The organism is Roseovarius sp. A46 (genome assembly GCF_004126395.1).
Taxonomy (GTDB): Bacteria; Pseudomonadota; Alphaproteobacteria; order Rhodobacterales; family Rhodobacteraceae; genus Roseovarius; species Roseovarius nitratireducens.
The window spans coordinates 1-53,821 of record NZ_PVWS01000015.1 but is presented as its reverse complement, the minus strand read 5'-3'; the positions used below and the strand labels follow the sequence as shown (position 1 = coordinate 53,821).

Here is a 53,821-nt window from a genome sequence, read left to right as displayed (position 1 = left end):
GTCATTCGACGCCCTCTGGGAAGCGGTGCGCGCCCGCCACCAACGGCAAGGGCCTTGCCCACGCCACATCCTCCAGCCGCAGCGCACGGTAGAGATGCGGGAACAGCGCCCCGCCGCGCGACGGCTCCCATTTCAGGGCGTCACCCAGCCGATCCGCCTCGACCGCCAGCAGCATCAGCCCGTCCTCGCCCGCGAAATGCTTCGCCGCCGTCTCGGGCGCCTGTTTGGCGGTCGAGAAATGCACATAACCGTCGGCCAGATCGACCGGCGCGCCGCGCGTCTCGCCGTCTGCGCGCAGGGCGTCCCATTCCGGGGCGCGAAAAATCTTGTAGATCAGCATGGATCGGGTGATGCCGCGCCCGTGGCCCGCCGTCAAGCGATGCTTGAGGCAGGGTGCGGGATCGGCTAGCAAGATGGTCCACCAAAGGAGACGTTCATGGCGTTCACCATCGCGATCGACGGGCCGGCAGCGGCGGGCAAGGGCACCATCGGGCGGGCGCTCAGCCACCATTTCGGCTTTGCCCATCTCGATACCGGACTGCTCTATCGCGCGACCGGGCGGCGCACGCTCGACGGGCTCGCGCCGGTGGAGGCGGCGCAGACGCTGCGCGCCGAGGATCTCGATGCCGACGATCTGCGCACCCCCGAGGTAAGCCAGGCCGCGAGCCGCGTGGCCGCCATCCCCGAGGTGCGGCAGGCGCTCCTCGATTTCCAGCGCGCCTTTGCCCGGCGCGCGGGCGGCGCGGTGCTCGATGGCCGCGATATCGGCACGGTGATCTGCCCCGAGGCAGAGGTGAAGCTCTTTGTCACCGCCAGCGATACCGAGCGCGCGCGCAGGCGACACAAGGAGATGTGCGAAAGCGGCCACGCAGTCACGCTTGAAGAGGTGATGGACGACCTGCGCCAGCGCGACGCCCGCGACAGCGCCCGCGCGGCCGCCCCGTTGAAACCGGCCGAGGATGCGCTGATGCTCGACACCTCGGAAATGTCGATCGAAGAGGCGGTGGCCGCGGCGGTGGCGGCGGTGGATGCCGCCAGAGGCTGAACGCTCATCTGGGCAAGAAACCGCTCAGCCGTTTGCGCGCAGCGGCACGGCTCTTAGGTTGATCGAGCGTTCGCGGCCAGGTGCCCGCGGCGCAGACACCCTGGACCAGAGGAGGCCCTATGCCCACCCGAACGATATTCAAGGCAACGACGACGGCCATCGCGCTGGCGTTCGCTGCCGCGCCGGTGACCGTCGTCACCACCCAGACCGCCGCCGCACAGCAGGACGCGAGCTATTCCACCGAAGAGCTTGATATCTTTACCGAGGCCCTGCTCCAGGTGGCTGATGTGCGCCAGAGATACAGCACGCTCGTGCAAAGCGCCGAGACCGAGGAGCAGCAGGCCGCCATCGTCGAAGAGGCCAATACCGAGATCATGCAAGTGATCGAGGACACCGAGGGCCTCACGCTTGACCGCTACACAGAGATCGCTGTGGCCGCCAACAATGATCAGACGCTGAACCAGCGGATCATCAAGCGCGTTCAGGCCATGAATGACCAGAACCAGTGACCGGCAGGGCCGGGGTTGCATCCGGGCGCCCCGGCCCGACGCTATCGCGTCGCATTCCAAAGGACAGCCGATGACGTATCACTTTGTCATTCTCGCGGGGCTTCTCGCCCTTGCCTCGCCCGCCGCGTCCGACACGGACGCATTGGAGCGGGATGGCTCCTGCCCGGGCTGCGACCTGCGCGAGGCAAGTCTCACCGGGGAGGCGCTTGTCGGGGCGGACCTGACGGGGGCGAACATGGAGGAAAGCGATTTTTCTGCCGCCGACCTCTTTCTCGCCATGCTCGACGAGGCGCGCATGGACCGGGCGGATTTCCGCGAGGCATCGCTCAAGGCGGCGACGCTGACGGACGCCTCGCTGCGCGACGCGGATTTCCGAGGCGCCGATCTCTCCGGCGCGCGGCTGAAAGGGGCCGACGTGACGGGCGCGCGCTTCGAGGGGGCAATCCTGTGCAACACGGTCATGCCGGACGGCACCCTGTCGCGGGACGCCTGCGACTGAGGATGCTCAGGTTCAGCCCCCTGCGTTCGGGAAAAAGAGCTGCTGTCCGTCCACTTCATAGCCCGCGATCGCGGCTTGGCCCGCGTCCGAGAGCACCCAGTCGATGAAGGTCTGCCCGGCCTCGGCCTTGACGCTCGGGTGCTTTTCCGGGTTCACGAGGATGATGCCGTATTGGTTGAACATCTTCGGATCACCTTCCACGACGATGCCGTAGTCCCCCTTGTTGCCAAAGGCGATCCAGGTGGCGCGGTCGGTCATGATATAGGCGCCCATCGCCGTGCCGGTGTTGAGTGTCGCGCCCATGCCCGAACCCGTCTCTCGATACCAGCCGCCCGACGCGCCCTGCGCGTCGATCCCGGCCAGTTTCCACAGGCGCAATTCTGCCTTGTTGGTGCCGCTGTCATCCCCGCGCGAGGCGAACGGCGCCTGCGTTTCGGCGATCTTGGTGAGGGCCGCGCCCACGTCGCTCATCCCCGCCACACCGGCGGGATCGGCGGGCGGGCCGACGATGACGAAATCGTTGTACATCACGTCGAACCGTGTCACGCCGTGCCCCTCGGCCACGAACTTCTCCTCCGCCGGCTTGGCATGCACAAAGAGCACGTCGCCATCGCCATTGGCGGCGTTCTTGATCGCCTGGCCCGTGCCCACGGCCACGACCCGGACTTCGATGCCTGTCTCCTCCTCGAACATCGGCAGGATATGGTCGAACAGGCCCGAATTCTGCGTCGATGTGGTCGATTGCACCACGATGAACGCGTCCTGCGCCTGCACCGCACCGACCCCGAGGGCCAGAGTCGCGCCGAGGGCAAGCGAAAGAAGGTGACGTCTGAACATTGCACGCTCCGTGTTTGATTGGGGTTCAGTGGGATGTTCCGGTATAGAGCCGCCCCTGCGTCCAGGCGCGGGCGGCCTCCGAGCGCGGCGCGCCCAGAACCCGGTCGAGCGGTCCGCGCTCCGCGACGCGCCCGGCATCGAGAAAGATCACCTCGTCGCCCATGCGCCGCGCCTGACCCAGATCATGGGTGACCATCACGATGGTCACCCCGCGTGCATGGGCTGCATTCACCAGATCCTCGATCATCTGCGTCGAGGCGGGGTCGAGGCTGCTGGTGGGCTCGTCGAGGAACAGCAGGTCCGGCTCGCACACCAGCGCGCGCGCCACGGCGAGGCGCTGTTGCTCGCCGCCCGACAGCACGCGCGCGGGTTGGCCTGCCAGGTCGGAGAGCCGCGCCATGTCCAGCGCTTCCTGCGCGCGCTCCGCGCGGGCGCGGCCCGCCATCCCGTGGACCTTGAGCGCGAAGTTGAGATTGGCCAGCACCGACCGGCGCAGCATCACGGGACGCTGAAACACCATTGCCTGCGCCCGGCGCGCGCCGCGGTCGGGCGCATGGCCGCGCCACAGCACATCTCCCGATGACGGCGTGAGCAACCCGTGCAGCAGCCGCAGAAGCAGGCTCTTGCCGCTGCCGTTCGCGCCCATGACGAGGGTGCGCTTGCCCGGCTCTATCCCGAGGTCGATGCCGTGAATGAGGGTCTGCCCGCCCGCCGAGAAACTCAAGCCGCGCGCCGCCAGCAGCGGTTGCGCGGCAACGGCGCTCTCGGCGCGGATATCGATCACCGTGTCACGCATAGGCTGCCCGCACCGCCGAGGCGCGCAGCGCCATCACCGCGGCATTGACGATCACCGCCAGCCCCAGCAGCAACACGCCCAGCGCCAGCGCCAGTTCCAGATTGCCCTTGGAAGTCTCCAAAGCGATGGTCGTGGTCATCACCCGCGTCACGTGGTTGATATTGCCACCCACGATCAGCACGGCCCCCACCTCGGCCACCGCGCGGCCGAAACCGGCGAGCGCCACTGTCAGCAAGCTATAGCGCGCGTCCCACAGAAGAGCGGCGACACGCGTCCGTGCCGTCAGCCCGAACGAGGCGAATTGCTCTGCATATTCGCCGTGCAGATCCTCCACCACCTGTTTGGTCAGCGCCGCCACGATGGGGGTCACGAGGATGGTCTGCGCTATGATCATCGCCGTGGGGGTATAGAGCAGCCCGAGGATGCCCAAGGGCCCCGCGTTCGACAGCATCAGGTAGACAAACAGCCCCACCACCACCGGCGGCAGCCCCATCAGCGCATTGAGCAGCACCGTCACCGTGCCCCGCCCGCGAAAGCCGAATGCCCCCACGACCGCGCCCAGCGGCAGGCCGATCAGGCACGAGATGGCCACGGCCGTGAACGTCACGCGCAGCGACAACAGCACGATTTCGCTCAGGTCCCGATCCCATGTCAGGATCAGGCCGAGTGCCTCTGCCATGATGTCGCCAAAGCTGAACACGCGCGTTTTCTCCCTTTACCGGGAAAAAAAGCACAAAAACACATAACGCGCCAGCCCGAATCTCGTGCTGTGCTGTCAAACAGGCCGTAGCCGCCACATGCGAAGCGGCTGATCGAGCACGAATCCATCCCCGGCGCGGCGCGCGTGCCGGGCGAAAAGGCGTGTCAAAACCGGGCGCTGCGCTTCGGCCACGGCGCGACGGGCGGGATCGACGCGGGCGAGATACTCGATGAACGCCCCCAGATCGGCCACCGGCGTGGGCCGTCGCCACGTCTCCGGTGCCGGGCCGACAGCATCAGCCGTCATCACCGCGTCGATTGCGGCGATGGCGGCGCGGCGGATGTCTGCTTCGTCCTCCACCGGGCGCATCACCTCGAAAAACGGCCCTTCCGCCAGCGGTTCCACCACGATCACCTCGCCGCCAGGGCGCAACACGCGCAGCGCCTCGCACAGCGCGGTCTCGATCAGTGGCACCGGCACGTGGTGCAGCGAGTTGAGGAACACGCAGGCGTCAAAGCTGCCCGGCCCGAAAGGCAGCGCCTCGGCTCCGCCGATCACGAATCGCGCCTCCGGCACCCGTTCGCGCGCCGCCGCGATGGCCTGCGGGGCCGGGTCGATGCCTGTCACGGCATGGCCCGCCTGCACCAATACCCGCGCCATCTCGCCGCCCCCGCAGCCAATATCGAGCACGTCGCGCGCCCCGGTCTCCGACAGGAGCGCCGCGATCCGCCCGCCCGCGTCACTCACCTGAAAACTCCGCGCGCACGGCGCCCGTATGCGCCCCGAGCCCGGGCACCGGTCCGGGCGTGCGTGGCGCGCCGTCCACCAATGCGCCGGGGGCCAGCATTCGCACCGGCCCCGAGGGCGTCTCGACGGTGACGTGGCGATTCTGCGGGTGGGCGACGAGGTCTTCCATGTCGCTCACCCGCCCATAGGCGATTCGCGCCGCGCGCAGCCGCTCGGCCATTTCGTCGCGTGCCACGGCGGCAAACACCGGCCGCAGGATCGCGTCGAGCGCCGGGCGGTTGGCGACGCGCGCGGAATTGCTGTCGAATCGCGGGTCGCGGGCAAGCGCCGCATCCCCGAGGATCACCTCGCAAAACGCGGCCCATTCGCGCTCGTTCTGGATCGAGATCAGCAGCGATTTGCCGTCCGCCCCCTCGTAGACACCATAGGGCGCGATGGTCGGGTGGTTGAGCCCCGCGCGCGCCGGCACCTTGCCGCCATAGGCGTATTGCAGATACGGCACGTTCATCCAGTCGGCGAGCGCGTGAAACAGCGACACCGCGACATGCCGCCCCGTCCCGGTGGCGGCGCGCCCGATCAGCGCCTCGAGGATCGCCTGATAGGCCGTCATTCCCGCCGCGATATCGCAGACCGACACGCCGGTGCGCGCAGGCCCCGCCGCGTTGCCGGTGATCGACGACAGCCCCGATTCGGCCTGCACCAGCAGGTCATAGGCCTTGAGATCGGCCAGCGGCCCCTCCTCGCCATAACCCGAGATCGAAACGGTGATGAGCCGCGGATTGTCGGCACGCAGCCGGTCGGGGGCAAATCCCAGCCGGTCGATGGCCCCCGGCGCAAGGTTCTGGATGAACACATCCGCGCGTGCCAGCATCCGCTCCATCAGCGCGCGATCGGTGTCTTGCCGCAGGTCGAGGCAGGCCGATTCCTTGCCCCGGTTGAGCCAGACGAAATAGGCGCTCTCTCCATGTACGTGGCTGTCATAACCGCGTGCGAAATCGCCCTCGGGCCGCTCCACCTTGATGACCCGCGCCCCCGCCTCGGCCAGCCGCCCCGAGCAATAGGGCGCGGCCACCGCCTGTTCGACCGAAACAACGAGAAGACCAGAGAGATCGGCAGGCATGGGCAGGCTCCTTTGATTGCGGACCAGACAATGCCGGGTCGTGGCGGCAGAGGAAAGCCCGGTTTCGCGCGGGCCCGATATTCCCCTCGGATGCAAAACCTGCGAGGTATCAACCGGAAAAGACGGGGGCAAACACCATGACCACATTCGATCCCACCGCTGCGCATGCCGATATCCGCGACGGCGTGGCGCGGGTCTGCGCGGGGTTTCCCGGCACCTATTGGCGCGATCTCGATGCGCGGCGCGCCTACCCGACCGAATTCGTCGCGGCCCTCATCCGCGAGGGCTATCTCGCCGCGATGATCCCCGAGGAATACGGCGGCTCGAACCTGCCGCTTACCGCCGCCGCGGTGATCCTCGAGGAAATCCACCGGCAGGGTTGCAACGCCGCCGCCTGCCACGCGCAGATGTACACGATGGGTACGCTCCTGCGCCACGGATCACCGGCACAAAAGGCGGCGTATCTGCCGGGCATCGCCGACGGCTCGCTGCGGCTTCAGGCGTTCGGCGTGACCGAGCCGACGAGCGGCACGGACACGCTGGCATTGAAGACCACGGCCCGGCGCGAGGGCGATGACTATGTCATCAACGGCCAGAAGATATGGACCTCGCGGGTGGAACATTCCGATCTCATGATCCTTCTGGCCCGCACCACCCCGCGTGACGAGGCGGCCTCGCGCACCGATGGGCTGTCGGTGTTCCTCGTCGACCTGCGCGACAAGATCGGCAACGGCGTGGAAATCCGCCCCATCCGCACGATGATCAACCACGCCACCACCGAGGTGTTCTTTGACAATTTGCGCATCCCCGCGGACAGCCTGATCGGCGAGGAAGGGAAGGGCTTTCGCTACATCCTCTCGGGCATGAATGCCGAGCGCATCCTGATTGCCGCCGAGTGCATCGGGGATGCCAAGTGGTTCCTCAAGACCGGCGCGGCCTACGCGAGCGAGCGGGTGGTATTCGGCGAACCCATCGGCGCCAACCAGGGGGTTCAGTTCCCTCTGGCGCGCGCGCAGGCGCACATGATGGCCGCCGAGGCGATCGTCTACCGCGCGGCGGCCATGTATGACGCGGGCGAGAACCCGGGGGTCGAGGCCAACACCGCCAAGCTGCTCGCCTCCGAGGCAAGCTGGGAGGCCGCCGAGGCCTGCATGCAGACCCACGGCGGCTTTGCCTTCGCCGAGGAATACGATGTCGAGCGCAAGTTCCGCGAGGCGCGGCTCTACCAGATCGCGCCGATTTCGACCAACCTGATCCTGTGCCATATTGCCGAGCGGGTGCTCGGCCTGCCCAAGTCCTACGGGCCCGGGCGGGGGGAATAAGGGGCAGAAAATGAACGACTATTCAGATTGGATCGGCTGGGGCTATACGCGGAGCGAGCCCGTCTCGGACCGCCTGATCGCGCAGTACCGCGCCACTCTGGCCGGATACCTGGCCGAGGCAGAGGTGCCCGTGGGGCTGCACTGGTGCCTCGTGCCGGATGTGGTGGAGCCCGCGCGCCTTGGCCGGGACTGCCACCCGAAAACGGGCATTTTCCTGCCCGCCCTGCCACTGCCGCGCCGGATGTGGGCGGGGGGCGAGTTGGAGTTCCATGCGCCCTTGGCGCCCGGCGAAATGGTGACGCGCGAGACGGTGATCGACGACGTGACGTTCAAGCAGGGGCGCAGCGGGCAGTTGGGTTTCGTCACGCAGCGCCATGTCTACCGCGTCGAGGGCGCGCCGCGCATCACCGAGCGGCAGGACATCGTCTATCGCGAGGATCCGAAGCCGGGGCAGGCGCGCGTGCCCACGCCCGCAGAGGATTGGCCGGGGTCCGAGACGTGGCACCTCACGCCCGACCCGACGCTGCTGTTTCGGTTCTCGGCGCTCACCTTCAACGGCCACCGCATCCATTACGACCACCCCTATGCCACGCAGATCGAGGGCTACGAGGGGCTCGTGGTGCACGGGCCGATGCAGGCGGTTTGGATGATGAACCTCGCGGTTCACGTAGCCAACCGCACGGTTCGCCGCTTTTCCTATCGCGGTCTCAGCCCGCTCATCTGCGGCGCGGCGGTGGCCATCGAGGCGCGCGAGACAGCGGGCGGGCTGGACCTGCGCGTGCGGCGCGCGGTGGACGGGGTGGCGACGATGGAGGCGCGGGCGGATCTGGTGGATTGACATAACTAGTTTTATAGTTATATTGACCGCATGACACAAACAAGCCCCACCTCACGCGCGCTCGCCGCGCTTGGCCACGACACCCGCCTCGCCATCTTTCGCTTGCTGGTGCGCGCGGGTGACGAGGGGCTCAGCGTGGGCGAGATCGGGCAGCACCTCGGGCAGGCCCCCTCGACGCTGGCGCACCATCTCTCGACGCTGGTCGATGCCGGGCTGGTGCTGCAGGAGCGGCAGGGCCGCACCATCCTGAACCGCGTGGATTTCGCCGCGATGCGGACCATGCTCGATTTTCTCACCGCCGAATGCTGCACCGGCGTGCGGCTGGCCTCCACCGATAGCGCGGCCTGATTTTTTGGGCCTAAAATCACGACATAACTAGGGATGTAAAAATGAGCGACTCCACCCTTACCCCGCCCCGTGCCGCCACCGTGCTGCGCACCGCCTGGCGCAAACACAGCGTCTGGCTCGTCACCGCGCTGATCCTCGCCGTGCTCGCCGTGTTTGACCGCGCGCAGGCGGGGGCGTCGATTGCCTTCACGGCCGAGGCGCTGGCGGGCACCGCGCCCTTCCTCGTGCTGTCCATCGCCGTCGCGGCCTGGGCCACGGCCACCGGCGCCGACAACCTGATCGCCCGCGCCTTTACCGGCGCGCCGGCGGTGATGATCCTGCTGGCGGCGCTGGCAGGGGGGCTGTCGCCGTTCTGCTCCTGCGGGGTGATCCCGCTCATCGCGGCGCTGCTGGCGATGGGGGTGCCGCTGTCGGCGGTGATGGCGTTCTGGCTCGCCTCGCCGGTAATGGACCCGTCGATGTTCGTGCTGACGACGGGCGTTCTGGGCCTTGAATTCGCTATCGCCAAGACGCTGGCGGCCATTGGCCTCGGCCTGATGGGCGGCTGGGTGGTGCATTTCCTGGGCCGCGCCGGGGGCCTCGCCGATCCGCTGCGCGAGGGCATTGGCAACGGCGGCTGCGGCGGGTCGAAACTGCGCGACCCGAAACCGGTGGTGTGGCGCTTCTGGATCGACCCGGAGCGGCGCGCGAAGTTCGGGCGCGAGGCAGCGAGCGTCACCCTGTTCCTGCTGAAATGGCTGACGCTGGCCTTTGTCCTCGAAAGCCTGATGCTGGCCTTCATCCCCGCCGAGACGATCACCGGCGTGCTGGGCGGCACCGGCCTGATGCCAATCGTGCTTGGCACCCTCGTCGGTGTGCCCGCCTATCTCAACGGCTATGCCGCGTTGCCGCTGGTGGGTGGGCTGGTCGGGCAGGGGATGGCGCCCGGTGCGGGGCTTGCCTTTCTCGTGGCGGGCGGCGTCACCTCGCTGCCCGCGGCGATCGCGGTGTGGGCGCTGGTAAAGCCCCGCGTCTTCGCGCTCTACCTCGCGCTGTCGCTGACGGGGGCGTTCGCCGCCGGGCTGCTGTTCCAGATGTGGAACCTGACATGAGGCGGCTTACCGTCGAGATCGCGGGCCTTGAGTCGGGCGCGCGGCTGCTGGCCCCGGCGGGGATGGCCACCCCCGCCGAGGCCGTCGCCGCCGCGTCCATCACAGGCGGGCGCATCGCCGCCGTCCTGCCCGAGCCGGAGCTGGGCCTTGCCGCGCTCGAGATCGCGGCGGAGGGCGGGCCGCTGACGCTGTCCTACGAGATCGCGCCTGGCGGTCCCGCCTATCCGGACATCATGTTCGCCCCGCGCGCGACGCGCTACACCACCCCCGCCGACGATCTGGCGCAGGCAAGCGTGGAGATGGCCCGCGCGGCGGGCGGCGGCATGGCGGGCATCGCGGCGCTGGTGGCGGAAGCAGAGGCGCGCTTTGCCTATGCCCATCCAGATGTGCGGTTCAATGACGGCACCGAGGCGGTGCCCTACCTTTACTGCGGCCTGACGCCGGGCTCTTGCATCGACATCAACACCTACCTCGTGGCGAGCCTGCGCGCCGCCGGGTTCGAGGCGGGCTATGTCTATGGCTATTTCTTTCCGGCGGAGAAGGGCGGTGTCACCGACGACATGCATTGTTGGGTCGTCACCCGTCACGCCGGCGTGGTGCAGCACTGGGATATCGCCCACCACATGAAGGCCGGGCTGGGACCCGCGCGGGATGCGCTCAACCCGCGCCCTGGCTGGCGCGTCGCGCTGGGCCATTCGATGGGGCATCGCTACGGGCATGGTGCCGGGGTGGTGACGCTCAAGCTACTGGCAGAGCCGGTGCTGATCGGCGACGACGGGAAGCCGGGACCGGCCCCGCTTGTCGCGCGGCTTGCCGCACCCTGACAGGACGCAGGCATTTTGTTGACAAATTATCAATGACAGGGCAAGCTTCCCTTGCGTCGGCCCGCCGCGTGCGGTCTCGGTGCCACGATTTGCAACAGGGAGCACCTCATGAAACATCTATTCAACATGGCGCTGTCGGGGGCCTTTGCCCTCGGCCTCGGCGCGGGCGCGGCCACCGCGCAGACCACTTGGGACATGCCCACGCCTTACGGCGATTCCGTCTTTCACACGCAGAACATCATGCAGTTCGCCGAAGATGTGGCCAGCGCCACCGACGGCGCGCTCTCCATCACCGTGCACTCGGCGGGTTCGCTTTATGCGCACCCGGAAATCCGCGATTCCGTGCGCCGGGGCCTTGCCCCCATCGGTGAAATCCTGATGTCGCAGCTCGCCAACGAGGACGCGGTGTTCGGCGTCGATTCGGTGCCCTTCCTCGCGGCGAGCTATGACGATGCCGCCCGTCTGTGGGAAGCGTCGCGCGACCAGATCGCGGCCAAGCTGGCCGACCAGGGGCTGACGCTGCTCTATGCCGTGCCGTGGCCGGGTCAGAGCCTCTATGTCACCGAGGAGGTGACCTCGACCGAGCAGCTTCAGGGCGTCAATTTCCGCGCCTACAACACCGCCACCGAACGGCTGGCGCAACTCATGGGCGCGGTGCCGACGACGGTCGAGGCGGGCGACATCCCGACTGCCTTTTCCACCTCGCGCATCTCGGCGATGATCACCTCGCCCTCTACTGGCGTGTCGTCGCAGGCGTGGGATTTCGTCGGCCATTACATCGACACGCAGGCTTGGCTGCCCAAGAACATGGTGTTCGTCAACACCCGCGCTTTTGACGCGCTGCCCGCGGATCAGCAGGACGCGCTGATCGAGGCGGCGGCGCAGGCCGAGCTGCGTGGCTGGGAAATGTCGGTGGCCGAAACCGAGGCCAAGATCGCCACGTTGGAGGAAAACGGCATGCAGGTGCACCAGCCCTCCGGGCAACTGGCCAAGCAATTGCGCGAGATCGGCGAGACCATGACCGCGGAATGGAAAAAGGCCGCCGGTCCAGAGGGTGAGCTGATCCTCGACAACTACGCCCGCAACTGAGCGGGTGCGCGGGCGGGCTTTCCCGCCCGCGTCCTCTCATCCCGGACAGACAGGAGCCGTGCCATGCTGCGCAGGACGCTCGACCGTCTTTACGATGCAGGGTTCGTCCTTGCCGCGCTGGCGCTGGTGGCGATCGCCGTTCTGGTGCTGGTGCAGGTGGTAGGCCGGGTGATCGACCGAAGCCTGATCGCGGCGGGGCGCGAGCCTGTGGGCATCGCCATCACCTCGCTGTCGGAGATGGGCGGCTTCCTGTTCGTGGGCGCGGCGTTCCTGGCGCTGGCGGGCACGTTGCGCGCCGGCGGGCACGTCCGCGTCACCATGCTGACCGACAGCCTGCCCGCGCCGCTGGCGCGGATTCTTTCGGTGCCGGTGCTGCTCGGGGCGCTGGGGCTGTGCGGCTTCGCGCTCTACAGCGCATTCGTGCAGGCGCGCGACAGCTATACCTTCGACGCGGTCAGCTTCGGCATGGCGAAATTCCCGCTCTGGGTGCCGCAGGCGGTGATGGTGGCGGGCCTTGCGTTGCTGGCACTGGCGCTCGTCGATGCGCTGGTGGCGCTGTTGCGCGGGCAGACCCCCGATTATCGCCGCGCCGAAGAGGCGAAGAAGGGAGGCACCGATGGGCATTGAGGCCCTCTCGCTCGTCCTCGTGGCGATCCTCTTCGGCTGCCTCGCGCTGGGGCTGTGGGTGGGGTTCGCGCTCATCGCCGTGGGGCTGGCGGCGATGCTCATGGCCTCGTCGGCCCCGGTGGAGCTGGTCTTTGCCACCAAGGTGTGGGGCGCGCTCAATATCTGGGACCTGACCGCGCTGCCGATGTTCATCTGGATGGGCGAAATCCTGTTCCGCTCGCGCCTGTCGTCGGACATGTTCTCGGGGCTGGCCCCGCTGACCACCCGGCTGCCGGGGCGGCTGTTGCACGCCAACATCTTCGGCTGCGCGCTTTTCGCCGCCGTTTCCGGCTCGTCGGCGGCCACCACGGCCACGGTGGGGCGCATGTCGGTGCCGGAACTGACGCGGCGCGGCTATGACGACCGCATGATCATCGGCACGCTGGCGGGCTCGGGCACGTTCGGCTTTCTCATCCCGCCGTCGATCATCCTGATCGTCTATGGGGCCGCGACCGAGCAGAGCATCGCGCGGCTTTTCCTCGCAGGGATCGGCCCGGGGCTGATGCTGGCGGCGCTGTTCTCGGGCTACACCATGCTCTGGGCGCTCACCCATCGCGACCGGATGCCCGTCGCCGAGCCCGCCACCACATGGGCCGACAAGCTGCGCGCCATCGTGCTGCTGGGGCCGACGATCCTGCTCATCGTCGCGGTCATCGGCTCGATCTACGCGGGGCTGGCCTCGCCCACGGAGGCGGCGGTGGTGGGTGTGCTGGGCGCGCTGATCCTGTCCGGCATGGGCGGCTCGCTCAATTGGCAGAGCACATGGGGCGCGCTGCGCGGCGCCACGATCACCAGCTGCATGATCGCCTTCATCCTCGCGGGGGCGGCGTTCCTGACCGTGGCGATGGGCTATACCGGCATCCCGCGCGCGCTGGCGGCCTGGATCGGAGAGCAGGGATACTCGGCGGGGATGCTGCTGGCGGCGCTGGTGGTGTTCTTCATCCTGCTGGGGATGTTCCTCGACGGCATCTCGATCGTCGTGCTGACCACCTCGGTGATCCTGCCGATGGTGCTGGCCGCCGGGATAGACCCGATCTGGTTCGGCATCTTCCTCGTTCTGGTGGTGGAGATGAGCCAGATCACGCCGCCCGTCGGTTTCAACCTGTTCGTGCTGCAATCCATCACCGGGCGCGGCATCTTCGAGATCGCGCGCCACGCATTTCCCTTCTTCCTCCTTCTGGTGGCCGCCACCGCCATCCTGACCCTGTTCCCGGAGATCGCCCTATGGATCCCGCAGACGATGCTCGCCCGCTGACGCCGGGACCGGTCGTGTCCTCGGCCCATCTTGCCAGCTCTGGCATGCCCGAGCTGTCGGAGATGGAGTTTGCCCTCACGATGGCCAATCACGCGTTCCAGCGCTGGATGTCGCGCTGCATGACCGCCGCTGGAATGCCCGGTCTCGCGCCGCTCGAGGTGCTGGTGGTTCATCTCGTGCATCATCGCGACCGGCCCAAGAGCCTCGCGGATATCTGCCTCGTGCTCAATGTCGAGGATACCCACCTCGTCAGCTACGCGGTCAAGAAACTGGAGCGTCACGGCCTTGTAGAGACCGGGCGCAAGGGCAAGGAAAAGACCGTCTCCATCACCGCGGCGGGAGCCGATTACTGCACCCGCTATGGCCGCGTGCGCGAGGAATTGCTGGTGCGCTCGGTGGAACAACTGGGAATTGACCGGGAAGAGATGTCGCGGCTGGCGGCGCTCTTGCGCGCGCTGTCGGGCTGTTACGATCAGGCGGCGCGCGGCGCGGCAGCGGTGTGAGCGGCGCGCTCGCGGCGCTGGCCCGTCACGGGCGGCTGGTGCTGGTGGCGGGCCTCGCGGTGGGGGCGCTGGCACCGGGGCTGGCGCGCACGATGGCGCCGCTTATCTTCCCGATGATCGCGTTCCTGCTGTTCCTCGCCACGCTGCGGGTTGATATGCGCGCGGCGTTTCCGGGCCGCCGGTCCTTGCCGGGCTATCTTGCCGTCACGCTGGTGATGCAGGTGGCGCTGCCGGTGGTGGCCATCGTCGGGCTCTGGGCGCTGGGGGCACAGGCGAGCGTTCTGGGCATCGGCCTGGTGCTGGTGCTGGCCGCGCCGCCGATGACCGGCAGCCCCGGCCTGACGATCCTCGCGGGCGGCGATCCCGCCCCGGCGCTGCGGCAACTGGTGCTGGGCACGGCGCTGTTGCCGCTGACGGTGCTGCCGGTGTTCTGGCTGTTGCCGGTGTTCGGCGCGCCGCTGGTGGTGGTCGAGGCGGCACTGCGCCTGCTGGCGGTGATCGCGGTGGCGGGGGGTGCGGGCATCGTGCTGCGGGGGCGGGTGGCGTGGCTGCGCGGACCGGCGGGGCAGGGCGCGGTGGACGGGCTCATCACGCTGGCCATGGCGGTGGTTGTGGTCGGCCTCATGTCCGCCGTGGGGCCCGCGCTCAAGGCCCCCGGTCCCGCCTTCTGGGCCACACTCGCGGCGGTCTTTGCGCTCGGCTTCGGCGCGCAGGTGATTACGCTGCTTCTGGCCCGCCACCGCGCGCCGCAGGGCGCCCCGGCGCTGGCAGTCATCGCGGGCAACCGCAACCTCGCGCTGTTCCTCGGCGCGCTGCCGCCCGAGACGGCTGCGGCGCTGCTGCTGTTCGTGGGGCTCTATCAATTGCCGATGTATCTCACCCCGCTCATCATGGCGCCGCTGATCCGACGGCTTGCGCCTGCGTGATGGACGCCACCACAAAGCCTGAATTGACGCCGCCGCGCGGTGGCGTAATCTGCGCCCGATCCCGCGCGAGGCCCCATGCAGAAATCCGCCCCCCTGATAACACCCGTCCTGATCGCAGGCTGCACCATCCTGATGATCTCCTTCGCGATCCGTGCCTCTTTCGGCGTGTTCCAGATTCCGATCGCGGAAGAGTTCAACTGGCCCCGCGCCGAGTTCTCGCTCGCCATCGCCATCCAGAACCTCGCCTGGGGGATCGGCCAGCCCATTTTCGGCGCGCTGGCCGAGAAGATGGGCGACCGCCGCGCCATCGTCGCAGGCGCGCTCGTTTATGCGGCCGGGCTGGTGCTGTCGTCGTTCGCCGTGTCTCCGCAGGCGCACCACGTCTACGAGGTGCTGGTGGGCTTCGGCATCGCCGGGACCGGCTTTGGCGTCATCCTCGCGGTGGTCGGTCGGGCAAGCTCGGACGAGAACCGCTCGATGAGCCTCGCCATCGCTACCTCCGCGGGATCGGCGGGGCAGGTGTTCGGCGCGCCGGTGGCCGAATGGATGCTCGGCTTCATGACATGGCAGGGCGTGTTCGTGGTGTTTGCCGTGACCATCCTCGCGGTGCTGGTGATGCTGCCCTTGATGCGCGCGCCTGCGCCCGCGGGCCGCGCTGTGCTGGAACAATCCATGGGCGACGCGCTGCAACAGGCATTTCGCGATCCGTCCTACGCGCTCATCTTCCTGGGATTCTTCAGTTGCGGCTATCAGCTTGGCTTCATCACCGCGCATTTCCCGGCGCTGGTGACCGAGATGTGCGGCCCGATCCTGCCCGGCGGCGTGCTGCACAATATCGGCATCACCACCACATCGGCGCTGGGCGCGGTGGCGATCTCGCTCATCGGCCTTGCCAATATCGGCGGCACGCTGATGGCGGGCTGGCTTGGCAACCGTCATTCGCGCAAGCACCTGCTTGCGGGCATCTATGCCGCGCGTACGGTGGTGGCTGCGGCCTTCATGCTGACGCCGATCACGCCGGGCACGGTGCTGCTGTTTTCGGTGGCGATGGGGTCGTTGTGGCTGGCCACGGTGCCGCTCACATCCGGGCTGATCGCGCATATCTACGGTCTGCGCTACATGGGCACGCTCTACGGGATCGTGTTCTTCTCGCATCAGCTTGGCAGCTTCCTCGGCGTGTGGCTGGGCGGGCGGCTCTACGACCTGCACGGCGACTATTCGCTGGTGTGGTGGATCGGCGTTGGGGTGGGGGCGTTCTCGGCGCTGGTGCACCTGCCGGTCCGCGAGCGGCCCCTTGCCGCTGCCTGACCGCCGGAGGGCAAACGGAGGGCCACCCCTCTCTGCGACGCGCTCTTTGCTCGCCACGCGGGCGACGCGCCCGGCGGCCGAGTGCGCAGGCGCATCGTCGAAGGTTGATCGGGTTTGGTCGGGCGCTGCCATTCGCCTCCTGCCTCGCGCGGAATAGAGGCGTGCTTGCACGCCGCCGCGCGAGCGCCCGTCCGCCCCCTCGGGCGGGCGCTTTTGCAACGTTTAACCCCGCACAATTGTTGAAGTATTTTGCACCATAAAGCGAAGACCACAACTGTTTCAGCGCCCACCCGGCGGACGGGCCCTCGCGCGGCTCCGCACGTCATCCCCAAAGGTAGGTCAAGGCCAAAACCTCCCCCCGCGCTCACACCGCCCGGTTGGAGATCTCCAGCAGGTTGCCATCGGGGTCGCGCAGGTAGAGCGAGACGATTGGCCCCGTGGCCCCGCTGCGCGGCACCGGGCCGTCCTCGACCGCGACGCCCAGCGCCGCGAAATGCGCCTGCCAATCGCCGAGCGGCACATCGGACAGGAAACACAGATCGGCCGAGCCGGGGGTGGCGCGCGCGGCGCGCGGGGTGAACTCGGCCCCGGCCTGATGCAGGTTGATCTTCTGCGTGCCGAAACGCAGCGCGTGACGGGCGCTGCCATCCGTGGCGCGGAACACCTCCGGCACCATCCCCAGCACGTCCTGGTAGAAGGCGACCGTCGCCCCGATGTCGGCGACGGTCAGCACGAGATGGTCAAGGCTGGCAAGGCGCGGCCCAGTCATAGCGAGGCCTCCGGGCGAAAGCCGGCGGGGATGCGGTCCACCCCGTCGAGCATCAGCTCGGCCATCACCTCGGCCACCTTCGGCGCCATGCCAAAGCCGATCTTGAACCCGCCATTGGCGATGAACTCACCGTGCCGCAGCGGGTGCGCCCCCAGCATCGGTGCGCGGCTTCGCGCGCGCGGGCGCAGCCCGGCCCAGCGTTCGATCACCGGCGCACCGGCCAGCGCGGGGATCGCCGCGCAGGCGCGCGCGATCACGTCGTCGAGTTGCGCATCGGTGGCGGCGGGATCGTCATAGTCGCGCTCGGAAGTGGAGCCGATCGCGGTGGTCCCGTCGGCGTGGGGCACAACGTGCACCCCGTCGGCAAACAGTTGCGGCGCCTCGCGCGCGTCCAACGCCAGCAGCGCGGCCTGCCCCTTGACGCCATTGCCCGCGGCGCGGCCCGCCGCATGGCTCAGTTCCTCCAGCCCCGCCACCCCGGTGGCCCACAGCACGCGGCCCTCTTGCGGTCCCTCGCGCACCACCTCAGTCCCCCGCGCGCGCAGCGCCGCCACCAGCGCCTCGCAGGCGTGGCGCGGATGCAGGCGCGCGCTCAGCGTGTCGCGGATGACGTGGCCGGTGGGGCTCTCGGGGCACCATTCTCCCCCGGCAGGTTCCACCCGCCACGCCGCCTTGCCCTGCCACAGCGCCGCCGCGCTCGCTTGCCGCGCGCGGGCCAGTGCCAGACCGCTCTCGTCCATCACCGGCTGTATCCGGCCCAGCCGCGCATAGCCCGGCTGCACACCGCCCGCGTCGGCCACCTCCTGCCAGAACCCCTCGGCCATGATCAGGCTTTTGAGCTGAAACGCCTTCTTGTCGTTCCAGTTCTCCGGCACATGCGGGGCGAGCGCGCCGACCAGGCCCCCCGACGCCCCCGCACCGGGACCGCCCGGATCGATCACCCGCACCCGCGCCCCGCGCCGGGCACAGGCCCAGGCCACCGACAGGCCGAATATCCCCGCCCCCATCACCGTCACATCGGTCATTGCACATTCCCCCGGCACCCGGCATCCTGCCCGCCGTTCTAGAGGATTGCCCCATGCAGGACCAGCAGGCCGGGATCGACTGGCGCGACGGCGATGTGCCGGTCTCGACCCGGTTCGACGATCCGTATTTCAGCCTCGAGAACGGTCTCGCCGAGACGCGGCACGTTTTTCTCGCGGGCAACGATCTGCCGGCGCGATTCCGCGACGGGTTTCACATTGCCGAGCTTGGCTTTGGCACCGGGCTCAACCTGCTGGCCGCGCTGCATGCCTGGCGGGCGGGAGGTGTGGCGGGACGGCTCATCTTCACTTCTTTCGAGGCATTCCCGATGGCAGCGCCAGACATGCGCCGCGCGCAATCCCGTTTTCCCGATCTCGCACCGCTCGCCGCAGAGCTTGCGCCGCATTGGCGGGGCGGCGGGCAGCGGATCACGCTGCCCGATCTCGATTTCACGCTGGTCGAGGGCGACGCACGCAAAACACTAAACCATTGGCCGGACAAGGCCGATGCGTGGTTTCTCGACGGGTTTTCACCCGCCAAGAACCCCGAGCTCTGGCAGCCCGACCTGATGGAGAGCGTCGCCCGCCACACAGCAAAGCGCGGAACGGCGGCCACCTACACGGCGGCGGGTTTCGTGCGGCGGGGCTTGGAGGCGGCGGGGTTTTCTGTCAGCCGTGTTCCGGGATACGGGCGCAAGCGCCACATGACCCGCGCAGTACTGGACAGGCAATGACCGATCAGAACACCCGCCTCGGCATCTGGATGATGGTGCTGACCACCTTCATCTTCGCCGTGCAGGACGGCATCTCGCGCCACCTGGCGGGGGAATACAACGTGTTCATGGTGGTGATGATCCGCTACTGGTTCTTTGCCGCCTTCGTCATGACCGTCGCCGCGCGCCGCGCCGGCGGGCTGATGGCCGCCGCCGCCACCGCGCAGCCGCTGATGCAGGGCTTTCGCGCGCTGCTTCTGGTGGCCGAGATCTGCGTGATGATCTACGGTTTCACCCTCCTTGGGCTGGTCGAGAGCCACGCGGTATTCGCCGCCTACCCGCTATTGATCGCCGCGCTTTCCGGCCCGGTTCTGGGCGAGAGCGTGGGCTGGCGGCGCTGGGTGGCGATCGGCGTGGGTTTTGTCGGTGTCGTCATCATCCTCGAGCCCGGCTTCGGCGTGTTTCAGCCCGCCGCCATCATCCCCTTCATCGCCGCGCTGATGTTCGCGCTCTACGGGCTGCTCACGCGGTTCGTGGCCAAGCTCGACGACGCGGCCACCTCGTTCTTCTGGACCGGCACCGTGGGGTCGGTCGCGATGACGGCGGTGGGCGCGTGGTTCTGGGAGCCGATGACCGGCCCGGACTGGGTCTGGATGGGGGCGCTCTGCATCACCGGGGCGGCGGGGCACTACACCCTGATCAAGTGCTACGAGGTCGCCGAGGCGAGCGCGGTGCAGCCCTTTGCCTACCTGCAACTGGTGTTCGCCAGCACCATCGGCATCCTGGTGTTTTCCGAGACCATCCGCCTCAACGTGGCGCTGGGCGCGGCGCTGATCGTGGGGGCGGGGCTGTTTACCCTGTGGCGGCAGCGGCGCGCGGGTTGACGCGCACCGGCGATCTTGCCGCTTGATTTACGCCCGCGTGGCCGCTATGACGCCCGTTGTCAACAAGGCGGAACCGCCGCAGGACCGAAGAGAGCGAGCAGGGTCGGCATCCCCGGCCCTCTTTGTTTTGTGGCCCGCCTGACCAACGAACCCCCGTTCCACCGCAGGTGGACACCACCCAAAGACCGGCGGAGACAACCGCACGGCCGGAAAATGAACGTTACAAAGGAATGAAACGCCACATGGCTCAGAACGCATCTATGGAGGAATTCGAGGCCCTCCTTAATGAAAACCTCGAAATGGACACCCCCGACGAGGGCTCTGTCGTCAAGGGCAAGGTCATCGCCATCGAGGCGGGCCAGGCCATCATCGACGTCGGCTACAAGATGGAAGGCCGCGTCGATCTCAAGGAATTCGCGAATCCCGGCGAGCAGCCCGACATCCATGTCGGCGACGAGGTCGAAGTCTACCTGCGCTCCGCCGAGAACGCCCGCGGCGAAGCCGTGATCAGCCACGAGATGGCCCGCCGCGAGGCGGCGTGGGACCGTCTCGAGAAAGCCTATGCCGACGAGGAGCGCGTCGAGGGCGCGATCTTCGGTCGCGTCAAGGGCGGCTTTACCGTCGATCTCGGCGGTGCGGTGGCCTTCCTGCCCGGCTCTCAGGTCGACGTGCGCCCGGTGCGCGACGCCGGCCCGCTGATGGGCCTCAAGCAGCCGTTCCAGATCCTCAAGATGGACCGCCGCCGCGGCAATATCGTCGTGTCGCGCCGCGCCATCCTCGAGGAAAGCCGCGCCGAACAGCGCGCCGAGGTCATCGCCAACCTCACCGAGGGTCAGGCCGTTGACGGCGTGGTCAAGAACATCACCGAATACGGCGCCTTCGTCGATCTCGGCGGTGTCGATGGCCTGCTGCACGTCACCGACATGGCATGGCGCCGGGTCAACCACCCCTCCGAGATCCTGTCGATCGGCGAGACCGTCAAGGTCCAGGTCATCAAGATCAACAAGGAGACGCACCGCATCAGCCTCGGCATGAAGCAGTTGCAGGAAGATCCGTGGGATCTGGTGGCGGCCAAGTATCCGCTGGCCTCTGTCCACACCGGCCGCGTCACCAACATCACCGACTACGGCGCCTTCGTCGAGCTGGAGCCCGGTGTCGAGGGGCTGGTTCACGTCTCGGAAATGTCCTGGACCAAGAAGAACGTGCACCCCGGCAAGATCGTCTCCACCTCCCAGGAGGTCGAGGTCATGGTGCTCGAGATCGACCCGGCCAAGCGCCGCGTCAGCCTCGGGCTCAAGCAGACCATGCGCAACCCGTGGGAAGTGTTCGCCGAGCAGTACCCGCCGGGAACCGAGGTCGAGGGCGAGGTCAAGAACATCACCGAGTTCGGCCTGTTCATCGGCATGGAAGGCGACATCGACGGCATGGTTCACCTCAGCGATCTGAGCTGGGACGAGCGTGGCGAGGACGCCATCCAGAACTACAAGAAGGGCGACGTGGTTCAGGCTGTCGTCTCGGACGTGGATGTCGAGAAAGAGCGCATCTCGCTCTCGATCAAGGCGCTGGGCGGCGACAAGTTTGCCGAGGCCGTGGGCGGCGTCAAGCGCGGCTCGATCGTCACCGTCGAGGTGACCGCGATCGAGGATGGCGGCATCGAGGTGGAATACGAAGGCATGAAGTCCTTCATCCGCCGCTCCGACCTCAGCCGCGACCGCTCCGAACAGCGCCCCGAGCGGTTCTCGGTCGGTGACAAGGTCGATGCCCGCGTGACCAATATCGACAGCAAGACCCGCCGTCTCGGCCTGTCGATCAAGGCCCGCGAGATCGCCGAAGAGAAAGAGGCCGTCCAACAGTTCGGCTCGTCCGACTCGGGCGCGTCGCTGGGCGACATTCTCGGCGCGGCGCTCAAGGGCGACAAGTAAGCCAAGGCGCCGCAAGGCACCCGGACGGCCCCGCCTCGGCGGGGCCGTTTGCGTTTGGCGGCCCGTTTCAAAGGATTTGCCGTAAACCGGGATTCGTGAGAGGCTGAAAAACCAGCGAAAAGCTTCATGCGTTACCCATTGGGCGCGCATTAAGGGAGGATACCGCAGATGAACCTCAGACCCGATCCCACGTTCCACGCCACCCCGAAACTGGCGATGGAGGCTCCCGCCGAAACGCTCGCCTTTACCCTGATGCTCAGCCCCGACGGCAGCCAGCCGGACGGGCTCGCCGTGGTGGATGTGGACCCCAAGTCGAAATCCTATGGCCAGATCCTGCATCAGGTCATCATGCCCTACACCGGCGACGAGTTTCACCATTTCGGCTGGAACGCCTGTTCGTCCTCGCTGTCGCCGCTGACCGGGCATGCCTTTCTCGAACGGCGATACCTGATCATCCCCGGCATCCGTTCGAGCCGCATCTACATCATCGACGTCAAGGAGCCGCTCAAGGCGAAAATCCACAAGATCATCGAACCCGAGGAAGTGTTTGCCAAGACCGGCTATTCGCGCCCGCACACCATCCATTGCGGCCCCGAGGGCATCTATGTCAGCACCCTTGGCGGCGGCGGCAAGGACGGCACCGACGGCCCGCCGGGCATCTTCATCATGGATTGCGAAACGTTCGAAATCCTCGGCCGCTACGAGATGGATCGCGGCGCGCAGGACAAGCATTACGATTTCTGGTGGAACCTGCCGCGCGATTACATGGTCAGTTCCGAATGGGGCCTGCCACCGCAATTCGAGAACGGCATCGTGCCCGAGGACCTGCTGTCCAACAAGTACGGCCACGCGATCCATTTCTGGAAACTGCGCGAACGCCGCAACGTGCAGACCATCGACCTTGGTGAGAATCACCAGATGGCGCTCGAAATCCGGCCCGCGCACGACCCGGCCAAGGATTACGGCTTCTGCGGCGTGGTCGTGGACACCACCAATCTCGAAGGCTCGATCTGGACGTGGTGGCGCAAGGATGACGGCACATTCGAGGCGAAGAAGACCGTCACCATCCCGCCGCAGCCCGCCGCCCCCGATGACCTGCCCGCGCTGCTCAAGGGCTTCGAGGCGGTGCCGCCCCTGGTCACCGATATCGACCTCAGCCTCGACGACAAGTATCTCTACGTCGCCTGCTGGGGCACCGGCGAGATGCACCAATACGATGTCTCCGACCCGATGAAGCCCGTCCTCGCGGGCAAGGTCGAACTCGGCGGCATCGTGGCGGACACCAAGCACCCCAATGGCCGCGATTTCGCCTACGGCCCGCAGATGGTAGAGATCAGCCGCGACGGCAAGCGCGTCTACTGGACCAACTCGCTCTATTCGACGTGGGACGACCAGTTCTACCCTGATGACGAGGGCGGGCAGATGGTGATGGCCCATGTCGGCGAGAACGGCGGCCTGACGCTCGATCCCGATTTCTACGTCGATTTCCCCAAGGGCTATCGCGCGCACCAGATTCGCCTCGAGGGCGGCGACTGTTCCACCGACAGTTTCTGCTATCCGTCCGTCTGACGCGTGGCTGATCTGAATACGACGGCGGCCCTGTGGTGGGCCGTCGTCGCCTCGGGGCTCTACCACGGCATCAATCCCGGCATGGGCTGGCCGCTCGCGGTCTCGGCAGCACTGATGGAGCGTGCGCGCGGCAGCCTGTGGCAGGCGCTCGCGGCGCTCGCCGGCGGGCACCTGCTGGCGATGACCGCGATCCTGTTTCCGTTCTCGATGCTGGTCTCGCTGGTGACGTGGCAGCGCGAAATCCAGATCGGCGCGGCCTGTCTCGTGATCGGCCTCGGGCTCTACCTTCTGGTCAACCGGCGGCACCCCCGGTTCCTCGCCCGGGTGCCGCCCTCGCGGCTGGTGCTATGGTCGTTCCTCGCGGCCACGGCGCACGGCGCGGGGCTGATGCTGGTGCCGATCTATCTCGGCATCTGCGACCTCGCACAGGAGGGCGCAGGCCACACCGCCGCCTCCACGCTAATGCGCAGCACGCTGGCCACCGCCACCCTCGTCGCCGTGGTCCACACCCTTGCCATGACGGCGGCGGGCGGCACGCTGGCGTTCGGCGTCTATCGCTGGCTGGGGCTGAAATTCCTGTCGCGAAGCTGGTTCAACCTCGACCTGCTCTGGGCGCTGAGCCTTGTCCTCGTCGGCGGCCTGTCGCTCTGGCACGCGCTCTGAGCCACGTCACCGCTTGCGCCGCGCGCCGGGTGTCTTCGAGTGAAATTCCGGCGGGCGCTTCGCCACCCACGCGATGAACCGCGCCAGCCGTGGATGGGCGCGCAACGCCTCGATACTGTGATAGTCCCGCGCCAGCTCCGCCTCGGTCAGCGTGGCGTGGATCTCGTTGTGGCAGATCTGGTGCAGGCGCACCACCGGCCCGCCCTTGCCGCCCTTGAGCTTCGGCACGAGGTGGTGAAGGCTCTGCCGCGCATCCGGCGGGATGGGCCGCAGGCACAGCGGGCAGATCGGGGTCTCGGGCGGTTTCTCTTGATCCATTGCGGCGCTCCGGGCCATAGCATGGCCCAACGTGAACCGAGGGCAAGGGGCAAGTGATGGAAGCGCTGGTCATCGGGGCCGGGCCCGCCGGGCTCATGGCAGCGCGCGAGCTGGCCCGCGCCGGGCTGCGCGTGACGCTGGCGGAGGGCAAGCCATCGGCGGGTCGCAAACTCCTGATGGCCGGGAAATCGGGGCTGAACCTGACCAAGGATGAGCCGTTCGAGGATTTCCTCGCGGCCTACGGCGCGCGCGCCGACTGCTTGCGCCCGATGCTCGAGGCGTTCGGGCCAGAGGCTGTGCAGGACTGGGCGCGGGAACATGGCCAACAACTGTTCACCGGCTCGACGGGCCGCGTCTTTCCCCGCGTGATGAAGGCCTCGCCGCTCCTGCGCAGCGTGCTGGCCGAATTGCGCGGCCTGGGTGTTGATCTCCGCACCCGCTGGCGCTGGACCGGGTGGCAGGACGACGCGGTGTCCTTCGACACGCCCGAGGGGCCACAGCGGCTCTCCCCCGCCGTCACCGTGCTGGCCTGCGGCGGGGCAAGCTGGGCGCGGCTCGGCTCGGACGGGGGGTGGAGCGCATATCTTGCATCCGACGCCCTCGCCCCGTTCCGCCCCGCCAACATGGGGTTTCTCGTGGACTGGTCGCCGCACATGGCCTCGCATTTCGGCCAGCCGGTAAAGGGGGTGGAGTTGCAGGCAGGCACGGCGCGGTCGCGTGGCGAATTCGTCATCTCCGCCACCGGGCTGGAGGGCGGCGGCATCTACGAGGTGAGCAGTGCCCTGCGCGACGGTGCGCCCCTCCTGCTCGACCTGCTGCCGGACCTGTCAGCGGATCAGATCGCCGCGCGGTTGGCCAAGGCGCGGGCGCGCGACAGCCTCGGCAACCGGCTGCGCAAGGCGCTGCGGCTGGAGCCTGCCAAGCTCGCGCTGGCGATGGAGTTTGCCCGCACCGCGCCCGATCTGCCCGCCGCGCTCAAGGCCCTGCCGGTGCCGCTCAGGGGCCCCCGCCCGATGGATCAGGCGATTTCCACGGCGGGCGGGCTGCGACTTGAGGCGCTCGACGCTGGCCTCATGCTGCGCGCCCGCCCCGGCACCTTCGCCGCCGGCGAGATGCTCGATTGGGAGGCACCCACCGGCGGCTACCTGCTGACCGCCTGCCTCGCTACCGGCCTTTGGGCGGGCCGCCACGCCGCCGCCTATGCGCGGGCCTTGTGAGTCCGGTTTCTTCTTGGTCAAAATACTCCGGGGAGTTCGAGGGGCTGGCCCCTCGATCCCACCCTCAGGGCAGCGCTGCCGCCCGCTGAAACGCGGGCCGCGCCATCATCGCCTCGAGATATGCCGCCAGCCGCGCGGGCGGTTCGGGAAACCCCGCCTTGCCCGCCCACATCAGGCAATGCGCCAGCAGGATATCGGCGATGGTCATCGTCTCGCCCTGCAGGAACGGCCCGGCAAGCGCCCCCTCCAGCCCCTTGATATTGCGCTCGTATTCCCACTTGAGCGAGTCCTTGACCGCCGCCACCCGCTGCGCCTCGGGCAGCACGAAGGAATGCCGCGCCGCCGTCCACAAAAGCGCGTCCACCTCGTCGAGCACCCGGTGCGTCAGCGCGTCCTGCGCGGCGCGCTCATGGCTGCCGGGGGCATGGGTCAACTGCCCGTGCCGGTCGGCGAGAAAGGTCATGATCGCGGTGGAATCGGTCAGCACCCGGTCGCCATCGCGCAGCGCCGGTATCTTGCCCGAAGGATTGACCGCCAGCGCCTCGTCCGAGCGCGGCGCGACGGGCAGGTGGGTGTAATCGAGCCCCATCTCCTCTAGCAGCCACAGCACTCGGAAAGCCCTGCTCGCCCGCGATCCGATGACGTCATACATGGTGGTGTCCCCGCTTGATCCGTTGTCGCGGCACCATTGCGCAAAGGGCGGGCCGTGGCAACGGCATGTGGGGGAATGAGGGTCCGGCCGGGCGGGCCGGGCTTGGCCTATACCTGCCGTTCGGTGCTTGGCCCCCGCGCGGAATCAAGGTGCCGCAAGGCACCGCCGCGCAGCGCCCGACCGCCCCTCGGGCGGGCGCTCTTGCAACGTCCGAGCCCGCACAATCGTTGAAGTATCTTGCTCCATAAAGCGCTGACCACACTCGTTTGAGCGCCCACCCACGGTCGTGCGCTGCGCGGCTGATCCTCAAGCCACGCCTCAAGGCTCTCCCGGTCCCGGATATCCGACACGTCCACCATTCCCCGAACCCTGCCCCGCCCATCGCCCGCTGTCCACCGCGCGCCGCGTTAACCCCGGCCCCCGCCGCAAACCGCACCGCCGGAATACCGACAGGATACCGACGCCATGCCAACCAGGAATTTCTTACGATTTCAGCACGTTAACCCTGATTCGCCGTCTCACCGCGCCGCCAGCATCGCCAGCCGGATCAGCGCCCGTTCCACCAGCGCCATCTCGGGGGCGCGCTGCGCGGCCGAGCGCAGCGTCAGGTCGGTCTCGGTCAGGATGCTCAGCGCCTGTTCCAGCTTTGGCGCGCCCCAGTTCTGCGCCTGCCGCAGCATCCGGTCGCGGCGGGGGCCAAAGACCGGCGGGCGCAGGCGGGCGATGCCCTTGGCCGCCCCGCCGGGGTCGGCGGCGGCGGTGTAGAGGGCGCGGAAATGGCGCGCGGCCCCGATGCACAGCCCCACCGGCTGCACCCCCTGCGCCTTGAGCCGTCGCAGCACCGGGCCGATCTCGGGGGCGCGGCCCTCGGCTACGACATCGAGGATGTCATCGAGATCGGCCTCGGTCGAGGCGGGGGCGCAGGCGGCGATATCCTCGGCCGACAGGGGCGTGTCGTCGCCTATCTTGTACAGGGCCAGCTTCTCCATCGTCTGCCGGAAATCGCCGGGATCGAGCGTCCGGGCAAGCGCCGTGAGGTCTGCCATCACCGGCCCGGGAATGTCGCTCAGCCCGGCGCGGGCCAGCACCGCCTCGATCTCGTCGCGCGATGGCGGATCGTCATAAATTCCAACGGCATAGGCGTTGCTATGTGCCTCGAACGCCTTGCGCAGCTTCGACGTGGCCTTGAGCTGCCCGGCGGTGACGACGATCTGCGCATCGCCCTCGGTCCAGTCGCCAAGGGCCGCGACGACCGGGTCGGCGACGCTGTCATTTGCGTCCTCCACCAGAACCGCGCGCGCACCGGGAAAGAACCCTTGCGCCTTGACCGCATCGAGGAGCATGGCCCGGTCGCGCCGCAGGTCGGCGGCGGCGAGGCGGGTGAGCCGCATCTCTTCCTCGGCACTAGAACCAAGCAGCGCGGCGATCATCTCCTGCCGCCTGAGCGCCACCCGCATGGCATCCGGGCCGTAGATCAGCAGCCCCGTGCGCTGCGGCTCGGGCCGGGCGAAATAGCGGGCGGCCTCGCGCGTGCCGAGCTTCATCGCGACCGGCTGGCCGCCGCGGCGGCGAGGCGGGTGAGCATCTGGTCGGCGAGCATCTGCATCAGCCTCGCTTCGGCGTCACGCGCGGCGGCGCGGGTGACGATCGGCGTGTCGAAGGTGGAATACCCCGTGAAATTCGTGACTTTGCCGTTATCGACCTTCTTGCCGGTCTCCAGATCGGTAAGCGTGTAATGCACCGTACCGATGAGATTGGCGCGCGCGGCGACGTTGCTGCGGTCGATGGCGATAGCCTCCGAGCGCAGGGCGATCGCCGGGCGAAGCTCGTAGCGGGGCGCCTCGGGCCGTCCCAGACGCGCCTCGATCTCGCTGGTCAGCAGGAATCCCGCACGGCCCTGTGGGGCCGTGACGCGGACCTGCCCCATCAGCGCATCGCCACCACCGCCGGGCCCGTAGACCGGCGCAAAGCCGCAGCCCGCCAGCGCGGCGAGACCCGAGAACAGGAACAGGCGGCGGTCAGATGACGACATTCACGATCCGTCCGGGGACGACGATGACCTTCTTGGGCGCCGCCCCCTCCAGCGCCCTTTGCACAGCATCATGCGCGAGCGCCGCCTTTTCAACCTCGGATTTGTCCATGTCGCGGGGCACCGCGATCTCGGCCCGGCGCTTGCCGTTGATCTGGATGGGCAGCGTCACCGTGTCGTCGATCAGCATTGCCGGATCGGCCTTGGGCCAGGCGGCGGTCGCCACCAGCCCCTCGCCGCCCAGCATGGACCACACGTCTTCGGCCAGGTGCGGCGTCATCGGCGACATGAGCTGCGCCAGCGTCAGTGCCGCCTCGGTCTTTGCTGCCTGCCCGGCCTTCGATTTCGCGAGCGTGGCGGTAAAGGCATAAAGCCGCGCGATGGCCGCGTTAAAGCCGAAGGATTCCACGCCCTTGGTGACCTCGTCGATGGTCTTGTGCATCTCGCGCAGGAGCGCGGTATCGGCCTCGGGGGCCGGGTCCTTGGGGGTCTCCGCGATCTCGGCGGCCAGCCGCCAGACGCGCGACAGGTGGCGATGCGCGGCCTCGGCGCCCGAGGCCGTCCACTCCACGTCACGCTCCGGCGGGCTGTCCGACAGCACGAACCAGCGCGCGGTATCGGCCCCGTATTGCGCGATGATGGTCGACGGATCGACCACGTTCTTCTTGGATTTCGACATCTTGGAGGAGGGGATGATCTCGACCTCGGTACCATCGGAGAGGCGGCCCTCGCTCACCTCCTCCGGAAGGTGATAGACGGGGCGGCCGCGCGCATCGCGGGTCTGGTAAATCTCGTGCGTCACCATTCCTTGGGTAAACAGCGCATCGAACGGCTCGATGGCACTCGCAGGCAGGTGCCCGCAGATATGCATCGCCCGGGCGAAGAAGCGGGAATACAGCAAGTGCAGGATCGCATGCTCGATGCCGCCGATATACTGGTCCACGTTCATCCAGTACTCGGCCTCGGCCATGTCCGTGGGCGTCGTGGCACGGGGCGCGGTGAAGCGGGCAAAATACCACGACGAATCGACAAACGTATCCATCGTGTCGGTCTCGCGCCGGGCGGGTTTGCCACAGGCGGGGCAGGCGCATTTCGCCCATGTCGGGTGCCGGTCGAGCGGGTTGCCGGGGATGGAAAAATCAATCGGCGTGCCGCCCTCGTCATAGGGCAGTTGCACGGGCAGGTTCTCTTTCCTTTCCGGCACCACGCCGCAGGCGTCGCAATGCACCACCGGGATCGGGCAACCCCAGTAACGCTGCCGCGACAGGCCCCAGTCACGCAGGCGGAACTTGACCTGCGCGGTGCCCAGACCCTGCGCCTCGAACCAGTCGATGGTGGCGTCGATCCCCTCCTGGCTGGTCGCCTCGCCCACGCCCGCGAAATGGTCGATATAGACCACCTTCTCGGACTTGGCGGGCACCAGCGCCTCGGTCCCGACCTCGCGCTCGTCACCCGGCATGTAGAACGCGTTGCGCACCTCCAGCCCGTATTTGCGCGCGAAATCCAGATCGCGCTGGTCATGCGCCGGACAGCCGAACACCGCGCCCGTGCCGTAATCCATCACGACGAAATTGCCGACCCATACCGGCAATTCACGATCGGGCCAGACCGGATGACGCACCGTGATGCCGGTGTCGATCCCCTTCTTCTCGGCCTTCTCCATCGCCGCCTCGGTGGTGTCCATCTTGCGCGTCTCGGCAACGAAGTTGGCCAGCTCCGGGTTGGTCTCGGCCAGCGCGCGCGAGACCGGATGCTCGGGCGAGATGGCGATAAAGCTCGCACCGCGCATGGTATCGGGACGGGTCGAATAGCACAGGATCGGATCGCCGCCATCGGTGCGATGGAACGGAATCTCGATCCCGCGCGAGCGCCCGATCCAGTTCTCCTGCATGGTGCGGACCTTGGCGGGCCAGTCGTCGAGCCTGTCCAGCGCCTCGAGCAATTCCCCCGCGAAATCCGAGATGCGAAAGAACCATTGCGTCAACTCGCGCCGCTCGACCTCGGCGCCCGAGCGCCAGCCACGTCCGTTCTCCACCTGCTCGTTGGCAAGCACGGTCATGTCCACCGGATCCCAATTGACGACGGCGTTCTTGCGATAGACGAGGCCCTTCTCCAGGAAATCGAGGAACAGCGCCTGCTGCTGGCCGTAATATTCCGGGTCGCAGGTGGCGAATTCGCGGCTCCAGTCGATCGATAGCCCCAGCGGCTTCATCTGCTCGCGCATGGTGGCGATGTTGCCATACGTCCAGTCCTTGGGGTGGCCGCCGGAGGCCATCGCCGCGTTCTCGGCGGGCATGCCAAAGGCATCCCAGCCCATCGGGTGCAGCACGTTATGCCCCGTCGCGATCTTGTAGCGCGCCACCACGTCGCCCATCGTGTAATTGCGCACATGGCCCATGTGGATGCGCCCCGACGGGTAGGGGAACATCTCCAGCACATAGTATTTCGGACGGCTCTCGTCCCGCCGGGCGCGGAAAATCCCGGCCTTGTCCCACGCCTTCTGCCAGTTTGCCTCGATCTCGGCTGGTGAATAGCGCGACATGCCTTGCGCCCCTCTTCTTGCGGTCCCGTTTGGGCTGCGGTGATAGGCGCTTGTCGCCCCTTGGTCCAGTGTCAGGGCACAAAAATGCGGGGCTTGGCCCGATGCGCGCCGCTCGGCTATAAGCGCCCCGAGGCAGCAAGGCAGGCAGAGACGTGAATATCCTTTTCATCCATCAGAATTTTCCGGGTCAATACAAGCACCTCGCCCCCCGGCTGGCGAGCATGGGGCACCACTGCGTAGCGCTGACCCTGCGGGTCAAGGAGGCGCAGACATGGCAGGGGGTGCGGATCATCCCCTACAGCCTGCCAAACCGGCCCGGGCAGGTGGTGCACCCCTGGCTGGTGGATTTCGATAGCAAGGTGACGCGCGGCGAGGCGTGCTGGCGTGCGGCGATGAGACTGCGCGACCGCGGCTACGCGCCCGATCTCATCCTCGCCCATCCCGGCTGGGGAGAATCGCTTTTCCTGCGCGATGTCTGGCCCGAGGCGCGGCTGGGGCTCTATTGCGAGCTTTACCACCTCGCGGGCTGGCCGCATCTGGACTTCGATCCCGAGTTTCCCAGCAAGACCCCCGAGGCCGAGTCGCTCCGCATCCGAATGAAGAACCTCAACAACGACCTGCATTTCGAGACCGGGCACGCGGGCATCAGCCCGACCCGGTTTCAGGCCAACACCTTCCCCGCGCGCTTTCGCGACCGCATCACGGTCAGCCATGACGGCATCGACACCGTCGCCGCCTGTCCAAAGCCCGATGTGCGGCTAGAGGTGGAGGGCGCGGGCGAGCTGGGCCGCGAGGACGAGGTCATTACCTTCGTCAACCGCAATCTGGAACCTTACCGCGGCTATCACGTGTTCATGCGCGCGCTGCCGCGTCTGTTGCGCGAGCGGCCAAAGGCCCGCGTGCTGATCGTGGGTGGCGACGAGGTGAGCTATGGCGCCCGCCCGCCCAAGGGCCAGACCTGGAAACAAATCTTCATCGACGAGGTGCGCGAGCAGATTTCAGACGATGACTGGGCGCGCGTGCATTTCCTCGGGCGCATCCCCTACGAGCGGTTCCTGCGGCTGTTGCAGGTGAGCCGCGTGCATGTCTACCTGACCTATCCCTTCGTGCTCAGCTGGTCGCTGATGGAGGCGATGAGCTGCGGCGCGGCGATTGTGGCAGGCGATACCGAGCCGGTGCGCGAGGTCATCACCCATGACGAGACCGGGCGGCTGGTGGATTTCTTCGACGGCGCGGCGCTGGTGGACGAGGTCTGCACCCTCCTCGACGACGAAGGCGCGCGGCGACGGTTGGGACAGGCGGCGCGCGACCTGATCCGGGCGCGCTACGATCTCCAGACGATCTGCCTGCCGCGTCAGGTGGCGTGGGTCAGCGAGGTGGCGACGGGGGGCGCGTGATCGTGCTCGCATAGCTCGTGATCGCCCAGCGACGCCAGCACGTAGCAATCCCGTGACGGCCCATCGCCGGTGCAGCCTTCGGTGATGCGGCTCAGTTCCGTTTCCAGCGCGCGCAGGCGGCGGATCTTGTGGCGGACGGCGTCGAGCTGGTCCTGCGCGATGCGCGTCGCCGTCTCGCAGGTGCGGTCGGGATGCTCCTGCAACTCGATCAGGGCAGAGATCGCCCCGAGCGAAAACCCCAGGTCGCGGGCGTGGCGGATGAAGCGCAGCCGCTCCAGCTCCGCCTGCCCGTAGCGGCGCTGGTTGCCGGCACTACGCCGGGGCGCGTCGAGCAGGCCGCGGTCCTCGTAATAGCGGATGGTGGGCACCTTGACGCCGGTTTGCCGGGCCAGATCGCCAATCGAGAAAAACATCGCAAACCCTCTTGAAGCTCTAGTCCCTAGAGAAATTACATTACGGGCAGGCAAGATGCAAAGGAGGTCCCGGAATGGCGGGATGTTGTGAACACGAGGTGCAGTTCGAAGGTGTGTCGGACGCCTATAAAAGGCGGCTCTGGCTGGTGATCGCGATCAACGCCGCGATGTTCGCGGTCGAGATGGGGGCCGGTCAGGCCGCGCAATCGCAGGCGCTCAAGGCCGACGCACTCGATTTCCTCGGCGATGCGCTGACCTACGGGCTGTCGCTGGCGGTGATCGGCATGTCTGTGCGCGTGCGCGCGACGGCGGCGCTGGTGAAGGGGCTGAGCCTGTTGGCAATGGGCGCCTGGGTGCTTGGCACCACGCTCTACCGGGTTGTCTATATCGGGGTGCCCGAGGCCGAAATCATGGGGGTCATCGGGTTTCTGGCACTCGCGGCCAACGTGACGAGCGTGCTTTTGCTGGTGGCCTACAAGGACGGCGATGCCAACGTGCGCTCGGTCTGGCTGTGCTCACGCAACGACGCCATCGGCAACGTGGCGGTGATGCTGGCGGCGCTGGGTGTCTGGGGCAGCGGCACCGGCTGGCCCGACGTGATCGTGGCTGCCGCGATGGCCGCGCTCTTCGTCAACTCGGCGGTGCAGATCATCCGGCAGGCGCGCGCCGAGCGGCGCGCCGCCGTCCTCGCGTCTCAGTAACGGCCGGCGCTGATCCGGATCTGGCGGGCGCGGTTGAGGATGGCATCCTCGACCGCGCGCTGCGTGGCGGCATCGACCGGACCGCGCCGTGTCTGCAGCGAGACCTTGAGCGCGCGGGCATCGAGCGCAGGATCGCTGATAAGCACGGTCGCGCGGTAGGCAGTGCCGCCGCCCGGTGGCGTGCCATACCCGGTGGAGATCACGCCGGTGAACGGGTCCGCGGCCTCGACAGGCAGGAAATCGAGCACTTCGAGCGCGGCGGTCCACAGGAACCGGTTGACCTTGACGGTATCGCGCCCGCCGCGGAAGGCATCGAGCAGCGACCCTTCGCTCGGATCGGGCTGTGCCTCGCGCCCGCCCTGCACGCGCATCGCCTCGGGGTCGAGCCGGGCATTCTGGAACGCGCTGCATCCCGCGAGGAGCACGAGGCTCACCGCAGCGAGGCCGACAAATCTGATACGCGATTGGGTCATGGCACCGTCCGGATCTGTTTCCATCCCGTGTATCCAAGCCGCCGCGCCGGGGCAAGCCCGTTGCACCCGCCCCGCGCCCGTGGCAGATCAGTTGCCACGGGACAACAGCGGGAGAATGCCGGTGAGCCTCAGCGAGATCAGGGATCGTATCGCCCGGGCCGAGGCCGGGGCCGGGCGCGCGCCGGGCAGCACGGCGCTTGTCGCCGTGTCCAAGGTGCAGCCGCAGGCGCGCGTCGAGGCGGTGCTCGAAGAGGGCCATCGCCTGTTCGGCGAGAACAAGGTGCAGGAGGCGGCAGGCCGATGGCCGTCCTTCCAGGAGCGTTACGAGGGCATCTCCCTGCATCTCGTGGGGCCGTTGCAGACCAACAAGGCGCGGCAGGCGATGGAGATGTTCGACGCCATCCATTCCCTCGACCGGCCCAAGCTCGCGCGCACCCTCGCCCGGCTGGCGCAGGAGACGGGCGGTTGCCCCGATCTCTTCGCGCAGGTCAATACCGGCGAGGAGCCGCAAAAGGCAGGGGTGCTGCCTGCGGACGCGGACGGGTTCGTGGCCGAATGCCGGGCGCTCGACCTGCCCGTGCACGGGCTGATGTGCATCCCGCCGGTGGACGAGGAACCAAGCCTGCATTTCGCGCTGTTGGCCAAGATTGCCGCGCGCAACGGGCTCACCGGGCTATCGATGGGGATGAGCGGCGATTTCGAGCGCGCGATCGCGTTCGGCGCCACCCATGTGCGTGTCGGCTCGGCCATTTTCGGCGAGCGGGATTACGGCTGAATGATCGGGCGCCGCGCAGTGGTGCGGCGCGGACCAGGCAGCCGTGTTCAGCGGATCTTTTCCGGATTCTGCGGCGCGACGAAAATCGCGGTGGCGAGCAGGGCAAAGACCAGCTCGTAGACCTCCCAATTGCGCGGCACATGGATGACCGCGACCACCCCGCTCGCCAGCAGCGCCAGCACCGCGTGGCGCAGCCCCGGCACCGGCACCGCCAGCGCATCGGCCACCCGCCGCAGCCATGCCACGCGGGGATAGAGCAGCGGCAGCACCACGAGATAGAGCAGTAGCACAGTGGTCAGGACGCTGCCGAACAGCACCCGCGCCAGCCGCACCTCGCCGACCATCAAATTGTGCAGGTTGGTTTCGCCCTGGTAGTTGTGCTCGGCAAAGAAATCGCCTGTTTCCCAGTTGAAAATCCGCTGCCCCCACGAGATTTCCTCGCCCGCCGCGAGAAAGAACAGCAGCGCATAGGCCCCGGTCAGCAGCGCCGCGCGCCACGCGCCGCGGCCCGCCAGCCGCACCGCGTTCGACAGAAGTACGAGGCTTGCCACCAGCAGGAACAGCGCCGTGCCATTCTCGACCAGCCGGTCCTCGGCGGCGAAGGAGAACTGGAAATAGTCAGGTGCGCGCCACGCGATTATGGTGCTGGCGGCCAAGGTTGCAACGATGAGTGCCAGCAGCAGGCGGTCGATCGTGTCGCGGTGCATCGCGCCCTCCCCGGGAATGGTCGTCGTCTGTTATGCGCGTGCGCGTCTCGCTTCAAGCCTCGGCATCGCTGTCCCAGCCCTCGATGATCGCGAACGCCTCTTCCGCCGTCTCGACGAAGTGGAACAGGTCGAGATCCTCGTCGCTGATCGTGCCCGCCTCGGCCAACGCGTCCCAGTTGATGATTCGCCGCCAGAAATCCTTGCCGAACAGCAGGAAGGGCACCCGCTTCATCCGGTCGGTCTGGATGAGGGTCAGCGCCTCGAAGGTCTCGTCGAGCGTGCCAAAGCCGCCGGGAAACACGCACACGGCCCGCGCCCGCATCAGGAAATGCATCTTGCGGATCGCGAAATAGTGAAAGTTGAAGCACAACCCCGGTGTGACGTACGCGTTGGGCGCCTGTTCGTGCGGCAGCACGATGTTAAAGCCGATGGACGCCCCCCCCGCATCTGCCGCGCCCCGGTTTCCGGCCTCCATCACCCCCGGTCCGCCGCCCGTGGCGATGATGTAGTCGCGCCCGTAGGTGGACATGGATTTCTCGGTCATCAGCCGGGAGAACTTGCGCGCCTCGTCGTAATAGCGCGACAGGTTCGCCAGTTCGGGCGTACGCGCGGTCTCCTTGTGCGACGGCTCTGGGATGCGCGAGCCACCGAACAGCACCACCGTGCTCTGGATGCCGCGCTCGTTGAGGATCATCTCGGGCTTGAGCAGTTCAAGTTGCAGCCGCACCGGGCGCAGTTCGTCGCGCAACAGGAAATCGTCATCGGTGAATGCCAGCCGGTAGGCGGGTGCGCGGGTCTGCGGTGTGTCGGGCACCTGCGCGGCGCTGGAGCGATCCGCCTGCGCATCGCGAAACAGGCTGTTGCGGTCGTTGTTCATCGCGGGCGATCCTCGCTTGGGTCCGGGCTCTCATGGGTATAGCGTTTGGCCGGTCAAGAAAAGCCAAAGAGGTGTGAGCGATGGACTGGCAGGCAGCAATTTCCGGGGCGGCGGCGCGGGTCGCGGATCACGTGCGGCGCACGCCGGTGGCAACCTTGCGGTTCGGCGCGCGAACCGTGAGGTTCAAGTTCGAGCAGATGCAGCATACCGGCAGCTTCAAGGCGCGCGGTGCGTTCAACACGCTGTTGCAGGCCGAGGTGCCGCAGGCCGGGATCGTCGCAGCCTCGGGCGGCAATCATGGCGCGGCGGTGGCCTGCGCGGCCGCCGGGCTCGGGCACCGCGCGCGCATCTACGTGCCGCGCATCGCCGGTCCCGCCAAGATCGCGCTAATTCGCGCGCAGGGCGCGGATTTGCAAGTCGTTCCAGGTGCTTACGCCGAGGCCGCCGAGCGCGCCGCCGAATGGCAGGCCGCCACGGGCGCGATGCAGGTGCACCCCTACGACGCCGAGGCCACCGTTGCCGGGCAGGGCACGGTCATGGCCGAGTGGGAGGATCAGGGCCTCGACGCCGACACCGTGCTCATCGCCGTCGGCGGCGGCGGCCTGATAGCGGGCGCGTTGGGCTGGCTTCAGGGCCGTCGCAAGTTGGTGGCGGTCGAGCCCGAAACCGCCTGCGCGCTGCACGCCGCGCTGGCCGCCGGGGCACCGGTGGATGTCGAGGTTTCCGGTATTGCCGCCAATGCGTTAGGGGCAAAACGGGTCGGCGATATCTGCTTCGGCCTGGCGCAGGCGCAGGGCGTCGAGAGCGTTCTGGTGAGCGACACCGCCATCGCCGAGGCGCAGGCGATGCTCTGGCGCGAGACGCGCCAACTGGTGGAGCCCGCAGGCGCCGCCGCGCTGGCGGCGCTGTTGTCGGGCGCCTATGTTCCGGCAGAGGACGAGCGGGTGGCGGTGCTGGTCTGCGGTGGCAATGTCGCGCCCGACCCGCTGGACAGCGTGTAACGCCAAGGATAGGACGCGCGCATGGCAAAGCCCAAGGATAACCCCAATTACAAGGTCGTCGCCGAGAACCGGCGCGCGCGGTTCGACTATGCCATCGAGGATGATCTCGAATGCGGTATCATCCTGGAGGGCTCGGAGGTCAAATCGCTGCGGCAGGGCGGCGCCAATATCGCCGAGAGCTATGCCACCGTCGATAACGGCGAATTGTGGCTCGTCAATTCCTATATCGCGCCCTACGAGCAGGCCAAGACCTTCGGCCACGAAGAGCGCCGCCGCCGCAAACTCTTGGTATCGCGCAAGGAATTGGCGCGGCTCTGGAACGAGACACAGCGCAAGGGCATGACGCTGGTGCCATTGGTGCTGTATTTCAACCATCGCGGCATCGCCAAGATCAAGATCGGCGTCGCCAAGGGCAAGAAGACCCACGACAAGCGCGAGACCGCCGCCAAGCGCGACTGGAACCGGCAGAAGCAGCGGCTCCTGAAGGAGCACGGCTAGGCTTTCCGACCGCGGTGTTTTCAAGACCGCGCGTACCGGCCTTGCCCTCTGGCGGGCTTGGCTGTAGGCAATGGCCAGTCAATTTTCGGGGGGCCGAGACGGTGCATGACGATCCCAAGACCCTTGTTTCGACCGACTGGCTGGCGGCGCATCTCAAGGATCCCGACCTGCGGGTTCTCGACGCCACCGCCTTTCTGCCCGGCACCGGGCGCGACGCACGCGCCGAATACGAGGGCGCACATATCCCCGGCGCGCGGTTCTTCGATATCGACGATATCAGCGATGGCCGGTCCGAGTTGCCGCATATGGTGCCGCCGGTGGAGAAATTCATGTCGCGGCTACGCGCGATGGGGGTGGGCGACGGCCATCAGGTGGTGGTCTACGACACGCATGGCCTGTTCTCGGCGGCGCGGGTGTGGTGGCTGTTTCGGCTGATGGGGCATGACGACGTTGCCGTGCTCGACGGTGGATTCCCCAAATGGCAGGCTGAGGGCCGCGAGATCGAGGATCTGCCCCCTGTCATCCGTGACCGGCACATGACGGTGCGGCGGCAGAATCACATGGTGCGCGACGTCACGCAGGTTTCGGCCGCGACCAAGCTGGGCGATCACGAGATCCTCGATGCGCGACCGGCTGGCCGCTTTCGCGGCGAGGAGCCGGAGCCGCGCGAGGGCCTGCGCGGCGGGCATATCCCGGGATCGAAGAGCGTGCCGGCCTCGGCGCTCCTGAATCCCGACAAGACGATGAAATCGCCCGAGGATCTGCGCGCCGTGCTCGAAGCTGCCGGTGTCGATCTCGGCAAACCCGCGATCACCACCTGCGGCTCTGGGCTGACGGCGGCGATCATCAACCTTGCGCTGGAACGGATCGGCAAGGCCGACCATGCGCTTTACGACGGATCATGGGCGGAATGGGGCGCGTATCCGACGCTGCCCGTCGCCACGGGAGACAACTGAATGTTCGAACATCTCAAGGAAAAGCCGGCTGACAAGATCATCGCGCTGGGGCAGGCCTTTCGCGAGGACCTGCGCGAGACCAAGATCGACCTCGGCGTGGGCGTCTACAAGAACCCCGAGGGCGTGACCCCTGTCATGCGCGCCGTCAAGGCCGCCGAGAAGCGGCTATGGGAACAAGAGACGACCAAGAGCTACACCGCGCTTGCCGGAGACCCGGCCTTCACCGACGCGATGGCGGGGCTGGTTCTGGGCGACGCCGTGCCGCGCGATAACGTCGCCACGCTGGCCACGCCGGGTGGCACCGGCGCGGTGCGGCAGGCGTTCGACCTCGTGCGCATGGCCAATCCGGGCGCGCGTGTCTTCGTGTCCGACCCGACATGGCCCAACCACCTGAGCATCCTCGCCTATCTCGGGATGGAAGTGGTGAATTACCGCTATTTCGACAGCACCACCTGCGCGGTGGATTTCGACGGGATGATGGCCGACCTGGAGGGCGTGCGCGCGGGTGACGTGGTGCTGCTGCATGGCTGCTGCCACAACCCGACCGGGGCCAACCTCACGATGCCGGAATGGCGCGCGGTGGTCGAGCGGCTGAACGCGGCGGGTGCGCTGCCGATGATCGACATCGCCTACCAGGGCTTCGGCGACGGGCTCGACGCGGACGCCGCGGCGGTGCGGTATGTGGCGGCGAACTGTCCCGAGGTGCTGATCGCGGCGAGCTGTTCCAAGAACTTCGGCATCTACCGAGAGCGCACCGGCATCCTGATGGCGGTGATGCAGGAGGCGGGGCTGCGCACGCTGACGCAGGCCAACCTCGCCTATCTCAACCGGCAGACCTATTCCTTTCCGCCCGATCACGGCGCCCGGTTGGTGAGCATGGTGCTGACCGACGATGCCCTGCGCGCCGACTGGCAGGCAGAGCTGGAGGATGTGCGGCAAGGGATGCTGCGGCTGCGCGAGCAGTTGGCGGGCGAATTGCAGCGGCTCTCGGGCTCGGACCGGTTCGGCTTCATCGCGCAGCACCGGGGGATGTTCTCGCGTCTCGGGGCCACGCCGGAACAGGTCGAGCGCCTGCGCGCCGATCACGGCATCTACATGATCGGCGATAGCCGCATCAACATCGCCGGGTTGAACGACAAAACCGTGCCGATCCTTGCGAAAGCGCTGATCGACGCGGGGGTGTGATCGCAAGGGCGGCCCGCGAGGGCCGCCCCCGGACGCGCTTACTTGGGCATGATCACGCCGTCGATGACGTGAATGACGCCGTTGCTGGCCTCGATATCGGCCTGGACCACGTTGGCGCTGTCCACCGTGACACCGCCCTCGGTGCCGATGGTGACTTTGCCACCCTGCGCGGTCTCGGCCATCATGCCGTCCGATAGGTCGCCCGACATCACCTTGCCCGGCACCACGTGATAGGTGAGGATCGCGGTGAGCTGGTCCTTGTTCTCGGGCTTGAGCAGATCCTCGACCGTGCCCTCGGGCAACGCCGCGAACGCCGCGTTGCTGGGCGCGAATACGGTGAAGGGGCCATCGCCCTTGAGCGTCTCGACGAGATCGGCGGCCTTCAGCGCGGCGACGAGGGTCGAGAAGCTCTCGTTGCCCGTGGCGATGTCCACGATGTCCATCTTGTCGCCGTGCCCGTCGGCGAACGCGGGGCCTGCCATCACGGCTGCGGCGGTCAGGGCCAGGTAGGTTCTGCGAAGCATGTCGTATCCTCCGTTTCCGGTTTGCGTTGACGACACCTGTTTGCGGTATCGTTGCGAGGACTACGGTAGGGAGGACGCCGCGGTTCAGCGGGGATTTCCGCTCATGCGGCTTGACGAAAAGGGGGCAACCGCTAAGCCGGGGGTGATTGAAATATCCAATCACGATCTTGTGAATTTTATTGGCCTCGCGGCCTTGGTGCGGCGGCGCTGACGGTGCCCGGTCAGGTCTCGGCCTTGTCGTCCTCCAGCGCCAGATCTGCGAGGATCGGGCAGTCGGGGCGGTGGTCGCCTGCGCAGGCCTCGACGAGGTGGGCCAGCGTGGCGCGCATCGCGCCAAGCTCGGCGAGCTTGCCGTCGATCTTTTCCAGATGCGCCTTGGCGATGTGCCGGACATCTGCGCTCGCGCGGCCCTCGTCCTCGTAAAGCGCGAGCAGCCCGCGGCAGTCGTCGATGGAGAACCCCAGAGACCGCGCGCGGCCGAGGAAGCCCAGCTTGTGCACGTCGCGCTCGCGGAACTGGCGATAGCCGTTCTCGCCGCGCAGGGGGCGGACGAGGCCGATCTCCTCGTAATAGCGGATGGTCTTGGCCGGCAGGCCGGTGCGTTGCGAGACATCGCCGATATTCATGGTCGCTCTCCTCTCGTTACCCGGCGGTGGCCGGGTGCGCGGCCACCGGTGCCGTGGCCTGGGGACGTCCACCTGTCTCGTCACCCAACATCGGGCGCAGCCGCCGCAGGCGCAGCGCGTTCGAAACGACGAAGACCGAGCTGAGGGCCATCGCCCCCGCCGCAAGAACTGGCGAGAGCAGCACGCCAGAGACGGGGTAGAGCACCCCGGCCGCCACCGGGATGAGCGCCACGTTGTAGCCGAAGGCCCAGACGAGGTTCTGCCGAATGTTGCGCATGGTCGCGCGCGACACCGCGACCGCGCCCATTACCCCGCCCAGATCGCCCGACATGAGCACCACGTCGGCGGCCTCGATGGCGATATCGGTGCCTGTCCCGATGGCGATGCCCACATCCGCCTGCGCCAGCGCCGGCGCATCGTTGATCCCGTCGCCGACAAAGGCCACAGCGCCACGCGCCTGCATGTCCTTGAGCGCCGTGACCTTGTCCTCCGGCAGCAGCCCGGCCACCACCTCGTCGATGCCGGTCTCGCGGGCGATGGCCTCTGCCGTCTCGCGCTTGTCGCCGGTCAGCATCACCACGCGCAGCCCTGCCCCGCGCAGGGCGGCGATGGCCGCCACGCTCGACGGCTTCACGGGGTCGGCGACCGCGATCACGGCGGCGAGCCGCCCGTCGATCGCGGCAAAGAGCGCCGTGCGCCCGCGCGCAGCGAGGTCGGCCTCGGTCCGGGCGAGGGGCGCGGTGTCGATATTCTCGCGCGTCATCAGCCGGTCGGCCCCCACCAGCACGTCGCGCCCCGCGACCTGCGCCCGCACGCCGTGGCCGGTGATCGTCTCGAACTGGGTCACCTCCACCATCTCCGCCCCTTCGGCACGGGCGGCGCGCGCGATGGCATCGGCGACCGGGTGCTCCGAGCGCGCCTCGACCGCGGCGACCAGCCGCAGCACCTCGGCCCGGTCCATCCCCTCGGCCAGCACCAGGTCGGTCATCTCGGGGTGGCCCTCGGTCACGGTCCCGGTCTTGTCGAGTGCCACCGTTCTGACCCCCGCCAGCGCCTGAAGCGCGTCGCCCTTGCGGAACAGCACGCCCATGTCGGCCGCGCGCCCGGTGCCCACCATGATCGAGGTGGGCGTCGCCAGCCCCATCGCGCAGGGACAGGCGATGATGAGCACCGACACCCCCGCCACCAGCGCCAGCGTCAGCGCGGGGTCCGGGCCGACCGCGAGCCACACAGCCACCGTCAGCGCCGCCACGGCCATGACCGCGGGAACGAACCACAACGTGATCCGGTCCACCATGCCCTGAATCGGCAGCTTGGCGCCCTGCGCCTCTTCGACCATGCGGATGATCTGCGCCAGCGTGGTATCGGCCCCCACCCGCGTGGCGCGCAGCATGAGGCTGCCCGCGCCGTTGACCGTGCCGCCGGTCACTGCGTCTCCGGGGTCCTTGGCCACCGGGACCGGCTCGCCGGTGATCATGCTCTCGTCGACATGGGCGCTGCCCTCGGTTACCTCACCATCCACAGGGATACGCTCTCCGGGGCGCACGAGCACGATATCGCCGGGCACGATGGCGTCGATCTCTACCTCTTCGGCCGTGCCGTCGCGCATCACCCGCGCAGTGCGTGCCTGCAGGCCCATCAACCGCTCGATCGCCGCGCCGGTCCGGCCCTTGGCGCGCGCCTCCAGCCAGCGGCCCAGCAGGATCAGCACCACGATCACCGCCGCTGCCTCGAAATAGACGGCGCGCACCGCCTCGGGCAGGACGCCGGGCAGGAAGGTTGCCACCACCGAGTAGCCATAGGCGGCCCCGGTCCCGAGCGCCACGAGACTGTTCATGTCCGGCGCGCCGCGCAGGAGCGCCGGGATACCCGTGCGGTAGAAGCCGCGGCCCGGTCCGGCCAGAACCAGCGTTGTGAGCACGAACTGCAGAATCCAGCTTGCCTGCATCCCCACCGTGTCGGCGATCAGCGTGTGCAGCGCGGGGATGGCGTGGCCACCCATTTCCAGTACGAAGACCGGCAGCGCCAGCACCGCCGCCAGACCCGTGCGCCGCGCCATTTTGCGCGCTTCGTCTGTCTTGCGCGCGGTCGCGTCGCGCGATTCACCGCCCTGCGCGGGGGTGGCCGGATAGCCCGCTTCGCCGGCGGCTACGGCCAGATCGCGTGCCGTGACCATGCCCTCGGCATGGATCACCCGCGCGCTCTCGGTGGCGAGGTTTACCCGCACGTCGAGCACGCCCGGCAGGTCGGCGAGCGCCGCCTCGACCCGGCCCACGCAGGATGCGCAGGACATCTTGTCCACCGAGAGCACCGTCTCTGCCTTGCGCATGGGGTACCCCGCGCGGTCGAGCGCTGCCGCGATTTTGCGCAGCGGGACTGAGCCCAAGGTCTCTATTCGCGCCGAGGCATCCGCGAGGTTGACGTCGGCGTGCATTACGCCCTCGACCGCGGAAAGCGCCTCTTCGGTCCGTCGCACGCAGCCCGCGCAGGTCAGCCCGTCGAGGAAAATCCTGATTTGCCGTGTCCCGGTCATCCCGGCTCTCCGTTTTTCCAAGTGTCTGATCGTGACATAGAGATTCCCGCTACTGGAAGGTCAAGGGTCGTGCCGCTTTTCGATCCGCGATCTTCGCCTTTGCGCTTGCGGGCGCGGGGCTCGGTGTTAGCCTGCCTGCATCATGGTGCCGCCCCTCGGGGCGGAGAATTGGGAAGCCGGTGCGACTCCGGCGCTGCCCCCGCAACGGTAAGGGAGGGCGACGAGGCGTTACGCCACTGGGCCGAAGACAGCCCGGGAAGGTGCCTCGCGCATGGGCCGACAGCCCGTCACCCAAGCCCGGAAACCAGCCATGATCCACGTCGAATCGCGGTGGGCGATGCGGGCGTTTGTGCGTGCCCGCGCGCCATCGCCCCGCCCACTGCCCCATCCGGCCCGGGGTGCGGTCGGGGAGAATGAAGCATGACGGATTTTGACCGAATCATCGACGCCCTCGAGGAAAGCCCGGCTGAGGGTGCGCAAGCGATGGCCGCCGCGCGGCTGGGTTTTCTGGAATGGGTGTTTGCCACGCCCGGCCCGCTCACCGCGCGGATGGCGCGCGACGCGCTCGACACGCAGGCCGCCCGTGACGCGCAAAGCCCGGCGGCGCGGGCCTTCGTTGGCTGTGTCCGCGAGGCTGGTACGCCTGCCCGAGCCTGCTATGCAGGCCGCCGCGCCGCGCGGGCAAAGCGCGCACGATGGCTCAACTGACATCTCGGGGCAGGGCGGCAGAAAAGGAAAACGGCGACACCAGGGAGGAGGAGGGTGCCGCCGTTCTCTTTCGCGTCGGGCCTCAGGGAGGAGGAGGAGACCGTCAGCTATCTTTCAGGATCGTTTTCGCGACCCTGTCGTTCGGTCCCGGGCTCTTGGGAGGAGGAGAGAGAGCCCGCGACCGTCACGGATGCGCCAGGGAGGAGGAGAGGCGCAACCGTATTCCGTTCAGCGCCGTGCGCCGTATACCGAGTCGCGCGCGACCCGGCGAATTTCGCTGCGATGCAGGCCAAGGTCGGCCAGATCGCGGTTGCTCAGCTCGGAAAGCTCGCGCACCGTGCGGCGGTAGGCGATAAAGGCTGCGACACGCTGCGCTGCGGCGCGAACGGTGTTGCGAAGCTCGCCCCACGCCGTGCCTGCTGTGCCATATTGCGTTACGATCGACCGTGCCATGTTCTTTCCCTTGCGATTTTCTTCGCTTTAGCTGTTCGAAGCCACTCTGTTTGGCCCCGGTTGATGCAAAGATAGCTTCTTTCTGCGCGTGCACAATACCAGCTTGAACATTTCTGCCATGCAGAAAACGCATGGCAGAAAGTGACCTAACGTCAGGCAAACGCATATCTTTTCATCGCTAACTGATGCCATTCTGCGCACCATTTGAAGATTTCGCTCTGCGGCGATGCGGCATGCGTGTGATGTTCGCGGCGAAAATATCTGGATCGGGCGGCCGCACATGGTAGCAAAGGGGCATGACACCAAACGACCTCGTTCTCACCCCCACCGGTCTACGCTTTGGCGGGCGGCGTTATCCCTGCACGATCGGGCGCGGCGGCATATCGGGTGCCAAGCGCGAGGGCGATGGTGCGACGCCTGCCGGCATCCATCGCATTGTCGGGATGCTCTACCGTCCCGACCGCATGGCGCGGCCCGCCAACTGGGCGCTGCCGATCAGGCCCGGCGATCTGTGGTCCGACGATCCCGACCACGAGGATTACAACCTCATGGTACGCGCGCCCTATCCGCACAGTCATGAGGTCTTGCGCCGCGCCGATCCGCTCTATGACCTCGTGATCGTGACCGACTGGAACTGGCCCCGCGCCGCGCGCGGGCGTGGGTCGTGCATCTTCGTGCATCGCTGGCGCAGGCCGGGCTATCCGACCGCGGGCTGCATCGCGCTGCGACCCGATCACCTGCGCCGAATAGCGGCGGGCATCTGCCACGGGACGCGGCTGATCGTGCGGTAGAAGGGGCCGGAACAGTCCCCGGTTCCCTGGGCGCGCCGTCGCGCTTGCGCTCTGTTCCCGAAACACCCAAGTATCACAGAAGCTGATTGGAGGTTTCCCATGCGCGGCGTGTCCCTTGCCCTTTCGCTTGTTCTTGTTGCTTCCCCGGTGCTGGCCGATGACTTGGCTGTGACCAGTCGGGTGAGCGCCGCGACCGTCTATCCAGAGGGTGCGACCGTCACCCGCGAGGCGGCGTTTTCGACCCCCGCCGGAGAGCATGAGCTGATCCTCACCGACCTGCCGCGCGACACGCCGCTGGCGTCGGTACGGGTGGCGCTGGACGGCGCGCGGCTGGGTGGTGTGCGCACACGCGAGGATTACGTGCCACCACGGCAGGCCGAGGACGACGCCAAGGTGCAGGCCGCGCGGGCCGAGGTCGAGCGTCTGGAGGAGGCGCTGCGTGCTGGCCGTGCCGAGGTGGCCGATATCCGGCTGGAGGCCGATGCGGCCCGGGCGCGGCTGCGCTTTCTCGACGGCATCGGCAAGGCCGAGGGGCTGGCGGCGCAGGAGCCGGCCACGCTGGGCGATCTGGTGGCGATGATCGGGCGCGAGACGCTGGAGGCACGCCGCGCCGAGACCGGGGCCGAGCGCCGTGCCGATGCCGCCGAGCGCGCGCTCAAGGACCTGGTGGAGAAGCTGTCGCGCGCGCGGCAGGCGCTGAAGGCGCTGGTGCCCGAGACCGGGCCGCGCGCCCTGCTCGCTGTCGCCATCCGCGCCGACGCGGCCACCGAGGGGCAGCTCACCGTCAGCTACACGGTGCCGCAGGCGGGCTGGCAGCCGCTCTACGATCTGCACCTTGCGCGTGACGAGGGCCAGGTGCGGATCGAGCGCGGGGCCTTCGTGCGGCAGGAGACCGGCGAAAATTGGCGCGACATCGCGCTCACCCTCTCGACCCGGCGTCCGGCGCAGCAGGGCGCGCCGGGCGAGATCCACCCGTGGATCCCGCGGCTCGGCGATCCCGACGAGATCCGCCCGATGCCCCGGGTGAAGGGTGAAGGCGCGCTGATGGAGATGGCCGCGCCCGCCGCCGCGGCGGCCGAGGCCGACATGGCGCGGCCCGAGTTCGACGGGCTGTCGGTGCGCTACGCCTATCCCGCGCCGGTGAGCGTCGCCACCGGGGCAGACCGGGTGCGGCTCATGCTGTCGCCCATCGAGGCCGACGCAGAGATCAGGGCGCGGGCGGTGCCACTGGTGGACGAGACCGCCTTCCTCATGGCGCGGGTGACCAATTCGAACGAGGATGTGATCCTGCCCACGTCCGAGGCGCGCTTCTATCTCGACGGGCGCTATGTCGGGCAGCGCTGGCTGCCCTTTGCCGCGGCGGGCGCGGAGATGGCGCTCTCGTTCGGGCCGATCGAGGGGCTGACGCTGAAGCGCGTCGTCAAGACGCGCTCGGAGGGGGATCGCGGCCTCATCAACCGTGCCAGCGAGCGCCGCGAGACGGTGGAGATCACCGTCGAGAACCTCACCGGCGAGAGCTGGCCGGTCACCGTGCTCGACCGTGTGCCGGTGTCCGAGCAGGACGACCTGCGCATCACGTGGAATGCGCGGCCCGATCCCGACGAGACCGACGTCGAGGACAAACGGGGCATCCTCGCCTGGCGGTTCGACCTGGAGGCGGGTGCGCAGCGCACCATCACCCTCGATACGCAGATGAGCTGGCCCGAGGGCAAGGTGCTGCGCTGAGGTGGCGGCGGTCAGCCGCTACAGCGCTTCTCCGCCTCTTCGACTGCGGCGGTGTAGCCCAGAAGCGAAAAGGTGTCCTTGGTCTGGGTGCCACGCGTGGAGCGGGCGGTGAGTACCGCGTCAATCCCGCGCTTCATTGCCGCGAGGATCTTCGCGTCATCCTCTACGGTGGCGGGCCATGCCCATTCGCCTTCGCTGAACAGCTCGAAGCTGTCGTCACCGATGCGCAGGTTCACGGTCGAGCCCTTTGCGAAGGGATAGCCGCCGGTGAAGGTGATCTGCCCCTGCACGTCGGCAGCGGGGCGAAAGAAGGTCATCAGCAGAATATCGCCGCGCCGCACCGCCACCACGCGGCCATCGCGGGTGTTCACTGTCTCGGTGGGGGCCGAAACCGCCCAGCATTCGCGCGGATCGGTATCTTCGAACACGCTCCATGCCGTGTTCGTCGCCACCTGATTCGTGCTCGTGTCCTGCGCAGTGGTCGTCGTCGCCGCCGCACATGCCAGTGCAAGGGCGAGGCCTCGTGCAAGTCCCATCATCATGTTCCAGCCTCCAAGCCGTCCCAGCCTCAATCTTTCGACCGGCCGCCGCCCTTTACAGGCCTGTTGTATTGTGCGACCGATCCACGTTCGACGCATCGAGACTAGCGCGAATTGGACGGGAAGTGAAAGGCGGAATTGGCGGGTCTCCGCGAATCGTGTGGCCTCTTCCCGCGCCGGGCGCGCAGACCGGAGACCACGCATGACCCACCCCGTTCCCCTTGCCGAAGTTTGGCGCGGACCGCGCCCCGAGAGCGTTCACCTCGGTCACGCCGTGATCTGCGATGCGCGAGGCGAAATCGTCGAGGCATGGGGTAACCCCGACGAGGTGGTGCTGCCGCGCTCCTCGGCCAAGATGATCCAGGCGCTACCGCTGGTGGCTTCGGGGGCGGCGGACGCGGCGGGGCTGACGCCCGAACATCTGGCGCTGGCCTGCGCGTCGCATAGCGGCGCGGCGATCCATACCGACAGGGTGGGCCGCTGGATTGCCGGGATAGGTCACGGCGACGATGATTTCCGCTGCGGCGCGCATATGCCGTGGGACAAGGCCGCGCATGATGCGCTGCTTTGTTCGGGTGGTACGCCTTGTCAGGTGCATAACAACTGTTCCGGCAAGCATGCCGGGTTTCTCACCCTCAACCGGCATCTCGGTGGCGGCCCCGACTATGTCGAACCCGACCACCCGGTGCAGCGCGCGGTGATGGAGGCGTTCGAGACCGTTACCGACCAATCCTCGCCCTATTTCGGGATCGACGGCTGTTCTGCCCCCAATCCGGCCACCACGCTGCGGGCGATGGCGCGGGCGATGGCGTGGTATGCGAGCGCGGGCGAGGCCACCGCCGAGGAACGCGCCGCCCGCAGGCTATGGCAGGCGATGGTGGCTCATCCTGATCTGGTGGCGGGCGAGGGGCGGGCCTGCACCGAGTTGATGCGTGCCTGCTCGGAGCCGGTGGCGCTCAAGACCGGGGCGGAGGCGTTCTATATCGCGATCCTTCCGCGGCGGGGCCTCGGCGTCGCGCTAAAGATCGCCGACGGCGGCACGCGCGGCGCGGAATGTGCCATCGCCTCGATTCTCGTGCGGTTGGGGGTGCTCGACCCCCAGCATCCGGCGGCGTGCAAGGTGCGCAACGCGCCGATCATCAACTGGCGCGGCATCGAGACAGGCGCGATTCGGCCCGCCGCTACGATGGCCTGATACAGGCAGAGGAGATCGACAAGGCGGGCATCGCGACCCGGAGCCGGCGCCGACTTGCGTCTTGCGATCGGTGAATGTGCAAGATCGGCTGTCCGGGGGCAGGGCGCGTGAATGCGCCTGAACGCACCCCAGGCCTGGCCCCGCGATCCCTGCTCAGTTGATGAGCCCGGCGTGGCGCAAGCCCTCCTCGACCAGCGCTTTGGTCGGATCGCTCAGGCCCACGAGCGGCAGGCGTACCTCGTCGCTGCACAGCCCCAGCCGCGACATCGCGTACTTGACGCCCACCAGCCCCGGCTCGACAAAGATCGCCCGGTGCAGCGGCATCAGCCGATCCTGCAATTCGAGCGCGGTGGCATAGTCCCCCGCCAGCGTCGCCTCCTGCACCTGCGCTACCAGTTTGGGCGCGACATTGGCGGTGACCGAGATGACACCCTGACCGCCCTGCGCGTTGAATCCGTGGGCGGTGGCGTCCTCGCCCGAGATCTGGATGAAATCCTTACCGCAGGCGATGCGCTGCGTGCTGACGCGGGCAAGATCGCCGGTGGCGTCCTTGACGCCGATGATACGCGGAAGCTGTGCCAGCTTGCCCATCGTCTCGGGGAGCATGTCCACCACCGACCGGCCGGGAATGTTGTAGATGATGATCGGCAGTTCGCAGCAATCGTGCAGTGCGGTGAAATGCGCGATCAGCCCCGCCTGCGTGGGCTTGTTGTAATAGGGTGTCACGACCAGCGCGGCATCCGCGCCCACCGTTTCGGCATGGCGCATGAAGCGGATCGCCTCGATCGTGTTGTTAGAGCCCGCCCCCGCGATCACCGGGACGCGCCCGGCGGCGGCGCGCACCACCTCGTCGATTACACGCTCGTGCTCTTCGTGGGTAAGCGTCGGGCTCTCGCCCGTGGTGCCTACGGGGACGAGCCCGCGGCTGCCCTCGCCGATGTGCCATTCCACGAGAGTCCGAAGCGTCTCGTAATCCACCTCGCCGTTCCTGAACGGTGTAACGAGGGCAGGGAAGGATCCTTTGAACATCACGCGCTCCTTGTGGTCTCGGGCGGCGACCGGTCCTCCACTCGTGAGTGGACCGCGCGGACCGCGCCGCCTAGGCTGGGGACGTCTATCCTGATTCAGCGCGCAAAAGGCAAGGGATGTTGCGGCTTCTGGCGATGGTTTTGATCTGTGCAATGCCCCTCGGTGCGGCGTCTGCGGCCTCCGACGTGCCGCGCATTGCGCCGCGTCCGCTGGCCAGCGCGCTTGAGGCCATGGGTGCGGGCCGCTGGGAGGTGGCGGCACGGCTCGCGGTGCGCGACGGCCCGGCAGCGGCCGATCTCGTCGAATGGTACCGGCTGCGCGCGGGACTGGGCGCGCCCTACGAGATCCTGAGCTTTCTGAGGCGCAATGACCACTGGCCCGGCCTTGACCTGTTGCGCCGCAACAGCGAGGCGGCGATGGCCGGCGCGGATTTTGACGCGGTGCTCGCCTTCTACGACGGGTACGTGCCGCAGACGGGCACCGGCGCGCTCTCTGCCGCCCGCGCGCGGCTGGCGCGTGGGCGGCAGGGTGAGGCCGAGGCCGGAATCGTGATGGCATGGCGGACGCTCGATCTCACCGCTGCCGAGCACGCCGATTTCCTGCGCGAATTCGGCGCGCTGCTGGCCCCCCATCACGAGGCACGGCTTGACATGGCGCTGTGGCGCGGGCTCGACGACGCCGCCCTGACGCTGCCGTTGGTGAGCGACGCCACGCGCGAGCGAGCCGAGACACGGGCGCGCGTGGCCGAGTCTGGCCCCGATGGCGTGAGCGCGACCGCGGCCCGCGACCCCGGCATCGCCTTCGCACTGTTCGAGCATTACCTCGCGCGTTCCGCCGAGGACGCCATCGCCGTGCTGTTGCGCCAGAGCCGGATCAGGGGCGGGCTTGGCGTGCCCGAGCGCTGGGCCGGCTGGCGCCGCGCGCTGGCTCGCCAGGCGATGCGGGACGGCGAAGCGGCGCGCGCCTACGAGATCGCGGCGCTGCACCAGCTTGACGAGGGTGCGAATTACGCCGACCTCGAATGGCTCGCAGGCTATATCGCGCTCATCCATCTGGGTGAGCCCGACCTCGCGCGCGATCATTTCCAGCGTTTTCGCAGCGCCGTCAGCACACCGATTTCGCTGGGGCGTGCGGGTTATTGGCTCGGCCGGGCGGTCGAGGCCGGCGGTGACGCCGAGGCGGCGCGCGCGGCCTATGCCGGAGGGGCGGATCACCCGACCAGCTTTTACGGGCTGCTCGCGGCGGAACGGATCGAGCGCGACATCGCCGAACGGGTCTTGGGCGCCGGGACCGTCCCACCATGGCGCGAGGCGGATTTCGCGCGCACCGACCTGCACGAGATCGTCACGCTGGCGCTCGACATGGACGAGACGTGGCTGGCCCGGCAATTCCTGCTGCACCTCTCGGAGACGCAAGACCGGCAGGGCCTTGCCCGCATGGGCGCGATGCTCGAAGAAATCGGAACGCCCTACCTGCAAGTCATGCTCGGCAAGGCGGCGGCCGAACGCGGCATCGTCCTGCCCGCCATCTACTACCCGCTCCATCCCCTCACGGACATGGACCTGCCCGTGCCGATGGAATGGGCGCTCGCCATCGCCCGGCGCGAGAGCGAGTTCAATCCCGTGGTGATGAGCGGCGCGGGCGCACGCGGGCTGATGCAGCTCATGCCCGCCACGGCGCGCGAGATGGCCAGCGACAGCGGGCTCGACACGGATGCCGCGCGGCTGGTGACGGACTGGCGCCACAACGTGCGGCTCGGTGCCGCCTATCTGGCGCAGTTGCGGGGGCGGTACGAGGGCAATCCGCTGCTTGTCGCCGCCGCCTACAATGCCGGGCCGTCGCGCGTGACGGACTGGCTAGAGACCTATGGCGATCCGCGGCGCATGGCCCCCGAGGCGGTGATCGACTGGATCGAGCATCTGCCCTTTCGCGAGACGCGCAACTACGTCATGCGCGTGGCCGAGAGCCTGCCGGTCTATCGCGCCCGGCTTGGCCAACCGGCGCTGCCGCGGCCCTTCTCTCTGGAAATCGGGGGCAGCGACCGCCCGCGCGGAACGGATTGACCGGCCTCGGCGCGGCGGAGTGACAGCTAGACGGCAAGCCTCGTCACGCGAGGCAGGCACGGCGGCAAGAGGTGGCAAGAGCGCCCCGTGACCGTATCCGTGCCTCGAAAACTCTGATGGAAAACGCTTGGGTTCAATCTCTGCCAGGGGCGCAGCGGGGGCGGGCATGGGCCGTCAGGGCCGCGCATCCCGGGTTTCGGTGATTGCCCCGCCTGCCCGCTGGAGAGGGCGGCGGGGCCGAAACCGGGGTGCAGACGCTTGCCGCACGGGATGTCCCGCTGGAGATGCAGCACGCCGAAGGAGAACGACACACCGCACGGGAAGGCCCGTCAGGCGCACATGCCGGTTATCCCCGGGCCAGCGGCGGTGGGGCGCGGGCGTTGTAGGCGGCGACAGGGGCCTGCGCCTCTGGGCAGCCCGCGTCGGAGAGCGGCGCGAGACGCGAGAAGGCGACGATCCGCGCCGCCGGGTCTGGTCCCGTATCGGTCAGCGTGACGGGCGACTTGAAGAAGGGGCAGGGCGCGTTCAGGTGCGGTTCGTCCTCCTGCTCTGCCGTGTCCGACGGCGCACCGACAGCATACAGGCAGAGCGCGCCGCCCAGCGCGATCACCTCTGCCAGACGCGCCTCCTGAGCGCGCTCCGCGGCGCGGGCTGCATCGGCAAGCTCGTGCTGGCACTCTAGGGCGGCGGCGGTGGCGACGCGCACGCCCAGAAGCAGCACCAAGAGGGCCGGGGCGACCCTGCCCTTTGCCATGCCCGCGATGCGTGCGCGAATGCCCATAATCACGAAATCCAATGACCCGAAATACCGGGCCGACCATTAAAACGCTACGGGGCGATCGGCCCCCGGTCAAGCCTGTGGTCACATTACGGCGACAACCACCGCACCGTGCCCATGCCAGCGGTCTCGTAGCCGCCCAGCGCCGTTGCCTTGGCGGCGATCACCTCGGAGCGCATGAAGCTCACGAGGCTTTGCACCGGCTCTGTGAAATAGGCGCGCCGGTCAATGAGCAGGTCGAACCGCTCGCGCAGCAGTGGGCGGAACACCAGCCGGAACTGCCGCGCCATCGCCTCGATCCCGAGCGTTGCCTCGGCCTCGCCGGCGGCCACCGCCGCCGCCGCCTCGCTCTCGGTGTGGGCGGGGCTGGCAGCGGTCGTGAGGTCCGTGGGTGTCAGCCCCGCCTCGGCCATCAGCCGTGCGAAAAGCGCCGTGGTGCCTGCCCCCTCCTGCCGCAGGATCACCCGCCGCCCGCGCAGGTCGGCGAAATCCCGCACCATGTCGGCCACCTGCGGCGCCAGGATCAGGCCGCGCACCCGCGTGGCCCATCCGATAAGCACCGCGTCGCGTATCCCCCGCGCCTCCAGCGCCGTGATGTTCCAGTCTTCCTCGCCGGGGATGTGCAGCCCCGCCACTGCCGCCTCACCCCGGCACCAGGCGTCGAGCCCGCCCATGCTGCCGTTCCACAGCGTCGCCAGCGCCGATCCGCTCTCGCGCAGCGCCCAGTCGAGCAGCGGATCGTGCGAGCCGGTGACCACGCCGGGGCGCGCGGGCGGTTGCAGCGCGCCCTCGCCCTCGATCCAGGCGGTAATCTCGGATTGTGGAAACAGCAGCTTGCCGGTGACCTTGCGATGCGGGATCTCGCCCGCCGCGACCATGTCATAGACCTTGCGTTCGCGGACGCGCAGCAGGTCGGCGACTTCCTTGGTAGTCAGGTAGCTGGGGTCCATCGGCTCTCGGTGATCGCTTGGGGCTTTTCCCGGTCCTAGCCGATCCGGACCGGGAAATCAGCAGGAAAGCGCGTTCAGAGCCGGTTCACCGGCACTTTCAGCATCGGGTTGCCGTCGCGGTCCTTGGGCACCGCGCCCGCGCGCATGTTGACCTGCAACGACGGCAGGATCAGCCGCGGCATGTCCAATGTCGCGTCGCGT

General features: G+C 68.0%; 58 protein-coding genes, 1 pseudogene and 1 riboswitch (1 of these 60 cut by a window edge). Of the genes and pseudogenes, 32 read left to right on the top strand and 27 right to left on the bottom strand.

Going from position 1 to position 53,821, the window contains the following annotated elements; translation table 11 throughout:
- Nucleotides 1–5, bottom strand: partial view of a quinone-dependent dihydroorotate dehydrogenase gene (locus C6W92_RS09720; protein WP_129432783.1) — the beginning only. Its footprint begins 1,054 nt before the window's first position; 5 of the gene's 1,059 nt are visible here — the first part of the coding sequence; it begins with the start codon at nt 3–5; the stop codon falls past the left edge of the window.
- Nucleotides 2–340, bottom strand: a complete 339-nt coding sequence (locus C6W92_RS09715) for a DUF952 domain-containing protein (protein WP_129432782.1) — start codon at nt 338–340, stop codon at nt 2–4. The genes C6W92_RS09720 and C6W92_RS09715 overlap by 4 nt, the downstream gene beginning before the upstream one ends.
- Nucleotides 341–436: 96 nt before the next feature.
- Here C6W92_RS09715 and cmk point away from each other — a divergent pair, with 96 nt between their 5' ends.
- The 3 genes from cmk to C6W92_RS09700 all read left to right on the top strand — a co-directional run bounded on the left by cmk (nt 437) and on the right by C6W92_RS09700 (nt 2,053).
- Nucleotides 437–1,045 carry a (d)CMP kinase gene (gene cmk, locus C6W92_RS09710; protein ID WP_104018691.1) on the top strand — a complete coding sequence of 203 codons (609 nt, stop codon included), beginning with the start codon at nt 437–439 and terminating at the stop codon, nt 1,043–1,045.
- A gap of 119 nt (nt 1,046–1,164) precedes the next feature.
- Complete coding sequence (locus tag C6W92_RS09705) at nt 1,165–1,554, top strand: DUF4168 domain-containing protein (protein ID WP_129432781.1); 390 nt, start codon at nt 1,165–1,167, stop codon at nt 1,552–1,554.
- Nucleotides 1,555–1,624: 70 nt separating this feature from the next.
- Nucleotides 1,625–2,053: a pentapeptide repeat-containing protein gene (locus C6W92_RS09700; protein ID WP_129432780.1), complete on the top strand. Its 429-nt coding sequence runs from the start codon at nt 1,625–1,627 to the stop codon at nt 2,051–2,053.
- A gap of 12 nt (nt 2,054–2,065) precedes the next feature.
- Here the strand turns inward: C6W92_RS09700 and C6W92_RS09695 are convergent, their stop codons facing one another.
- The 5 genes from C6W92_RS09695 to C6W92_RS09675 form a co-directional block, all read right to left on the bottom strand.
- Nucleotides 2,066–2,890, bottom strand: coding sequence for an extracellular solute-binding protein (locus C6W92_RS09695; protein ID WP_129432779.1), 825 nt, complete (start codon nt 2,888–2,890; stop codon nt 2,066–2,068).
- 25 nt (nt 2,891–2,915) lie between these two features.
- Complete coding sequence (locus C6W92_RS09690; RefSeq protein ID WP_129432778.1) at nt 2,916–3,686, bottom strand: ATP-binding cassette domain-containing protein; 771 nt, start codon at nt 3,684–3,686, stop codon at nt 2,916–2,918.
- Complete coding sequence (locus C6W92_RS09685) at nt 3,679–4,386, bottom strand: ABC transporter permease (RefSeq protein WP_241691121.1); 708 nt, start codon at nt 4,384–4,386, stop codon at nt 3,679–3,681. The genes C6W92_RS09690 and C6W92_RS09685 overlap by 8 nt, the downstream gene beginning before the upstream one ends.
- A 75-nt stretch (nt 4,387–4,461) precedes the next feature.
- The gene (locus tag C6W92_RS09680) at nt 4,462–5,133 is read right to left on the bottom strand and encodes a class I SAM-dependent methyltransferase (protein WP_241691120.1); all 672 of its coding nucleotides are present in this window, start codon (nt 5,131–5,133) and stop codon (nt 4,462–4,464) included.
- On the bottom strand, nt 5,126–6,253 hold the full coding sequence (locus C6W92_RS09675; protein ID WP_104018696.1) for a CaiB/BaiF CoA-transferase family protein: 1,128 nt from the start codon (nt 6,251–6,253) through the stop codon (nt 5,126–5,128). The genes C6W92_RS09680 and C6W92_RS09675 overlap by 8 nt, the downstream gene beginning before the upstream one ends.
- Before the next feature lie 137 nt (nt 6,254–6,390).
- Between C6W92_RS09675 and C6W92_RS09670 the strand changes: the two genes are divergently transcribed.
- From C6W92_RS09670 to C6W92_RS09620, 11 genes are all read left to right on the top strand, one after another.
- Nucleotides 6,391–7,575, top strand: a complete 1,185-nt coding sequence (locus tag C6W92_RS09670) for an acyl-CoA dehydrogenase family protein (RefSeq protein ID WP_129432776.1) — start codon at nt 6,391–6,393, stop codon at nt 7,573–7,575.
- 10 nt (nt 7,576–7,585) lie between these two features.
- Nucleotides 7,586–8,413, top strand: coding sequence for a MaoC family dehydratase N-terminal domain-containing protein (locus C6W92_RS09665; RefSeq protein WP_129432775.1), 828 nt, complete (start codon nt 7,586–7,588; stop codon nt 8,411–8,413).
- 30 nt (nt 8,414–8,443) lie between these two features.
- Nucleotides 8,444–8,761: a metalloregulator ArsR/SmtB family transcription factor gene (locus tag C6W92_RS09660; RefSeq protein WP_129432774.1), complete on the top strand. Its 318-nt coding sequence runs from the start codon at nt 8,444–8,446 to the stop codon at nt 8,759–8,761.
- A 41-nt stretch (nt 8,762–8,802) separates the two neighbouring features.
- Nucleotides 8,803–9,852 carry a permease gene (locus C6W92_RS09655; protein ID WP_129432773.1) on the top strand — a complete coding sequence of 350 codons (1,050 nt, stop codon included), beginning with the start codon at nt 8,803–8,805 and terminating at the stop codon, nt 9,850–9,852.
- A complete protein-coding gene (locus tag C6W92_RS09650) occupies nt 9,849–10,676 on the top strand; it encodes a transglutaminase family protein (protein WP_129432772.1) in 828 nt (275 codons plus the stop codon). The genes C6W92_RS09655 and C6W92_RS09650 overlap by 4 nt, the downstream gene beginning before the upstream one ends.
- A 108-nt stretch (nt 10,677–10,784) precedes the next feature.
- A complete protein-coding gene (locus C6W92_RS09645; RefSeq protein WP_164989209.1) occupies nt 10,785–11,765 on the top strand; it encodes a TRAP transporter substrate-binding protein in 981 nt (326 codons plus the stop codon).
- Between the two features lie 63 nt (nt 11,766–11,828).
- Nucleotides 11,829–12,392: a TRAP transporter small permease gene (locus tag C6W92_RS09640; RefSeq protein ID WP_129432771.1), complete on the top strand. Its 564-nt coding sequence runs from the start codon at nt 11,829–11,831 to the stop codon at nt 12,390–12,392.
- Nucleotides 12,382–13,686 carry a TRAP transporter large permease subunit gene (locus C6W92_RS09635; RefSeq protein WP_129432770.1) on the top strand — a complete coding sequence of 435 codons (1,305 nt, stop codon included), beginning with the start codon at nt 12,382–12,384 and terminating at the stop codon, nt 13,684–13,686. Before C6W92_RS09640 ends, C6W92_RS09635 begins: the two co-directional genes overlap by 11 nt.
- Complete coding sequence (locus C6W92_RS09630; protein WP_241691119.1) at nt 13,656–14,189, top strand: winged helix DNA-binding protein; 534 nt, start codon at nt 13,656–13,658, stop codon at nt 14,187–14,189. Before C6W92_RS09635 ends, C6W92_RS09630 begins: the two co-directional genes overlap by 31 nt.
- The gene (locus C6W92_RS09625) at nt 14,186–15,115 is read left to right on the top strand and encodes a hypothetical protein (protein ID WP_241691118.1); all 930 of its coding nucleotides are present in this window, start codon (nt 14,186–14,188) and stop codon (nt 15,113–15,115) included. The genes C6W92_RS09630 and C6W92_RS09625 overlap by 4 nt, the downstream gene beginning before the upstream one ends.
- A 75-nt stretch (nt 15,116–15,190) precedes the next feature.
- Nucleotides 15,191–16,423, top strand: coding sequence for an MFS transporter (locus C6W92_RS09620; RefSeq protein WP_129432769.1), 1,233 nt, complete (start codon nt 15,191–15,193; stop codon nt 16,421–16,423).
- A gap of 364 nt (nt 16,424–16,787) precedes the next feature.
- Here C6W92_RS09620 and C6W92_RS09615 read toward each other — a convergent pair whose 3' ends face one another.
- Both C6W92_RS09615 and C6W92_RS09610 read right to left on the bottom strand, forming a co-directional pair.
- On the bottom strand, nt 16,788–17,192 hold the full coding sequence (locus tag C6W92_RS09615; protein WP_129432768.1) for a VOC family protein: 405 nt from the start codon (nt 17,190–17,192) through the stop codon (nt 16,788–16,790).
- The gene (locus tag C6W92_RS09610; protein WP_129432767.1) at nt 17,189–18,217 is read right to left on the bottom strand and encodes an FAD-dependent oxidoreductase; all 1,029 of its coding nucleotides are present in this window, start codon (nt 18,215–18,217) and stop codon (nt 17,189–17,191) included. The genes C6W92_RS09615 and C6W92_RS09610 overlap by 4 nt, the downstream gene beginning before the upstream one ends.
- A gap of 53 nt (nt 18,218–18,270) precedes the next feature.
- Here C6W92_RS09610 and mnmD point away from each other — a divergent pair, with 53 nt between their 5' ends.
- The 5 genes from mnmD (at nt 18,271) to C6W92_RS09585 (ending at nt 23,965) form a co-directional block, all read left to right on the top strand.
- Complete coding sequence (mnmD, locus tag C6W92_RS09605) at nt 18,271–18,948, top strand: tRNA (5-methylaminomethyl-2-thiouridine)(34)-methyltransferase MnmD (RefSeq protein WP_129432766.1); 678 nt, start codon at nt 18,271–18,273, stop codon at nt 18,946–18,948.
- Entirely contained in the window at nt 18,945–19,811 is an 867-nt protein-coding gene (locus C6W92_RS09600) for a DMT family transporter (RefSeq protein ID WP_129432765.1), read from the top strand. Before mnmD ends, C6W92_RS09600 begins: the two co-directional genes overlap by 4 nt.
- Before the next feature lie 230 nt (nt 19,812–20,041).
- Nucleotides 20,042–21,733, top strand: coding sequence for a 30S ribosomal protein S1 (gene rpsA / locus C6W92_RS09595; RefSeq protein WP_129432764.1), 1,692 nt, complete (start codon nt 20,042–20,044; stop codon nt 21,731–21,733).
- Between the two features lie 168 nt (nt 21,734–21,901).
- Nucleotides 21,902–23,302 (top strand): selenium-binding protein SBP56-related protein, encoded by a 1,401-nt coding sequence (locus C6W92_RS09590; protein ID WP_129432763.1) that lies wholly within the window; start codon nt 21,902–21,904, stop codon nt 23,300–23,302.
- Nucleotides 23,303–23,305: 3 nt separating this feature from the next.
- Complete coding sequence (locus C6W92_RS09585; protein WP_129432762.1) at nt 23,306–23,965, top strand: hypothetical protein; 660 nt, start codon at nt 23,306–23,308, stop codon at nt 23,963–23,965.
- A gap of 6 nt (nt 23,966–23,971) precedes the next feature.
- On the opposite strand, the gene C6W92_RS09580 is transcribed toward C6W92_RS09585, so the two are convergent.
- Nucleotides 23,972–24,283, bottom strand: a complete 312-nt coding sequence (locus tag C6W92_RS09580) for an HNH endonuclease (RefSeq protein ID WP_129432761.1) — start codon at nt 24,281–24,283, stop codon at nt 23,972–23,974.
- A 56-nt stretch (nt 24,284–24,339) separates the two neighbouring features.
- Here C6W92_RS09580 and C6W92_RS09575 point away from each other — a divergent pair, with 56 nt between their 5' ends.
- Nucleotides 24,340–25,500, top strand: a complete 1,161-nt coding sequence (locus tag C6W92_RS09575; RefSeq protein WP_129432760.1) for a TIGR03862 family flavoprotein — start codon at nt 24,340–24,342, stop codon at nt 25,498–25,500.
- A 64-nt stretch (nt 25,501–25,564) separates the two neighbouring features.
- Here C6W92_RS09575 and C6W92_RS09570 read toward each other — a convergent pair whose 3' ends face one another.
- The 4 genes from C6W92_RS09570 to leuS all read right to left on the bottom strand — a co-directional run bounded on the left by C6W92_RS09570 (nt 25,565) and on the right by leuS (nt 30,723).
- A complete protein-coding gene (locus C6W92_RS09570) occupies nt 25,565–26,152 on the bottom strand; it encodes a glutathione S-transferase family protein (RefSeq protein ID WP_104018714.1) in 588 nt (195 codons plus the stop codon).
- A gap of 518 nt (nt 26,153–26,670) precedes the next feature.
- Nucleotides 26,671–27,696 carry a DNA polymerase III subunit delta gene (holA, locus tag C6W92_RS09565; protein WP_129432759.1) on the bottom strand — a complete coding sequence of 342 codons (1,026 nt, stop codon included), beginning with the start codon at nt 27,694–27,696 and terminating at the stop codon, nt 26,671–26,673.
- The gene (gene lptE, locus C6W92_RS09560; protein WP_129432758.1) at nt 27,693–28,184 is read right to left on the bottom strand and encodes an LPS assembly lipoprotein LptE; all 492 of its coding nucleotides are present in this window, start codon (nt 28,182–28,184) and stop codon (nt 27,693–27,695) included. Before lptE ends, holA begins: the two co-directional genes overlap by 4 nt.
- On the bottom strand, nt 28,171–30,723 hold the full coding sequence (leuS, locus tag C6W92_RS09555) for a leucine--tRNA ligase (RefSeq protein WP_129432757.1): 2,553 nt from the start codon (nt 30,721–30,723) through the stop codon (nt 28,171–28,173). The genes lptE and leuS overlap by 14 nt, the downstream gene beginning before the upstream one ends.
- A gap of 152 nt (nt 30,724–30,875) precedes the next feature.
- Between leuS and C6W92_RS09550 the strand changes: the two genes are divergently transcribed.
- Nucleotides 30,876–32,120, top strand: a complete 1,245-nt coding sequence (locus C6W92_RS09550) for a glycosyltransferase (RefSeq protein WP_129432756.1) — start codon at nt 30,876–30,878, stop codon at nt 32,118–32,120.
- On the opposite strand, the gene C6W92_RS09545 is transcribed toward C6W92_RS09550, so the two are convergent.
- Complete coding sequence (locus C6W92_RS09545) at nt 32,078–32,533, bottom strand: helix-turn-helix domain-containing protein (RefSeq protein ID WP_129432755.1); 456 nt, start codon at nt 32,531–32,533, stop codon at nt 32,078–32,080. The genes C6W92_RS09550 and C6W92_RS09545 overlap by 43 nt on opposite strands.
- 74 nt (nt 32,534–32,607) lie before the next feature.
- Here C6W92_RS09545 and C6W92_RS09540 point away from each other — a divergent pair, with 74 nt between their 5' ends.
- On the top strand, nt 32,608–33,234 hold the full coding sequence (locus C6W92_RS09540) for a cation transporter (protein WP_129432754.1): 627 nt from the start codon (nt 32,608–32,610) through the stop codon (nt 33,232–33,234).
- Here the strand turns inward: C6W92_RS09540 and C6W92_RS09535 are convergent.
- The gene (locus C6W92_RS09535; RefSeq protein ID WP_129432753.1) at nt 33,228–33,731 is read right to left on the bottom strand and encodes a DUF3576 domain-containing protein; all 504 of its coding nucleotides are present in this window, start codon (nt 33,729–33,731) and stop codon (nt 33,228–33,230) included. The two genes, C6W92_RS09540 and C6W92_RS09535, sit on opposite strands and share 7 nt — an antisense overlap.
- A 97-nt stretch (nt 33,732–33,828) precedes the next feature.
- On the opposite strand from C6W92_RS09535, the gene C6W92_RS09530 reads away from it, so the two are divergent.
- A complete protein-coding gene (locus C6W92_RS09530) occupies nt 33,829–34,482 on the top strand; it encodes a YggS family pyridoxal phosphate-dependent enzyme (protein WP_129432752.1) in 654 nt (217 codons plus the stop codon).
- Between the two features lie 47 nt (nt 34,483–34,529).
- Here the strand turns inward: C6W92_RS09530 and C6W92_RS09525 are convergent, their stop codons facing one another.
- Both C6W92_RS09525 and C6W92_RS09520 read right to left on the bottom strand, forming a co-directional pair.
- A complete protein-coding gene (locus C6W92_RS09525) occupies nt 34,530–35,189 on the bottom strand; it encodes a hypothetical protein (protein WP_129432751.1) in 660 nt (219 codons plus the stop codon).
- A 52-nt stretch (nt 35,190–35,241) separates the two neighbouring features.
- Nucleotides 35,242–36,066, bottom strand: coding sequence for an LOG family protein (locus tag C6W92_RS09520; protein WP_129432750.1), 825 nt, complete (start codon nt 36,064–36,066; stop codon nt 35,242–35,244).
- A gap of 80 nt (nt 36,067–36,146) precedes the next feature.
- Between C6W92_RS09520 and C6W92_RS09515 the strand changes: the two genes are divergently transcribed.
- The 4 genes from C6W92_RS09515 to C6W92_RS09500 all read left to right on the top strand — a co-directional run bounded on the left by C6W92_RS09515 (nt 36,147) and on the right by C6W92_RS09500 (nt 39,706).
- Complete coding sequence (locus C6W92_RS09515; RefSeq protein WP_129432749.1) at nt 36,147–37,067, top strand: serine/threonine dehydratase; 921 nt, start codon at nt 36,147–36,149, stop codon at nt 37,065–37,067.
- 21 nt (nt 37,068–37,088) lie between these two features.
- Complete coding sequence (gene smpB / locus C6W92_RS09510) at nt 37,089–37,565, top strand: SsrA-binding protein SmpB (protein ID WP_104018725.1); 477 nt, start codon at nt 37,089–37,091, stop codon at nt 37,563–37,565.
- Between the two features lie 101 nt (nt 37,566–37,666).
- Nucleotides 37,667–38,521 (top strand): 3-mercaptopyruvate sulfurtransferase, encoded by an 855-nt coding sequence (sseA, locus tag C6W92_RS09505; protein WP_129432813.1) that lies wholly within the window; start codon nt 37,667–37,669, stop codon nt 38,519–38,521.
- Nucleotides 38,522–39,706: an amino acid aminotransferase gene (locus C6W92_RS09500; protein ID WP_129432748.1), complete on the top strand. Its 1,185-nt coding sequence runs from the start codon at nt 38,522–38,524 to the stop codon at nt 39,704–39,706.
- A 38-nt stretch (nt 39,707–39,744) separates the two neighbouring features.
- Here the strand turns inward: C6W92_RS09500 and C6W92_RS09495 are convergent, their stop codons facing one another.
- From C6W92_RS09495 to C6W92_RS09485, 3 genes are all read right to left on the bottom strand, one after another.
- On the bottom strand, nt 39,745–40,230 hold the full coding sequence (locus C6W92_RS09495; RefSeq protein WP_129432747.1) for a fasciclin domain-containing protein: 486 nt from the start codon (nt 40,228–40,230) through the stop codon (nt 39,745–39,747).
- A 221-nt stretch (nt 40,231–40,451) separates the two neighbouring features.
- Entirely contained in the window at nt 40,452–40,856 is a 405-nt protein-coding gene (gene cueR / locus C6W92_RS09490; protein ID WP_104018729.1) for a Cu(I)-responsive transcriptional regulator, read from the bottom strand.
- Between the two features lie 16 nt (nt 40,857–40,872).
- A complete protein-coding gene (locus C6W92_RS09485) occupies nt 40,873–43,389 on the bottom strand; it encodes a heavy metal translocating P-type ATPase (RefSeq protein WP_129432746.1) in 2,517 nt (838 codons plus the stop codon).
- A gap of 126 nt (nt 43,390–43,515) precedes the next feature.
- Nucleotides 43,516–43,717, top strand: a riboswitch (cobalamin riboswitch).
- Between the two features lie 92 nt (nt 43,718–43,809).
- Here C6W92_RS09485 and C6W92_RS09480 point away from each other — a divergent pair.
- Complete coding sequence (locus C6W92_RS09480; RefSeq protein WP_129432745.1) at nt 43,810–44,097, top strand: hypothetical protein; 288 nt, start codon at nt 43,810–43,812, stop codon at nt 44,095–44,097.
- 228 nt (nt 44,098–44,325) lie between these two features.
- On the opposite strand, the gene C6W92_RS09475 is transcribed toward C6W92_RS09480, so the two are convergent.
- Complete coding sequence (locus C6W92_RS09475) at nt 44,326–44,550, bottom strand: DUF1127 domain-containing protein (protein WP_129432744.1); 225 nt, start codon at nt 44,548–44,550, stop codon at nt 44,326–44,328.
- 296 nt (nt 44,551–44,846) lie between these two features.
- On the opposite strand from C6W92_RS09475, the gene C6W92_RS09470 reads away from it, so the two are divergent.
- Together C6W92_RS09470 and C6W92_RS09465 are read left to right on the top strand one after the other, a co-directional pair.
- Complete coding sequence (locus C6W92_RS09470) at nt 44,847–45,341, top strand: L,D-transpeptidase family protein (protein ID WP_129432743.1); 495 nt, start codon at nt 44,847–44,849, stop codon at nt 45,339–45,341.
- A gap of 168 nt (nt 45,342–45,509) precedes the next feature.
- Nucleotides 45,510–47,066, top strand: coding sequence for a mucoidy inhibitor MuiA family protein (locus tag C6W92_RS09465; RefSeq protein WP_241691123.1), 1,557 nt, complete (start codon nt 45,510–45,512; stop codon nt 47,064–47,066).
- Between the two features lie 11 nt (nt 47,067–47,077).
- Here C6W92_RS09465 and C6W92_RS09460 read toward each other — a convergent pair whose 3' ends face one another.
- On the bottom strand, nt 47,078–47,602 hold the full coding sequence (locus tag C6W92_RS09460) for an invasion associated locus B family protein (RefSeq protein WP_129432741.1): 525 nt from the start codon (nt 47,600–47,602) through the stop codon (nt 47,078–47,080).
- A gap of 205 nt (nt 47,603–47,807) precedes the next feature.
- On the opposite strand from C6W92_RS09460, the gene C6W92_RS09455 reads away from it, so the two are divergent.
- Entirely contained in the window at nt 47,808–48,800 is a 993-nt protein-coding gene (locus C6W92_RS09455; protein ID WP_129432740.1) for an asparaginase, read from the top strand.
- Nucleotides 48,801–48,953: 153 nt separating this feature from the next.
- Here C6W92_RS09455 and dapA read toward each other — a convergent pair whose 3' ends face one another.
- A complete protein-coding gene (gene dapA / locus C6W92_RS09450) occupies nt 48,954–49,829 on the bottom strand; it encodes a 4-hydroxy-tetrahydrodipicolinate synthase (RefSeq protein ID WP_129432739.1) in 876 nt (291 codons plus the stop codon).
- Nucleotides 49,830–49,981: 152 nt separating this feature from the next.
- Here dapA and C6W92_RS09445 point away from each other — a divergent pair, with 152 nt between their 5' ends.
- Complete coding sequence (locus C6W92_RS09445; protein ID WP_241691116.1) at nt 49,982–51,892, top strand: lytic transglycosylase domain-containing protein; 1,911 nt, start codon at nt 49,982–49,984, stop codon at nt 51,890–51,892.
- Nucleotides 51,893–52,238: 346 nt separating this feature from the next.
- On the opposite strand, the gene C6W92_RS09440 is transcribed toward C6W92_RS09445, so the two are convergent.
- The 3 genes and pseudogenes from C6W92_RS09440 to C6W92_RS17965 form a co-directional block, all read right to left on the bottom strand.
- Entirely contained in the window at nt 52,239–52,646 is a 408-nt protein-coding gene (locus C6W92_RS09440) for a hypothetical protein (protein ID WP_241691115.1), read from the bottom strand.
- Between the two features lie 113 nt (nt 52,647–52,759).
- Complete coding sequence (locus C6W92_RS09435) at nt 52,760–53,620, bottom strand: helix-turn-helix transcriptional regulator (protein ID WP_129432737.1); 861 nt, start codon at nt 53,618–53,620, stop codon at nt 52,760–52,762.
- A 74-nt stretch (nt 53,621–53,694) separates the two neighbouring features.
- Nucleotides 53,695–53,821, bottom strand: a pseudogene (locus C6W92_RS17965) (MBL fold metallo-hydrolase); the annotation flags it as partial.

What these genes read in the sequence shown, in the direction of transcription:
- C6W92_RS09440 (WP_241691115.1), bottom strand. Translation starts at nt 52,646, where the DNA reads ATGGCAAAGGGCAGGGTCGCCCCGGCCCTCTTGGTGCTGCTTCTGGGC.
- C6W92_RS09515 (WP_129432749.1), top strand. Translation starts at nt 36,147, where the DNA reads ATGGACTGGCAGGCAGCAATTTCCGGGGCGGCGGCGCGGGTCGCGGAT.
- C6W92_RS09500 (WP_129432748.1), top strand. Translation starts at nt 38,522, where the DNA reads ATGTTCGAACATCTCAAGGAAAAGCCGGCTGACAAGATCATCGCGCTG.
- C6W92_RS09580 (WP_129432761.1), bottom strand. Translation starts at nt 24,283, where the DNA reads ATGGATCAAGAGAAACCGCCCGAGACCCCGATCTGCCCGCTGTGCCTG.
- C6W92_RS09620 (WP_129432769.1), top strand. Translation starts at nt 15,191, where the DNA reads ATGCAGAAATCCGCCCCCCTGATAACACCCGTCCTGATCGCAGGCTGC.
- C6W92_RS09695 (WP_129432779.1), bottom strand. Translation starts at nt 2,890, where the DNA reads ATGTTCAGACGTCACCTTCTTTCGCTTGCCCTCGGCGCGACTCTGGCC.
- C6W92_RS09675 (WP_104018696.1), bottom strand. Translation starts at nt 6,253, where the DNA reads ATGCCTGCCGATCTCTCTGGTCTTCTCGTTGTTTCGGTCGAACAGGCG.
- C6W92_RS09655 (WP_129432773.1), top strand. Translation starts at nt 8,803, where the DNA reads ATGAGCGACTCCACCCTTACCCCGCCCCGTGCCGCCACCGTGCTGCGC.
- C6W92_RS09615 (WP_129432768.1), bottom strand. Translation starts at nt 17,192, where the DNA reads ATGACTGGGCCGCGCCTTGCCAGCCTTGACCATCTCGTGCTGACCGTC.
- C6W92_RS09460 (WP_129432741.1), bottom strand. Translation starts at nt 47,602, where the DNA reads ATGGGACTTGCACGAGGCCTCGCCCTTGCACTGGCATGTGCGGCGGCG.
- C6W92_RS09665 (WP_129432775.1), top strand. Translation starts at nt 7,586, where the DNA reads ATGAACGACTATTCAGATTGGATCGGCTGGGGCTATACGCGGAGCGAG.
- C6W92_RS09470 (WP_129432743.1), top strand. Translation starts at nt 44,847, where the DNA reads ATGACACCAAACGACCTCGTTCTCACCCCCACCGGTCTACGCTTTGGC.
- C6W92_RS09435 (WP_129432737.1), bottom strand. Translation starts at nt 53,620, where the DNA reads ATGGACCCCAGCTACCTGACTACCAAGGAAGTCGCCGACCTGCTGCGC.
- C6W92_RS09570 (WP_104018714.1), bottom strand. Translation starts at nt 26,152, where the DNA reads ATGTATGACGTCATCGGATCGCGGGCGAGCAGGGCTTTCCGAGTGCTG.
- C6W92_RS09495 (WP_129432747.1), bottom strand. Translation starts at nt 40,230, where the DNA reads ATGCTTCGCAGAACCTACCTGGCCCTGACCGCCGCAGCCGTGATGGCA.
- leuS (WP_129432757.1), bottom strand. Translation starts at nt 30,723, where the DNA reads ATGTCGCGCTATTCACCAGCCGAGATCGAGGCAAACTGGCAGAAGGCG.
- C6W92_RS09485 (WP_129432746.1), bottom strand. Translation starts at nt 43,389, where the DNA reads ATGACCGGGACACGGCAAATCAGGATTTTCCTCGACGGGCTGACCTGC.
- C6W92_RS09600 (WP_129432765.1), top strand. Translation starts at nt 18,945, where the DNA reads ATGACCGATCAGAACACCCGCCTCGGCATCTGGATGATGGTGCTGACC.
- C6W92_RS09540 (WP_129432754.1), top strand. Translation starts at nt 32,608, where the DNA reads ATGGCGGGATGTTGTGAACACGAGGTGCAGTTCGAAGGTGTGTCGGAC.
- C6W92_RS09520 (WP_129432750.1), bottom strand. Translation starts at nt 36,066, where the DNA reads ATGAACAACGACCGCAACAGCCTGTTTCGCGATGCGCAGGCGGATCGC.
- C6W92_RS09630 (WP_241691119.1), top strand. Translation starts at nt 13,656, where the DNA reads ATGGATCCCGCAGACGATGCTCGCCCGCTGACGCCGGGACCGGTCGTG.
- C6W92_RS09455 (WP_129432740.1), top strand. Translation starts at nt 47,808, where the DNA reads ATGACCCACCCCGTTCCCCTTGCCGAAGTTTGGCGCGGACCGCGCCCC.
- C6W92_RS09545 (WP_129432755.1), bottom strand. Translation starts at nt 32,533, where the DNA reads ATGTTTTTCTCGATTGGCGATCTGGCCCGGCAAACCGGCGTCAAGGTG.
- C6W92_RS09715 (WP_129432782.1), bottom strand. Translation starts at nt 340, where the DNA reads ATGCTGATCTACAAGATTTTTCGCGCCCCGGAATGGGACGCCCTGCGC.
- C6W92_RS09705 (WP_129432781.1), top strand. Translation starts at nt 1,165, where the DNA reads ATGCCCACCCGAACGATATTCAAGGCAACGACGACGGCCATCGCGCTG.
- C6W92_RS09575 (WP_129432760.1), top strand. Translation starts at nt 24,340, where the DNA reads ATGGAAGCGCTGGTCATCGGGGCCGGGCCCGCCGGGCTCATGGCAGCG.
- C6W92_RS09610 (WP_129432767.1), bottom strand. Translation starts at nt 18,217, where the DNA reads ATGACCGATGTGACGGTGATGGGGGCGGGGATATTCGGCCTGTCGGTG.
- lptE (WP_129432758.1), bottom strand. Translation starts at nt 28,184, where the DNA reads ATGTCGTCATCTGACCGCCGCCTGTTCCTGTTCTCGGGTCTCGCCGCG.
- cueR (WP_104018729.1), bottom strand. Translation starts at nt 40,856, where the DNA reads ATGAATATCGGCGATGTCTCGCAACGCACCGGCCTGCCGGCCAAGACC.
- C6W92_RS09635 (WP_129432770.1), top strand. Translation starts at nt 12,382, where the DNA reads ATGGGCATTGAGGCCCTCTCGCTCGTCCTCGTGGCGATCCTCTTCGGC.
- C6W92_RS09640 (WP_129432771.1), top strand. Translation starts at nt 11,829, where the DNA reads ATGCTGCGCAGGACGCTCGACCGTCTTTACGATGCAGGGTTCGTCCTT.
- C6W92_RS09650 (WP_129432772.1), top strand. Translation starts at nt 9,849, where the DNA reads ATGAGGCGGCTTACCGTCGAGATCGCGGGCCTTGAGTCGGGCGCGCGG.
- C6W92_RS09670 (WP_129432776.1), top strand. Translation starts at nt 6,391, where the DNA reads ATGACCACATTCGATCCCACCGCTGCGCATGCCGATATCCGCGACGGC.
- holA (WP_129432759.1), bottom strand. Translation starts at nt 27,696, where the DNA reads ATGAAGCTCGGCACGCGCGAGGCCGCCCGCTATTTCGCCCGGCCCGAG.
- C6W92_RS09690 (WP_129432778.1), bottom strand. Translation starts at nt 3,686, where the DNA reads ATGCGTGACACGGTGATCGATATCCGCGCCGAGAGCGCCGTTGCCGCG.
- C6W92_RS09535 (WP_129432753.1), bottom strand. Translation starts at nt 33,731, where the DNA reads ATGGAAACAGATCCGGACGGTGCCATGACCCAATCGCGTATCAGATTT.
- C6W92_RS09590 (WP_129432763.1), top strand. Translation starts at nt 21,902, where the DNA reads ATGAACCTCAGACCCGATCCCACGTTCCACGCCACCCCGAAACTGGCG.
- C6W92_RS09525 (WP_129432751.1), bottom strand. Translation starts at nt 35,189, where the DNA reads ATGCACCGCGACACGATCGACCGCCTGCTGCTGGCACTCATCGTTGCA.
- C6W92_RS09700 (WP_129432780.1), top strand. Translation starts at nt 1,625, where the DNA reads ATGACGTATCACTTTGTCATTCTCGCGGGGCTTCTCGCCCTTGCCTCG.
- mnmD (WP_129432766.1), top strand. Translation starts at nt 18,271, where the DNA reads ATGCAGGACCAGCAGGCCGGGATCGACTGGCGCGACGGCGATGTGCCG.
- C6W92_RS09480 (WP_129432745.1), top strand. Translation starts at nt 43,810, where the DNA reads ATGACGGATTTTGACCGAATCATCGACGCCCTCGAGGAAAGCCCGGCT.
- rpsA (WP_129432764.1), top strand. Translation starts at nt 20,042, where the DNA reads ATGAAACGCCACATGGCTCAGAACGCATCTATGGAGGAATTCGAGGCC.
- C6W92_RS09645 (WP_164989209.1), top strand. Translation starts at nt 10,785, where the DNA reads ATGAAACATCTATTCAACATGGCGCTGTCGGGGGCCTTTGCCCTCGGC.
- smpB (WP_104018725.1), top strand. Translation starts at nt 37,089, where the DNA reads ATGGCAAAGCCCAAGGATAACCCCAATTACAAGGTCGTCGCCGAGAAC.
- C6W92_RS09445 (WP_241691116.1), top strand. Translation starts at nt 49,982, where the DNA reads ATGCCCCTCGGTGCGGCGTCTGCGGCCTCCGACGTGCCGCGCATTGCG.
- C6W92_RS09475 (WP_129432744.1), bottom strand. Translation starts at nt 44,550, where the DNA reads ATGGCACGGTCGATCGTAACGCAATATGGCACAGCAGGCACGGCGTGG.
- C6W92_RS09660 (WP_129432774.1), top strand. Translation starts at nt 8,444, where the DNA reads ATGACACAAACAAGCCCCACCTCACGCGCGCTCGCCGCGCTTGGCCAC.
- cmk (WP_104018691.1), top strand. Translation starts at nt 437, where the DNA reads ATGGCGTTCACCATCGCGATCGACGGGCCGGCAGCGGCGGGCAAGGGC.
- dapA (WP_129432739.1), bottom strand. Translation starts at nt 49,829, where the DNA reads ATGTTCAAAGGATCCTTCCCTGCCCTCGTTACACCGTTCAGGAACGGC.